Here is a 57,671-nt window from a genome sequence, read left to right on the forward strand (position 1 = left end):
GATGTATATATATCTGAAAGAAAAATGATGGGAAATAATTATTTCATAGTTAGATATGTAATTATGAATATATTTAAGTTTCTTACGAGTCTAAGTAAGAAGCTTGACAGAAAATATTAAAATGTATGAAATAAATCTTCCGGTATTCTTATTTAGTATATCGGAAGATTTTTATTTATGTTAAGCATTATTTCTATTACTAGAAAATATCGAACAAAATATATCATTCCCAACGTTTTTTTGTACTTTTGTAGCGATTTGTCCCTTTTTGGAGAATTAGGGAACTGATATGTAACAAATAAGCTATTTCAATGAGAAAAACTTTTATCATCGTACTTTGGGCGTTGCTGCTGATAGGTATGCTGGCAACGTATATTATATTTTCTGCTATCTCGGATGGCAAGATTGGCTATGTGCCACCTATCGAGGAACTGGAAAATCCTAATCTTAAGTTTGCTACTCAGGTTATTTCGGACGACGGAAAAGTGTTGGGAACATGGTCGCTAAGTAAGGAAAACCGTTTGTATGTGGGCTATGAGGATTTGTCGCCAAACTTGGTGCATGCCCTTGTGGCTACTGAAGACGTTCGATTCAGCGAACATTCAGGTATCGATGCACGGGCATTTATGCGTGCCGTTATCAAGCGTGGTGTGTTCATGCAGAAAAATGCCGGTGGTGGTAGTACCATTACACAGCAGTTGGCTAAGCAGTTTTATTCGCCTACAGCCGATAATGTGATGGAACGTTTGTTGCAGAAACCTATTGAATGGGTGATAGCTGTTAAGCTGGAACGCTATTACACAAAAGAAGAAATCCTTACGATGTATCTCAATAAGTTCGACTTTTTGAATAATGCTGTGGGAATAAAGACTGCTGCTGGTACGTATTTCTCAAAAGATCCTAAGGATTTGAGTATCGAAGAGGCTGCTACACTTATCGGTATGTGTAAGAACCCTTCGCTGTACAATCCGCGCCGTTTCAACGAACGTACACGCGGACGTCGAAATGTGGTGCTCGACCAGATGCGTAAGGCTGGATACCTGACAGAGGCAGAACGTGACTCTCTCCAGGCATTGCCTTTGGTGCTGAAATACAAGCCTGTTGACCATAATGACGGTTTGGCTACATACTTCAGAGAGTATCTCCGCGGTGTGCTCAATGCCAAGAAGCCGGTGAAGAAGAATTACCGCGGATGGCAGATGCAGAAGTTCTATGAGGACTCACTGGCATGGGAGACAAATCCTCTGTACGGATGGTGTGCCAAAAACAAGAAAAAGGATGGTTCGAATTACAATCTTTACACAGACGGATTGAAGATTTATACTACCATAAATTCACGCATGCAGCAGTATGCCGAAGAGGCTGTTCAGGAACATGTGGCTGAGTATCTGCAACCTCGTTTTTTCAAGGAAAAGAAAGGAAGGAAGACTGCACCATACACCAATCAGCTTACTCCAGAGGAGGTAGAGACAATATTGAACCGTTCTATCAGGCAGAGTGAACGTCGCCGTGTGATGAAGGCTGCCGGATATTCGGATGCTGAAATCATGAAGGCTTTCAATACTCCGCGTGAGATGACTGTATTTACATATCAGGGTGAGAAAGATACTATCATGACTCCTCTTGACTCTATAAAATATTACAAGCACTTCCTTCGTGCCGGATTTATGTCGATGGACCCTATTACAGGATATGTGAAAGCATATGTGGGTGGACCAAACTATGACAATTTCAAGTATGATATGGCTATGGTGGGACGCCGTCAGGTGGGTTCAACCATTAAACCATATTTGTATTCGCTTGCAATGGAAAACGGTTTCTCTCCATGCGACGAGACAAGAAACGTAGAGGGTACTTACTTCGATGAGAACGGTATTGCATGGACACCGAGAAACAGTTCGAAGAAGCATTACGGCGAGATTGTTACTCTGAAATGGGGGCTTGCAAACTCGAACAACTGGATATCGGCTTATCTTATGAGTAAACTCAATCCATATGAGTTGGTTAGGTTGATTCATTCTTTCGGTGTTCTTAATAAGGAAATACAGCCTACCATATCTTTGTGTCTTGGACCTTGCGAGATTTCCGTGGGCGAAATGGTAAGTGCATATACGGCTTTTGTGAACAAGGGAATACGTACGGCACCGCTGTTCGTTACACGTATAGAGGATAACGACGGTAATGTGTTGGCCACATTCTCTCCTCAGGTGAACGAGGTGATAAGTGAAAGCAGTGCCTACAAGATGCTTGTAATGCTTCGTGCGGTAATAAACGAAGGTACCGGTGGACGCGTAAGGAGATTGTATCATATTACAGCCGATATGGGAGGTAAGACAGGTACTACCAACAATAACTCCGATGGTTGGTTTATGGGCTTTACTCCAAGTCTGGTATCCGGATGCTGGGTAGGAGGTGAGGAACGCGATATTCACTTCGACCGTATGGCTGACGGCCAGGGTGCCTCAATGGCTCTTCCTATCTGGGGTATATATATGAATAAGGTTTATGCCGACAAGACTCTGGGATATTCTCAGGAAGAGAAATTCGATATACCTGATGAGTTTGACCCTTGCAAAGACAAGGTGTCAGAATTGGAAGAAGAGAATACAAGTCGTCTTGACGATTTGTTCTTTCAATGATAATAAGATTTAAACGGCATTTAAATGCCGTTAAATCATAACAAAAAAATCGCGCTTTGACGTTTCCTGTAGGACAGGGGAGTCAAAGCGCGATTTTTATTTGTTCACTGTCGTTTGTGAACAGGCTTATTTGATAATCGTCATCTCATCAATCAAATGTCCTGCTCCTGCAAACTTGTCAATTATAAATAGTATGTATCTGATGTCTACACAGGCTGCACGCTGCAATTGAGGATTATATGCTATATCACCTGTAAGTCCTTCGTAGTTGCGGTCGAAGCCTGTTCCTATCAGTTCGCCATTGCTGTTGAATACAGGGGAACCAGAGTTACCGCCAGTATTGTCTGTTCCTGTTGCAAAGCATATCGGCATACGTCCGTCAGGCATTGCATATGGACCGAAATCCTTGTTTTCGTATAGTTCCTTAAGCTTTGCCGGAACAACGAATTCAGGATTATTAGGGTCTTCTTTCTCCATTACTCCTTTCAGTGTTGTGTAGTACAGATATTCCACCCCATCTGCCGGTTCGTAAGAACCAATCTTGCCGTAAGTAAGTCTCAGTGTGGAGTTGGCGTCAGGATAAACCGGTGTTCCGTTCTTTTCCTTCATCTCGAGCATTCCTGCCACCCATGTCTTGTGGGCAAGATTGTAAGCGTCCGTTTCGGCTTTCATGGCGTTCGATGTTGCATCGTATCCGTGTTTTACAGATTTTGAGTACCTTACCATCAGGTCTTCACGAAGAGTCTTAGTGTCAGGAGTCTGCAGGAAGGCGTCAAGTGCTGCCTGGCTACGGAAGATGGAATTGTCGAAACAAGCGTCAACAAAGGCATCTGTGTTTCCGCCGAACGATTCGTCAATTTGCTTGAAGATGCTTATGCGCTGTTCAGCCGGAATTAATTTTGCATAAAGAGCGATAAGCTGTTTTGAAACCTTACGGTCCACTTCCGGATTGTAGTCCTTGTTGTAGAATTTCTTGTAGGCTTCTTTCAGCTTTTCTGTTTCTTCCTTTATGGCTTTTTTGTCGTTAGTTTCAAGAGCATTACGGAGTGCATCTGTATCAGGAACCTTGTAGAACTCTGTTCCCAACATGAGTGCTTCGTATATAGCCTGCTGGTGATAAACGGCATTTCTGCGTTTTGCCACTATCGAGCGGATGGCATCGAAGGCTTCCTTATAGCTGTTGTTGCCTGTTTCACGCCCGTATTCCAGAAGGTGTTCCTGCTGTTCTTTCTTCTTGTCTAGAACTTTCAGTTTCACAAGTCCTTCGTTCATTCCTATTGCGTTCTTCCAGTAGTTGGCAGACGATGCGTATTTGGCAGCATACTGTATGCGTGTCTTTGCATCTTTAGCCATTTCTTCGCCAAGCACTCTAAGGCGTACACCGCGGATGGTGTCGCGCATGAAGTTTGTGGTCTGCATGCGTTCTTCCACTTCGTCGCTTATCATGTATCTCCAGTTTCTTCCCGGGAATCCCATAACGAAAGTAAAGTCACCTTCTTTCACACCTTTCAGGTTGATTGCGATATGTTTCTTCACTTTCAGAGGAACGTTTGTTGCGCTGTATTTGGCAGGTTTGCCGTTCTTGTCGGCATAGATACGGAAGATAGAGAAATCTCCGCAATGGCGTGGCCACATCCAGTTATCAGTGTCTGCACCGAACTTACCTATTGATGAAGGAGGTGCGCCTACCATACGGATATCCTTATACACAGTCTTTACGAAAAGATAGTATTTGTTGGCCCCATAAAAAGGTTTGAGCTCCAGAACGGTGAATTCGTCAGTCTTGATTCTTTCTTTCTTTGCAAATCTGGCAGCAACTTTCGATAGGTATGATGGCGACAGATAGTTCAGTCCCTCAGGGTCTTTGTCTTTCTTGAGCTGTTCCTTGACGTAAGTTGTGACATCCAGAATCTTGTCGATAAAGGTAATGGTGAGACCTTCGCAAGGCAATTCCTGCTCACGTGTCATTGCCCAGAAACCGTCTGTCAGATAGTCGTGCTCCACAGAGCTGTGCTGCTGTATGTAGCCGTAACCGCAATGATGGTTGGTAAGTACAAGACCTTCGGCAGAAATAACTTCGCCTGTACATCCGCCTCCGAAGTGTACCACTGCATCTTTCAGCGATATGTTGTCGGGCGAATAAACATCGTCTATGCTGATGTCAAGCCCCATATCGTACATTACTGCCGCATTCTGTTTTTTCAGGTCGGTCAGCATCCACATTCCCTCGTCGGCATATCCGGCGAGGGTGAATGTGGTGAGTAGTGATAGTAATATCGTTTTTTTCATTATTCTACGATTGTCATTTCGTCAATAAGGTTTTTGCATCCTCCCAGTTTTTCTACAATGAAGAGAACGTAACGGATATCCACTGCAATACAACGCTGAAGGTTGTTGTCGAAGTTGATGTCGCCGCTCAGTGATTCCCAGTTACCGTCGAATGCACAACCTATAAGCTCTCCGTTGCCGTTCATTACAGGTGAACCAGAGTTACCGCCAGTAATGTCGTTTGTAGTAAGGAAACATGTAGGCATTTCACCGTTTGCCATAGCATAACGTCCGAAGTTCTTTGTAGAGTATAGTTCTTTCAGTTTGGCAGGAACCACGAATTCAGGGTTTTGTGGGTCCTCTTTTTCCATTACACCTTTCAGTGTAGTGTAGTATTTGTAGTGTACACCGTCTTTCGGGTCGTATGGCTTAACATTTCCGTAAGTCAGACGGATAGTGAAGTTTGCATCCGGTGCTTTTGGTTCCGGTGCGTACATTTCGCAAAGTCCCCTTACGTATGTCTTGTGCAGCAGATTGATACCTGCACTTGCTTTTTTAAGTTTTTCTGAAAGTTTCTTGTTCATTTCAGCTTTGGCTTCAGAATACTGTACCATAAGGTCACCTTCGATAGCTTCTACAGTAGGATTGCTGATGAACTTGTTGAAGTTCTCTTCGCTAGCAAAGATAGAATTGTTGTAGCAAGCGTCAATATAAGCATTGTAGTCGCCGTTGAATTTAGTCTTGATAGTTTCGTAGAACTTAGGAAGGGCATCAGCAGGAACTTTGGAAGCATAAAGAGGAATAAGGACTTTTGCAACCTTGCGGTCAACTTCGTGGTCGTAGTCCTTGTTGTGTACATCTGCAAATTCTTCTTTGAGCGCTTCAACTGCTTTTTCGATATCTTTCTTCTTGTTCTTTTCAAGAGCTTTCTTCAGATTGTTGAAGAGTGTATACGAAGATTCGAATTCTATACCTGTTCTGAACACTTCGCTGAAGTAAGTTGACTGAGTGCGGATTGGTTCAACTGTCTTTACGTATGTATCTATTTTTTCTACTACACCCTGATATTCAACATTGCGTTTAGCCATAGCGAATTTGGCAAAACGTGCTTCCTGTTCAGCCTTTGTTTCAAGCACTTTGTTGTCGATGATGGCTTTGTTCATACCGATAGAGTTCTTCCAGTAGTTGCTTGAGCTTGCAAATTTGCTCGCATACTGGATACGGACCTTGTCGCTTGCAGCCATTTCTGCTCTCAACACGTTCTGTCTGGCTTCGCGAACTTCAATTCTAGGAGTGTTTGTACCAGTCATTCTCAGTTTCACTTCGCTTTCAGTCAGATATCGGCTTGTGCTGCCAGGGAATCCCATAATCATGGCATAGTCGCCTTCCTGAAGCCCTTTCAGAGAGATAGTGAGGTATTTTTTCGCCTTCAATGGAATATTGTCCTTGCTGTAGTCGGCAGGATTTCCGTTTTTGTCTGTATAAATACGGAACATAGAGAAGTCGCCTGTATGACGAGGCCACATCCAGTTGTCTGTTTCACCACCGAATTTACCGATAGATGAAGGTGGAGCAGCCACCATACGAACGTCTGTGTAAGTCTTGATGTAGAACACGTAGAATCTGTTACCTTCGTAGAAAGGCAATGCCATTGTAGTGATACCCGGAGCTTTCTTGAGGTCGCTTTTCTTAAGTTCGTCGGCAGCAATCTTTTTCAGATATTCGCTTCCGAATGATTCTGCTTCTTCTATTTTTCCTTTTTCGATGTCTTTGTTCACTCTGTCTGTAACGTCAACGATGCGTTCTACAAACTTGAATGTCAATCCCGGAGTAGGGAGTTCTTCTTCCATACTCTTAGCCCAGAATCCATCTGTCAGATAGTCGTGTTCTACAGAACTGTGCTGCTGGATTGCATCATAACCGCAGTGGTGATTAGTAAGGATAAGTCCGTTTGGAGATATGATTTCGCCTGTACATCCTCTTCCGAAAATACCTACAGCATCTTTCAGTGTAATCTGTTCAGGATTGTAGATGTCGGAGATGTTCATTTTCAAACCTTGTGCCTTCATCTTGTCAGCCAGATTCTGTTCTTTCATCAGCTGCAGAAGCCACATTCCTTCGTCCGCCTTCGATGGCGTGAATACTGAGCACAGAAGTGCCAGTGCCAAAACTTTGATTTTCTTCATTTGACTATAGTTTTTGAATTGTTATTGTTTAAAATTTTCAAAAGTGACCAATTGAAAAGTAAAAGCAGTACATTACTTTATCAATGAGCACAAATAGGACACAAAGATAACATTAAAGGAGAAAATAAGTTCGTTTTTATGATATAAAAATATTCATTTTGTAATATAATACGAAGTTTTTCTGCTAGTTTTCATCTTTTTTAAATGTATAATCGTCACGTATTTAGTATAATTTGTGATAAATATTTTCATGTGTAGTTATAAAGACACTAACTTTGCACACGAAATAAATTCTTTTAATTTGTATGTATAGATTTTGTTTTGTCTTATTGTTTATAACAACATTGACGTCCTGCGGAAAGAAATTTAAGATAGATGGCATGACTTCGGTATCAAGTCTTGATGGGAAGATGCTGTTTGTGAAAATTCTCTCTGGTGACCAACTTGTCAATTTGGATTCTGCTGAGGTAATACATGGTTATTTTCAGATGGAAGGTAAGGTGGATTCTGTCGTGTTGGCTTCATTATATATGGATGATGAATGTATTATGCCACTTGTTCTTGAAGAAGGCAGCATTAAAATAGAAATAAACAATGTAGGCATTTCTATAAAAGGTACACCTCTTAATGACAGTTTCAACAGGTTTATTGAAGATAAAACAGCTATCGACGATAAAGCATACGAAGTGGAAAGAGAAGAAAGTCGTATGATAATGGACGGTGTAGATATAAATACCGTGCAGATGGAGATTGACAGACAAAGAACTGCGGTTGCACAACAAATGGATAATCTTGTCAAGACTTTCATTCAAGAGAATTATGAAAATGTTTTGGGACCGGGTGTATTTATCATGATAGGCAATTCATTGCCTTATCCTTTCATGACACCAATGATGGAAGAAATCGTAAATGAAGCTCCGGCAACTTTTAAAGATAATTATCTTATAAAAAACTATATCACGTTGGCCCAGAAATATAAGGACGGGGCATTGAATTGATATTTATAAGTTCAGATTCGTTTATAGATATTGGAACTCTGAGGGAAAAGTTCCTAAATAATATTCTCATTTCCCTATAATCATATAGGAAAAATCCGTTTAGTAGGTAAGATTTTCATTCTATTTTTGCTCTTGTTAAAAAAGAAAGGAGAATAGATTATGAAAATCTTTATTTTTTTATTTACACTGTTTGTTTCTTTTATATCAAATAGTTTGTACGCTCAGACCACCGATAAGAGTGCGGTAGTGGACAGTGACGCCGTAGAACTGAATATTGATAGTATCATGTTTTTAATGGCCGAAAAAGCTGTAATAGATAAAGGATTTACACTTGAAGCCGATAAGGTAGAGTTTAAGTATGGTCAGACAGCTTTCGTCAATTCAAACACAAATTTTGTTTCTGTCAATGGAGATAATTCAGTAGTTCAGGTAGCTTTCAATATTCCGGTTTCAGGACCGAATGGTTTGGGAGGTATAACTCTGGATGGAAAAGTTTCGAATTATGAGGTCAATAAAGACAAAAAGGGTAATGTGGATATCTCAATGAATGTCATGGGTACAGGTATCTCTGCCAGAGTGACTATAAGTCTGTTTGCAGGAAGTAACAGAGCATCGGTTACTATTTTACCAAATTTCAATTCTAATAGAATAACACTGGTCGGGGTTATTGTTCCATCGCACTTGAGCAGAGTGTTTAAAGGAAGTTCTATATGATAATTTTAAAATAAATATTTAGTATGAATATGAAGAAGTTATTATTTTACGTTTGTCTGCCGCTATTGGCGGTGGCATGCGAGAAAGATCCGGATATGTCTGAGTTGGATGCCGATTTGGCTGTGTATACGGATTATGACAGTAGTGTGGATTTTGGTACATATAAAACTTATTTCTTGCCGGACAGTATTCTGGAAACAGGAGGATATAAGGCTAGTTATTGGAAAGATGAGAACGCGATGAAGATTATCAATGCTGTAGAAACTCAGATGAATGAGCGTGGTTATACCCGTCTTACAGATCCGGAAGATAAAGATAATGCGGATATAGGAATTCAGCTTTCGTATGTCAATGAAACTTATCAGGTGGTTTCCGGAGGATATTTCGGAGGATGGTGGGACTACGGATATTGGGGCCCTTGGTGGGGAGGATGGTATTATCCTTATCCTGTAACCTACACTTATGATACCAATACTTTGGTTATGGAAATGGTGGATCTGACTGGCGATTCTGAAAGCAAGAATATCCCTGTAGTGTGGTATGCGAATGCTTCAGGTGCACAATACAGTGGAATTTATAATTTACAGTTGCTTGTAAATGCTGTAGGACAGGCATTTAAGCAGTCGGAATATATTAAATGTAATTAATAATCAGGAGGAAAGGTAATGAAAACTATAAATATGACTATCAGAAGAATGCTGGTCCTTTGCTGTTTGGTTTGCGGCGTTCTGGTAACAGCAAAAGCACAGTGGAATGCGCGTAATCTGAGTTTGGTGATAGACTGGCAGGTGAATGCTCCGTTCTCAACAGATTTTGCCGATAAAATAAGCGGATGGGGTATGAATTACGAATTGAAATATAATGTAACACCAAGGTGGAATCTGGGTGTGTTCGCTTCATTCCACACCAATCATCAGTATGTGGAAAGGCAGACATTGCCTATATCATCTACCGAGAGTCTGACTACCGACCAGCAACGTTCTGCTTTCCAGGTGCCGTTTGGAGTGGTGGCAAACTATAATCTGTATAACGGAAAGCATCTGGAACCTTATGTGGGAATAAAGGCCGGCACTATGTATGCTAGGAATACCACTTATTATGGCATAAACGGTTTGTATGACAAGGCTTGGGGAGCATACCTGTCTCCTGAAATAGGATTTAACATATACCCATGCAAATCGAAGAACTGGGGATTCCATGTGGCAGGTTATTACGGTTATGCAACAAACAAGACTTACACTTTGACCAGCGATATAAACGGACAGAATAATGCCGGATTTCGCGTGGGTGTGATATTCTAATGGATTGTGGATAAATAAAAACAGGGTATCCGAATTGCATTCTTTGCGTTCAGATGCCCTGTTTTGTATTTGTTTTTTATGTGTGTAAAATACGTTTGCTTATGATATTAAGCTGGACGAACGTACTCTGCTTAGAGTCTCCGGTGTCATTTGCAATAGAGATGCGATGTAAATAAGTGGAGCTCTTTTCAGAATTTCCGGATGCTGCTGCATCAACTTATTATATCTCTCATTTGCAGGTTCAAATCTTAGTGTGTCAGCTTTCCGCTGCGAAGTTATCAGAGAGTTTTCAAAGATTCTTCTGTATAGTGTTCCTATTTCACTGTTTATTGAAGCCAGGTGTACAATTTCGTTCTTGTTTATTTTCCAGGCTATGGTAGGCTCCAGTGCCTCTATCATCAATTTTGTAGGTTCTTCGTTGAAATAGCTCTCCAGGCACACTATTATGGCATCTTCGTAACCGATATGTTCTGTCAAGTCTTTGTCGTATTTGAAATAGAACTGGCGTGTCATACCTTTGTCTATGAAGTATAAGGAGTCGCAAACCTGACCTTCGTCAAGAATTCTTTCTCCTTTTTTATATTTTTCGGGGACTAGTATCTCGGCAAAAGTCTTCAGTACTTCTTTTGATAAAGTACAATTTAATGATGATGCAATTCGTTTGGCTATATCTATATTTGAATTCATATTCATGCTTGTATTATTAGATTTATTTAACTTTGATTTTGTCGAATCCTTCACCGAATACCCCGATAACGGCACTTTGTGATACAAAGGCGTTAGGGTCGATATCTTTTATCAGACGGAAAATAGTGTTCGACTCTCGTTTTTTGGCCAGTACGAACATCATTTTTACATTGTTATGTGTGTAGCATCCTACTCCGTCTATAAAAGTAACACCTCGATGCAGGTCTTTGTTTATTCTTTTTCCTATTTCTTCGTATTTCTGCGATATTATAAAGAATTGTACAGACTGGCGTGCACTGTTTACTACCTGGTCTAGTACAAAACTGGAGATGAACAGGACTACATATCCGTACACTACCTTTTCCCAGTCGTGCAGAACCAGATAGCTAGATGAAATGATTATAACGTCGCATATCAGTATAACCCTTCCCAGTGTTATGTCACGATATTTGTTTATGATAGCTGCAATTATATCCGTACCACCCGTACTTCCGTTGGCCGAAAATGCCACACCTATACCCCCACCACAGAATGATGCTCCAAGCACACATGCCATGAAAGGTTGGTCGTTTATTAAAGAACCTTTTACAAAATGCTGGAACACAGGGGTGGAAAAGGTAAGAACTCCTACGGCAAAAATGGTTTTAAGGCAGAATTTCAGTCCAAGTATCTTTAAAGCCAGAAGAAGTAATGCGAAATTTATTAGCAGATAAGTATATTGTACGGGGAATCCTGTTGCCCAATATACAACTGATGCTATTCCCGGCACAGCACCTGAAGGCAGATTGTTGGGCAATAAAAATACGGTCCAACCGACAGCATACATCATCATCCCAAGCGCAATTAAAAGATAATCTTTCGTTTCTCTCAGCAATTGCTGTCTTTTAGTAATTGGTAATACAGAACTCATTTTTGTGATTCTTAATTATAAGTCCAACATTTATTTTAATTAAGTTGATGCAAAGGTATAAAAAAAATAATGATTGATATAAATCAAGTGTAAAAAATATAGGAGACAATGAAATGATAAAAAAACGCAATAAAGGTGTAGCTTGATATACAAAAGCATGAAACTATATTTCATAAATGACATTTTTTTTGTATTTTTGCGCCAAAATAGACTAAAAAGAGACAATAATATGGCATTGGTCAACGAACATTTGTTAAAACTTCCCGACAATTATTTGTTTACTGATTTAGCGAAAAGGGTAAATACATTCAAGGTTACCCACCCTAAGGCCGATATAATAAATCTGGGTATTGGCGATGTCACTCGCCCTATACCGCAATCATGTCTTGATGCCATGCACAAGGCATTGGAAGATCAGGCTAAAGCTGAGACATTCCACGGATATGGACCAGAACAGGGTTACAGCTTTTTAATTGATGCCATTATCAAACATGACTATGCAGCAAGGGGAATATCTTTAGAACACAGCGAAATCTTTATTAATGATGGTGCCAAGACTGATTCCGGAAACTTCGGAGATATTCTCAGACATGACAACAGTATTGGCGTTACAGACCCGATATATCCGGCATATATAGATTCAAATGTATCGTGCGGGCGTGCAGGAACGTTAGAAGATGGCTACAGATGGAGCAATGTGATTTATATGCCATGCAGTCCGGAAAACAATTTCATTCCGCCGATTCCGAAACAAAGGGTGGATATCGTTTATTTGTGTTTCCCCAATAATCCAACCGGTACGGTTCTCAGCAAGCCGGAACTGAAGAAATGGGTCAATTATGCCCTGGAAAATGATACTCTTATTCTGTTCGATGCTGCCTACGAGGCTTATATCAGGCAGCCTGACATTCCGCATTCCATATATGAAATAAAAGGCGCAAAGAAAGTGGCCATTGAATTCAGAAGTTATTCCAAGACGGCAGGATTTACAGGTATCCGATGCGGATATACCGTGGTGCCGAAAGAGGTTACGGCTTCCACATTGATGGGAGAGAGGATTTCGCTCAACAAACTTTGGCTTAAAAGGCAGACTACAAAATTCAATGGTGCCTCGTACATAGCACAGCGAGGCGCAGAAGCCATATATACCCCGAAGGGAAGAGAGGAAGTAAGGGCAATGGTGGATTATTATATGGAGAATGCCCGGATAATGAAAAAAGGACTCACCAGCATTGGCCTGAGGGCTTATGGTGGCGAGAACGCACCATATCTGTGGGTAAAGGCACCAAAGGGTATGACCTCGTGGGGATTTTTCGACAAACTTCTGTATGAAGCACAGGTGGTAAGTACCCCGGGTATAGGTTTTGGGCCAAGCGGCGAGGGATATATTCGTCTGACGGCATTTGGCGACAGAGACAGATGCAAGGAGGGAATACAGAGAATATGCAATAATATATAGACTCTGAATATAAGAAAAAGAAACAACCATAAATATAGAAATATACAAATTTAGGTATTATGTCACAATTAAGATTTAAAGTAGTAGAAGAGGCTTTTCACAAGAAACCTGTTAATGTGCCATCGCCATCGCAGCGTCCTGGTGAATATTTTGCCAAATACGTTTTCAACAGAGAGAAGATGTTCAAGTATCTTCCAAGCAAGGTTTATTCAAAGCTTATTGATGTAATAGACAATGGTGCTACTCTGGACCGCAGCATAGCAAACGAAGTGGCTGCCGGAATGAAGAAATGGGCGGTAGAGCTTGGAGCTACACACTATACTCACTGGTTCCAGCCGCTTACTGAAGGTACGGCAGAAAAGCATGATGCTTTCGTGGAGCACGACGGCAAAGGCGGAATGATTGAAGAATTTTCCGGAAAACTTCTTGTACAGCAGGAATCAGACGGTTCGTCATTCCCTAACGGAGGTATCCGTAATACATTCGAGGCTCGCGGATACAGTGCTTGGGACCCTTCATCACCAGTGTTCGTCGTTGACGATACTCTGTGTATTCCTACAATCTTTATTGCATATACAGGCGAGTCGCTCGACTATAAGGCTCCACTTTTGCGTGCCATACATGCAGTGACTAAATCTGCACTTGACGTAATACACTATTTTGACCCTTCTGTAAAGAAAGTATATTCATACTTGGGATGGGAGCAGGAATACTTCCTCGTAGACGAAGGTTTGTATGCCGCACGTCCGGACCTGTTGCTCACAGGACGTACACTGATGGGACATGAGGCATCAAAGAACCAGCAGCTTGAGGACCACTATTTCGGTGCTATCCCTACACGTGTGGCTGCATTCATGAAGGATCTGGAAATACAGTCTCTTGAACTTGGTATCCCTGTCAAGACACGCCACAACGAGGTTGCTCCAAACCAGTTCGAACTTGCTCCTATATTCGAGGAATGTAATCTGGCTGTCGACCACAACATGCTTGTCATGTCGCTCATGCGCAAGATTGCACGCAACCACGGATTCAGAGTGTTGCTTCACGAAAAACCTTTCAAAGGTGTAAACGGTTCGGGAAAACATAACAACTGGTCGCTCGGTACTGATACAGGCGTACTGCTGATGGCTCCGGGCAAGACTTCTGAAGAAAACCTCCGTTTCATCACATTTGTGGTAAATACATTGATGGCCGTTTATCATCATAACGGATTGCTCAAGGCTTCTATCATGAGTGCTACCAACTCTCACCGTCTTGGAGCTCACGAAGCACCTCCTGCAATCATCTCTTCATTCCTCGGCTCTCAGTTGAGCAAGGTGCTCGATCATATCGAAGAAAGCAAGGCAGACGAGTTCATGTCATTGAGCGACAAATTGGGCTTGAAGCTTGACATCCCTCAGATTCCTGAACTCCTTATCGATAATACTGACCGTAACCGTACTTCGCCATTCGCATTTACAGGAAACAGATTTGAGTTCCGTGCTCCGGGTTCTGAATCGAACTGTGCAAGTGCAATGATAGCATTGAACACTGCCGTTGCGGAACAGTTGATGATATTCAAGAAAGAAGTAGACGAACTTATCGAGAAGGGTGAACCTAAGATGTCGGCTATTCTTCAGACTATCCGCAAATATATCAAGATATGCAAGCCTATCCGCTTCGACGGAAACGGTTACAGCGACGAATGGAAGGAAGAGGCAAAACGTCGTGGTCTGGACTGCGAAACAAGTTGCCCACTGATTTTCGACAACTACATGAAGCCTGAAACTATCAAGATGTTCGAGTCTACAGGTGTAATGAACCGCAAGGAGCTTGAGGCCCGCAACGAGGTGAAATGGGAAATGTATGTCAAGAAAATCCAGATTGAAGCCCGTGTGCTTGGCGACCTCGTAATGAACCATATTGTTCCTGTAGCTACTGAATATCAGACAAAACTTGTGGACAATGTATACAAGATGAAGTCGATTTTCACTGATGATGAGGCTAACAAATTGTCGGCAGAGAATATAGCCATTATCAAGGAGATAGCCGAACATACTGCATATATTAAGGAAAATGTGGATGCTATGGTTGAAGCCAGAAAAGTGGCAAACAGAATAGAGTCAATCCGCGAAAGAGCAATAGCATATCATGACAATATTGCTCCTATGCTGGAACTTATCCGCTACCATATCGACAAGCTTGAACTTATCGTCGACGACCGTATGTGGACACTTCCAAAATATCGCGAACTTCTGTTTATAAGATAAAAATCATTAAACATAAATCCTTTCAGTTATGAAGCGCATTATCAATTACATCTGGCCTGTACTGCTATGTTTCGGCATAGGTTTTGCAGCAAGCAAACTTCAGGCTGAGTCTATGGTTGAGTGGTATCCTCATCTGAATAAGTCAGGTTTGACACCTCCGAACATAGCCTTTCCTATAGCATGGTCCATTATATATCTCCTGATGGGACTTTCGTTGGGACGGGTGCTGAACAAGGGATATAAGACAGGTGTCTTCATCTGGGCTGTACAGCTGGTTCTGAATTTCCTTTGGAGCATATTGTTCTTCACCATGCGTATGCCGGTTTGGGGGATGGTTGATATATTGCTTCTTGATGCTTCTGTCATTTGGTTTATGATGGCCGTAAGCAAGAAAGACAAACCTGCACTGTATATGTTTATACCTTATATACTATGGCTGGTTGTTGCTACTTATCTGAACGGATATATCGTGATAAATAATTGATATTACTCTTACAATACTGAAATCCCGGAACAGACACAGATGCTTGTTCCGGGATTTTTTATTCGTAGTTTTTTGGTGCTGACGATGGTCGGTAGCACTGCCCACTATCGTCGGTAGCATTGCCCACCATCGTCAGCAGCATTGCCCACTATGGTCGGCACCAGAATTTTTCGAGACATCTTTATAAATTTTAAAAACAAAAGCCCCCTCAAGCATGAATCTGTTTCTGAGTAATTCATGCATGAGGGGGCATCTTTTGTATACTTAGTGTTTAATTTACAGTTTTCCTTTTTCGTCCAGATAAGAATCCTTGAATCCTAGGAAATATAACACTCCGTCCAGACCTATGGTGTTGATGGACTGTTCTGCATTTTCCACCACTTTAGGTTTGGCATGGAATGCTATTCCCAGTCCGGCTGTCGAAAGCATAGGCAGGTCATTCGCACCGTCACCCACGGCTATAGTCTGTGCTATATCTACCTTTTCCACCTGAGCCAGCAGTCTTAACAGTTCGGCCTTACGCTTTCCGTCCACTATTTCTCCAAGATATCTGCCTGTGAGTTTTCCGTTCTCTATTTCAAGTTCGTTGGCATAAACATAGTCTATTCCGAATTTGCGCTTCAGATATTCGCCGAAGTAGGTAAAACCTCCTGATAGGATTGCAATCTTATATCCATAGTGTTTCAGTACGAACATCAGTCTTTCCACCCCCTCGGTTATAGGCAGGTTTTCGGCTATATCTTTCATTACACTTTCGTCCAGCCCTTTCAGCAGTGCAACTCTTTCTGTGAAACTTTCCTTGAAGTCTATTTCTCCGCGCATTGCCCGTTCTGTAATTGCCTTTACCTGTTCGCCCACTCCGGCGCGTTCCGCCAGTTCGTCTATACACTCAGTCTGTATCAGTGTAGAGTCCATGTCGAAACATATCAGTCTTCGCATACGGCGGTACATATTGTCAAGCTGCAGAGAGAAGTCCATTCCCATTTCGCTGCTCAGTTTCATCAGGCTGCGCTGCATTTCAACTCTGTTGTTCAATGTTCCTCTCACCGAGAATTCTATACATGCCCTTACGCTGGCCTTTTCTTCGTCCAGTGGCACTCGTCCGGTAAGTCGTTTTATGGAGTCTATGTTCAGTCCCTGTTCTGCAATTATTTTTGTGGCAGCGGCTATCTGTTTTGCTGTTAGCCTTCTGCCAAGTATGGTTATGATATACCTGTTTTTCCCCTGCATCGAAACCCAGTTTTCATACTCTTCTACCGATACCGGATAAAAGCGAATATTTACACCAAGTTCCGAAGCCTTGAACAGGAGTTCTTTCATTATATTTCCCGATTCCGTTTCCTTGCTCTTGAATAAAATGCCAAGTGACAGTGTCTGGTGTATGTCTGCCTGACCTATATCCAGAATAGTAACGTCGTATTTCGACAGAATTTCTGTGATTGATGCAGTCAGCCCCGGGCGGTCAATGCCTGTTATTCTTATTAAAGTCAGTTCTGTATTCATAATGTTCCACTATGTGTTTTTCTTTGTTGTTATAGTGCTATTCTCCTAAGTCGTATGCGCAGGTTTGCCAGCTCCGTATCGTCATGTTCCGAAGCTAGTCCGGTTTGTCGTACACTGAGAGTGTGATTTTTCTTTTTGCTTGTTTCTGTAAGTGTGAAATCCTGTTTGTATATTGTCTGGTTTTCAGACATCCGGAGTATATAACTTATGTTTTTCCCTAGCCTGTTGTATACTCTTATTACAATCCTGTTATTTCCTTTCTTGAGGCGTAAAAGAACCTTTTCTGTTCTGAATTCACATCCGTACGGATTCAGGTGCTTCATTATAGATTTTCCGTTCAGGTAGATTTCTATACCGTTACCTGCTCCGGCGTCTAAAATGATGTTTTGTTCTTTGGGTGAGTCAATTTCCTGCATTACATAATACGTGTCATGTGCATTGGCTGCAAAAGTCTGTTTGCCAGTGGGTGTTTCCTTCCATGCGGAGTCTTTCATCGGTGGATTTACCATGCTTGTGTCTATGCTTGGCAGAGCATGGAATGTTTTGTCCTCCGGTCCGCATATGTATTGTTTTCCCCACACCGTTCCTTCGGCAACGGTCAGTGTCGATGCCTTGCCGTTGTCAAGCTTCACGTTGTATGTATTGTCGTCAAGTTCTATTTGCAGATTTTTCCCTTTTTCCTGTTCGGTATATATCAGTTCAAGCTGTTTTAGCATGAGCTGTTCGAAGTACCATGAATATTTCACTGTACTTTTATACGTGGTGCTGAAGTCAAATCCGCTTATGCTATACTGTGGAACAGCATTGTCCCTTTTCAGTGTAATAGTCCTTATGGGGGCAGGCAGTTGTCCGTCTATGTTCTGTTTGAACTTCAGTGTCAATACGTTTATTGTCTTACTGTTGTATGCCGATGCTGGTATGGCAATGTCCACCAGTCCGTTTCTCTGTATGCATGTGGCAAGTTTGCCGTCTGCATTTTCAAGTTCGTATTCAGGCATATACAGTTTTATTCTTCCGTCTTTTGGATATTTGCCCGACAATATGAAGTACAGTATATTATCCTTTGCGGTAACTGTTCCCCAATCGAAACTTTCCAAAAAAGGTGAACGTCTTGTCTGGTATATGGCATTGCCGTTAGTTTTCATCCAGTTGCCTATACTTATCATTATTTCCTTGTCGTACGTTCTTATCCTACCGTCGTTTTCCAGATGTATTCCAAACATGAATCCTCCGCCGCAGGACACGGCATCCGTCATCTTCTGTATTATTCTTTTTGCATCCGACTGGGCATTGTCAATTTCTATGGAAGAAGTAGGAAACGTTAGCGACGAATCGTAACGCCAGTTGCATTCCAGAGGGCCTTTGTCGAAATGAAACTTAAGGATATTGCAGAAATCGTACTGTCCGTTGCCGGCATTGTTGCTTACCATACAATCGGGCTGCACTTTGTGTATCAGTGCATATATTTCTTTGCTCTCTTCAGGAGTCTTTACCTCCATATCGAAGTCTATTTCCGATATTGGTCCATATTCTGTCAGTAGCTTTGTTATCTGTTTTTTGGTATTATCATTCAGCTTTTCCTGAGCTTTATGTTCCGTATCTTCGTGTTTGTCCGGCAAGGAATAATAAAGTCCCAACTGTATGTTCCTTTTACGGCATGCTTCACTCAATTCTTTTATAATATCCCTTTTACAGGTCTTGCTGTCAGGCAGTGCGTTGTAAAAATATATGTTGCCTATTTTGGCAGGTGCAATAATGGTGCGCATACCCGATACTGCTGCAAGAGCGGCTATAGAATCTGCATTGAACATATCACAGCTCAAATTCCTGGCAGATGGTTCGTTTTTGGAATCTTTCTGTATTGGTAAAATAATCTTCATGGCCAGCTTATTGTCCAGCCATGTTTGTAATGCTTTTTCTGATACTTGTGCGGAAACACAGTTTATGGATATTAACAATAAAGAGAATATGGATAAAATTCGTATCTTCATAATATATAATGATATAATGATGAGCAAAGATAATTACTTCTTTTGTGATATGCTAACTTTTCATTAATTTTACGGCTCGTATTTATAAGTATTATTAAAAACTAAAAAAGACAATGAAAAAACTGTTTTTATCAATCATCATTTGTATGATGGCAGCTATTGCCGGTGCGCAGAATGTTCAGTTGCATTATGACTTCGGTAGTTCGATTTATGACTCTCAGAACACAAGAGCAAAAGTTACAACTACTGTAGAAATGTTCAAGCCCGACAGATGGGGTAGTACATTCTTCTTTGTGGATATGGACTATGCCAAGGAAGGAGTGGTAGGAGCATATTGGGAAATAGCGCGTGAACTGAATTTCTGGGGTGGACCATTCTCTGCACATGTGGAATACAACGGTGGAGCAAATGGTATAAACAATGCTTACCTTCTTGGTGCCACTTATACATGGAACAATGCTGATTTCTCTAAAGGATTTACATTCACTCCTACATATAAAATCATCCAGAAAAATCCAAAGCCGCATAACTTCCAGTTGACAGCTACATGGTATCTGCATTTCTGTAAGGGTAAATACACGTTCACCGGATTTGCCGATTTCTGGAAAGAAAAACATACAGATTTCGAGAAAGGCGAAGAACATAACTTTACTTTCATAACAGAACCACAGTTCTGGGTGAATTTGAACAAGTTTGATAAAGTGGCAGATGATTTCAATTTAAGTGTAGGTACAGAGTGGGAAATTTCTTCAAACTTCGGTATAATGAATGGTTGGAAGTGGATGCCTACATTGGCAATGAAATGGTCTTTCTAAAAAAATATAAATCGTCATGTTAGAAAAACTTTTCGGATTCGACAGGAATGTTACCCGTGTGCGTACTGAAATTCTGGCGGGTATCACTACATTCCTTACTATGGCATATATACTTGCCGTAAATCCTAATATCCTTAGTGCTACAGGTATGGACAAGGGTGCCCTGTTCACTACTACTGTGGTGGCTTCTGCCTTTGCCACACTGCTGATGGCATTCTATGCAAAACTTCCTTTCGGACTTGCTCCGGGCATGGGGCTTAACGCTTTCTTTGCATATACCGTGTGTCTCACTATGGGATATACATGGCAGTTTGCTCTGACTGCTGTATTGATTGAAGGTATTATCTTCATATTATTGACAGTTACAAATCTGCGCGAGAAGATTGTTGATGCGATACCTGTCACACTGAAGAATGCCATAGGTGCCGGTATAGGTCTGTTCATCTCTTTCATCGGATTGCAGAATGCCGGTATTATAGTGAACAACGATGCTACACTTATCAGCATGGGAAATATCACTTCCGGACCGGCGTTGCTTGGTATGATAGGTCTTGTAATAACTTCCATCCTTTTGGTCAAAGGAGTAAGAGGTGCATTATTGTTTGGTATTCTTATCACAACACTGATAGGTATTCCTATGGGTATCACTAAGTTCGATGGTATCATCAGCACTCCTCCTTCTATAGAACCTATCTTCTGGCAGTTTGAATGGCACAATATATTCACAAAGGAAATGATAGTAGTGGTGTTTACATTCCTCTTTGTGGATATGTTCGACACTATCGGAACATTGGTGGGTGTTACTACCAAAGCCGGAATGATGGACAAGAACGGTAAGATACCTCATCTGAAACAGGCTTTCATGGTCGATGCCATAGGTACCACAGCCGGTGCCATGCTTGGAACAAGTACCATCACTACATTCGTAGAGAGTGCTTCAGGAGTAGGCGAGGGTGGTAGAAGCGGTCTTACATCGTTCGTTACTGCTGTCTGCTTCCTTCTTTCACTGTTTCTTGCTCCTTTCTTCCTCTCTGTTCCGGGAGCAGCTACAGCACCTGTATTGATTCTGGTGGGACTGATGATGATGTCATCGGTTCTGAAAGTAAATTTTGCCGACTATTCCGAAGCTATTCCTGCATTTATCTGTATCATCTTCATGCCTTTGGCATACAGTATTTCGGATGGTATCGTACTCGGAATGATAAGCTACGTTCTTATAAACCTGCTCACTGGCAAGTATAAGAAACTCACAATTGGTATGTATATACTGGCTGCAATATTCGTATTGAAGTTTTTTGTCTGATAATAGATAACGTTGAGCGAACGCATAATTAACGCCTGGTGAACACTGAGTGAACGGTGTTCTCCAGGCGTTTTTTATGTGTTCATTATATGTTCACTGGGTTGAATTTAGGATTTGCGAAATATAAATTCTATCTTTGTGTTTAAGATAAAAAAATCAGTCAGTCATGAGCAAACTTTATCCTATAGGCATACAGAGTTTTGAGAATCTACGAAAGAGAGATTATATCTATGTTGACAAAACAGCATTGATATACCAGCTGATAAGTACCGGAAAGTATTATTTCCTCAGCCGTCCCCGCCGTTTCGGCAAGAGTCTGCTTATATCTACTCTCGAAGCGTATTTTTCCGGCAAACGTGAACTTTTTGCCGGGCTGGAAATGGAGAAACTGGAAAAGGAATGGATAGAGTATCCTGTGCTGCATCTTGACCTGAACACACAAAAATATGACAGTATAGAAAAGCTTGAAGGTATTCTTAATGACGCTTTGTGCAGATGGGAAGATATTTATGGTAGCAGGGAAAGTGAAACCAGCTTGTCTTTACGTTTTCAGGGGGTAATCCGCAGAGCAGCCGAAAAGACCGGACATAACACTGTTATTCTCATAGATGAATATGACAAGCCTATGCTTCAGGCCATAGGCAATCCTGAACTTCAGACAGAATACCGCAATACCCTGAAAGCTTTCTATGGAGCATTGAAGTCATGCGACGGATACATACAGTTTGCCATGCTAACAGGTGTTACAAAATTCGGAAAAGTAAGTGTGTTCAGCGATTTGAACAATCTGATGGATATCTCCATGATAAACCGTTTCTCCGAAATATGCGGAATAACCGAAGAGGAACTTCACAGATATTTTGATGATGATATTCACACTCTGGCCGAGAAACTTGGAACAGGTTATGAGGAAGCCTGCGCACGTCTGAAACTGAATTATGACGGTTATCATTTCAGCTTTAAGTCACCGGGTATGTATAATCCTTTCAGTATCCTCAATACCTTTGCCAATATGCAGATTGATAATTACTGGTTTGCCACGGGTACGCCTACATATCTGGTTGAGCTGATGAAGCAGCATAACTACAATGTTGAGGAGATAGAGGATATAGTGACCAGCGGTCCTGTTCTTGATTCCATAGATGCGGCATCCACCGACCCGGTTCCTGTAATCTATCAGAGCGGCTATCTTACAATCAAGGGCTATAATGAAGAGTTCGAGAACTACACTCTCGGTTTCCCTAACCGTGAGGTTGAGCAGGGCTTTTTCCGTTTCCTTCTTCCCAATTATGCCTCCGTCAGCGTAACAAAATCTCCATATGAGATACAGCGTTTCGTAACAGACGTGCGCAAAGGTGATGTGGATTCTTTCCTGATCCGCCTGCAGACTTTCTTCGATGATATACCATACGAACTTGCTCCACGCGACCGTGAGGTACACTATCAGAACATTCTCTACATAGTGTTCAAACTTATGGGATTCCATGCGGAAGTGGAGTATCATACATCGCGCGGACGAGTGGACCTCGTGCTGAAGACCTCCGACTATATCTATGTCATGGAATTCAAGCTTGACGGAACAGCCGAGGAGGCAATGGCTCAGATAGACGCTAAAGGGTATGCCTCCGCATTTGCAGCCGACGGACGAAAGGTAGTCAAGGTAGGAGTGAATTTCAGTTCCGAGACAAGAACTATAGACAGGTGGATAATAGCCTGACTTTATTTGAGTGAAATATTGCCGATATCGGCAAAAAATGTATCTTTGCCCTGATATTTTATTATATAAACTTGCCGATAGATTTTATAGGATATGAAATATATTTCAGTTACAGAATTCGCTGCCAAGCATGGTATATCGGAACGGACGGTTCGTAATTATTGTGCGACAGGTAAGATTGAGGGTGTAATACTGGTAGGTAAAACATGGAACATTCCTGCCGATTCGGAAGCTCCGAAGAGAGGAAGGCAAAAGCATGAGACTATGCCTTTGCTTAAAATATTGCGGGAACAAAAGGAAATGAAACTGAAAGGTGGGATATATCATCGGACTCAGATTGATTTGACATACAACTCCAATCATATAGAAGGAAGTCGCCTTACTCATGATCAGACGAGATACATATTTGAGACCAATACAATAGGTTTTGAGGGGGAAAGTGTGAAAGTCGATGATATTGTTGAGACCACAAACCATTTCCGTTGTATTGACATGATTATAGACAAGGCTGAAGAACGCCTGACAGAGGGATTCATAAAAGAACTTCACCGGATACTAAAGTCCGGAACTTCTGACAGTCTTAAATCATGGTTTGCGGTGGGTGATTATAAGAAGATACCCAATGAGGTTGGGGGAATGGAAACTGTCGCTCCTGAGAACACAAAACATGAGATTGCCAGGCTATTGAAAGAATATAATGCCATAAAGAAAAAGACTTTTGATGATATTCTTGATTTTCACCAGCGGTTTGAGTCAATACATCCTTTTCAGGATGGGAATGGTAGGGTAGGGCGACTTATAATGTTTAAGGAATGTCTTGCAAATGGTATAGTACCCTTCATTATAACCGATGAACTGAAGATGTTTTATTATCGTGGCTTGCAGCAATGGCCGCATATAAAGGAATATCTCAGAGATACATGTCTTGCTGCACAGGATGAATACAAGGTCTTGTTGGATTATTTCCGCATACAATATAATTGAATAAGTAAATAAAATCCGGTTTTTAAACACTGTTTAAATAGTATTTAATAACCATTTAAATAGCATTTAAAAACCGGATAATTTATTGTCTTACTTGTAGAATATTACTCTTCAGTTTCCATCAACAGTTCCATAACCTGGCAAGCAGATTTTGCTACTGATGTACCAGGACCGAAGATAGCCATAACGCCTGCCTTGTAGAGGAAGTCATAGTCCTGAGCTGGGATTACACCACCTGCGAATACAAGTATATCTTCGCGACCAAGTTTCTTCAGTTCGGCGATAATCTGTGGAATAAGAGTCTTATGACCAGCCGCAAGTGAAGAAACACCTACTGCATGAACGTCGTTTTCCACTGCATCGCGTGCTGCTTCTTCCGGAGTCTGGAACAATGGTCCCATATCAACGTCGAAACCACAGTCGGCGAAACCTGTTGCTACAACTTTTGCACCACGGTCGTGTCCGTCCTGACCCATCTTGGCAATCATTACACGTGGGCGGCGACCTTCTTTCTTCGCAAATTCTTCTGTCAGTTCGCAAGCTCTTGCGAAATCTGCATCTTTCTTACTTTCTGATGAATACACGCCTGATATTGTTCTGATTATTGCTTTATAACGTCCTACTACCACTTCGCAAGCATCTGAGATTTCTCCCAATGTAGCGCGAACTCGTGCTGCTTCGACTGCAAGTTCAAGCAAGTTGCCCTTACCTGTCTTCACACATTCTGTGATTGCTGCAAGAGCCTTGTCAACTTCAGCCTGGTTGCGGCCTTCCTTCAAGCGGCGGAGGTTTTCAATCTGTTCCTGACGAACGGCTGTGTTATCCACTTCGAGGATATCAATTGGGTCTTCTTTTTCAAGACGGTATTTGTTTGTACCCACGATAGTCTGTTCGCCTGAGTCGATACGTGCCTGAGTACGGGCTGCAGCCTCTTCGATACGCATCTTAGGGATACCTGTTTCGATGGCCTTTGCCATACCGCCCAGACGTTCGATTTCCTGAATATGTTCCCAAGCCTTGTGGGCAAGTTCGTTTGTAAGAGCCTCAACATAGTAAGAACCGCCCCATGGGTCAACGTTCTTGCATATCTGAGTTTCTTCCTGAATATAAATCTGAGTGTTACGTGCGATACGTGCAGAGAAGTCTGTAGGAAGTGCGATGGCTTCGTCAAGCGCGTTTGTATGCAGTGACTGAGTGTGACCAAGAGCGGCAGCCATAGCCTCGATACAAGTACGGCCTACGTTGTTGAATGGGTCCTGTTCTGTGAGCGACCATCCTGAAGTCTGTGAGTGGGTACGCAATGCAAGTGACTTAGGGTTCTTTGGATTGAACTGTTTTACAATCTTAGCCCAAAGCATACGTGCGGCACGCATCTTCGCAATTTCCATGAAATGGTTCATACCGATAGCCCAGAAGAACGAGAGGCGAGGAGCGAAGGCATCAATGTCGATACCTGCAGCTACACCGGCACGGAGATATTCAAGACCGTCGGCAAGAGTGTAAGCCAACTCGATATCTGCTGTAGCACCTGCTTCCTGCATGTGGTAACCAGAGATAGAGATTGAGTTGAACTTAGGCATCTTCTGTGAAGTATATTCGAAGATGTCAGAGATAATCTTCATTGAGAATGCAGGTGGGTAGATATATGTGTTACGCACCATGAACTCTTTAAGGATATCGTTCTGGATTGTACCTGCCATTTCTTCAAGTTTAGCGCCCTGTTCAAGTCCGGCATTGATATAGAATGCCATAACTGGAAGCACCGCACCGTTCATGGTCATTGATACGGACATCTTGTTCAATGGAATACCGTCGAAAAGAACCTTCATGTTTTCTAGCGAGCAGATAGATACTCCGGCTTTACCTACATCGCCCACTACACGTGGATGGTCAGGGTCGTAACCGCGGTGAGTAGGAAGGTCGAATGCTACTGAAAGACCTTTCTGGCCTGATGCAAGGTTACGGCGATAGAATGCGTTTGATTCTTCGGCTGTAGAGAATCCTGCATACTGGCGGATAGTCCAAGGACGGAAAGTGTACATCATTGAGTAAGGGCCGCGAAGATAAGGAGGGATACCTGCCACATAGTCAAGGTGTTCCATTCCTTCAAGGTCTTCTTTTGTATAGACCGGTTTTACCTGAATCTGTTCCGGTGTTCTCCAATTGGCTTCGATGCCATTGGCTTTCTGCCATTCCATACCGTCTTTAGGCTGGAATCCGGCATATATATCGATGTTTTTGAAATTCGGTTTCATAGTTATTTAATTCCTAACTTTTCGTTATACTCTTTTAAAGTTTCCAATACGTTGCAGCGAACGTGTATGAAGTTCTCAATACCTGCTGCCTTAAGGTCGTCCATACAAGCTGGGGCACCTGCTACGATATACATTGCACGTCCGTTCAGTGCCTTGAATGCAGGAATTGCATATTCTGCATATTCGTCATCGCTTGAACACATCACAACGATGTCTGCATTAGCCTTCATAGCAGCTTCCACGCCTTCTTCTACTGTAGCAAAGCCTAAGTTGTCAATAACCTCATATCCGGCACATGCAAGGAAGTTGCAAGAGAACTGTGCGCGTGCCTGACGCATAGCAAGGTTACCGATAGTAAGCATGAATGCTTTAGGACGCTTGCCTGAGTGTTCTATCTGCAGGCGGAGAGTTTCGAACTCACTTGCAGCACGTGACTTGTCAAGAGCCATGTAAGGAGCGGCTTCTTCTGTTCCGTGGCTGCATCCGCAGTTGCACTTGCATTCTTCAGGAGTCTTTTCGCCTGCCATTTCAGTGAAGTTAGGATACTGGTTTGTACCTAGGAGTATCTCTTTGCGTTTTGAAACAGCTTCATGACGAGCCTTGTTGCTTCCGTTTACAGCTTCCTGTACCTTGTTAGCTTTTACAGCTGCAAGGAAACCGCCTTCGTCTTCTGTAACCAGGAACAGGTTCCATGCCTGCTGAGCAATAGAAGCAGTCAGGTTCTCGATATAATATGAACCGGCAGCAGGGTCAACTATACGGTTGAGGTGAGATTCTTCCTTGAGCAATAACTGCTGGTTGCGTGCCAGACGTTCTGAGAATTCGTTAGGAGTTTCGTAAACACTGTCGAAAGGAGTGACTGTGATAGAGTTTACACCTGCCAGAGCGGCACTCATGGCTTCAGTCTGAGTACGTAGCAGATTTACATGAGCATCGAAAAGTGTAAGGTTGAATTTGGATGTTTCAGCATGTGCAACCATCTTGCAAGCGCAGTAGCAAGTACCGTCTGCACCAGTGTTAGAACAGTCTTTACGAGGACATTGAGGATTATATTCTTTTACGATGTTAGCCCAAAGCATGCGTGCGGCACGGAATTTGGCGATTTCCATGAAATAGTTTGAGCTGATACCGAAGTTGAATTTTATTTTCTTTGCGGCGAGAGCGGCAGGAACACCTGCTTCTACCATCTGATTGAGATATTCATTACCCCAAGAGAGTGCATATCCCAATTCCTGATAGATATATGCACCGGAATTATTAAGGTCAACACAGTTTACGGTAATGCAACGGAATTTTGGATATTCTGCCAAAATCTCAACAAGTTTTTTTGCGTTGGCAATAAGTCCGCTTCTGTCTTTGCCTTTGCCTAACATCTTGCTGATAGGGTCGAAGTTGACAGAACCCTGCAAACTTTTAGGATCGTATCCTCTTTCCTTGAAATAAGCTACAAGTAATTCTGCCAGTTCTACTGTGTGTCCCTGACATGTAGAGAAGTTCAGTTCTACACAGTCACAACGGATGTCTTTCAGCAGTGTTGCTATATATCCGGCACTTAAATCAGATGCCTTTACTTTAAATCCAAGTGAATCAACGCCTTTGTTTAGCAAGTCCAGAGCCTTGGCATTTGCTTCAGTCGGATCGATGACTTTTATATCCTGACGTATGAACCAAGTATTGTCGTCTTTTTTTATTCCTCTTACGTATGGGAATTCTCCGGGAAGTCCTTCTGTTGTTTTTAGTCCTTCAAGGTCTTCTTTACGATAGAATGGTTTTACTTTAAATCCTTCGTTGGTTTTCCATACCAACTTCTTTTCAAAATCAGCGCCTTTAAGGTCAACTGTAATCTTATCCATCCATTCCTGTGTACTGACGGAAGGGAAATCGGAAAAGAGTTTTTCTTTACTATCTGCCATAGTTGATTAGGTTTATATAAATAGGTTATATTTTTAAATATGTACTTTATGTTTTCAGTACCGTTGTAGGCAAAGATACAAATTAATTGCAATCTCGGACGTTTTCTGACATGAAATACACTCTCCATAAACATTTATTTTATAAATCATGTCTATTTTTTATTGTATTGTAAAGTCCATATGGCAAAAAAACTTTCACTCTAATTACTTTTGAGGCTTATAATTTGACACCTTATTGATTTTTAACTACTTTTGTCGGAAATTATTTATGTGTTATTTAATAAACTATGAATTGGTTAAGTGATTTGTTGTTCAATCCCGATTCTATAGCCCACATTGTTGCTCTTTATGCCTTTGTTATTGCGGTGGGTGTATTATTGGGAAAAATCAAGATCTTCGGCATATCGCTGGGGGTTACATTCGTCTTGTTCGTAGGTATTCTGGTTGGTCATTTCGGATTTACCGGCAATACGTCTATTCTTAATTTCGTACAAGACTTCGGGTTAATTTTATTTGTGTTCTGTATCGGACTTCAGGTCGGTCCTTCTTTCTTTTCATCGTTCAAGAAAGGTGGTGTGGCCATGAATATGATTGCAGTGGGTATTGTTGCCTTAAACATTGCCGTTGCCTTAATCATGTATTTTGCCCTTCAGGGAAGGGTAGACATACCAATGATGGTCGGTATATTATGTGGAGCCGTAACAAATACCCCTGGACTTGGTGCCGCAAATGAGGCACTCAATCAGATAAACTATAACGGTCCGCAGATTGCCAATGGATATGCATGTGCTTATCCGTTGGGAGTTATTGGTATTATCTTGTCTATGATTCTGATACGTTTGATTTGCAGAATCGACTTGAGCAAGGAAGAGGAAGAAATAAAGCGTGGTGAAGAAGCCAATCCGCATCTGAAGCCTTTCTTCCTTAATCTTGAAGTACACAATGAGGCTTTGCTTGGTAAGACAGTATTGCAGGTCCGCAACTTCCTTGCACGTGATTTCGTTTGTTCACGAATCATGAAGAGCGATGGATGTGTGTATATTCCTAATGCAAATACAGTGCTTGAATTGAACGATAAAATGTTTATCGTATGTGCGGAAGATGACTCAGAAGCTATTATAGCATTTATAGGTCCTGAAGTACAGAATGTAAACTGGGAGGCTCAGGGAAATACAGACAAGCCGATGGTTTCGCGCCGTATTCTTGTAACCCAGTCAAATATTAATGGTAAGACACTTGGAGAGTTGCATTTCAGCAGTATGTATGGAGTAAACGTAACACGTGTAAACCGTTCCGGTATGGACCTGTTCGCTTCGCGCCAGCTTACTCTTCAGGTGGGTGACCGTGTGATGGTAGTAGGTCCGCAGGATGCTGTAGACCGTGTGGCCGGTTTGCTTGGTAACCAGTTGAAACGTCTTGACCATCCTAATATCGTTACAATCTTTGTAGGTATCCTTTGCGGTATTCTGTTCGGTAGTCTTCCATTTGCTATTCCTGGAATACCTACACCTGTCAAGTTAGGTTTGGCAGGAGGTCCGCTTATCATATCTATTCTTATAGGTCGTTTCGGACATAAAGTAAAATTGGTTACTTATACTACAATGAGTGCCAATTTGATGCTTCGTGAGGTAGGTTTGGCTTTGTTCCTTGCCAGTGTGGGAATAAAGGCAGGAGGAAGTTTTGTGCAGACAGTAGTAGAGGGAGACGGACTGCTTTATGTAGGTATAGGTTTCCTTATCACTATAATACCTCTTGTTATTATGGGTATAGTGGCACGATGGAGACACAAAATCAACTATTATACACTTATGGGACTTATTGCCGGAAGTAATACTGACCCACCTGCATTGGCATATGCAAACCAGGTGTCAAGCAATGATGCACCGGCTGTAGGTTATTCTACAGTTTACCCATTGAGTATGTTCTTGCGTATTCTTACGGCTCAGTTGTTGATATTGCTTATGGCATAACAGATAATTTTATATGAAATGTGTATTGGCAAGTGGATAAGGAACAATATCCCCGTCTGCTTGCCAATTGTTTTGTAATGGAAATTCAACTCAAAACTTACGATTTCAATATATTTAGACAAAAGAACATAAGAACTCATAAGCTGACAACTAAAAACTAACAACTAAAAACTTAAAAAAATATGATTTCAGTAGATGGATTGACCGTCGAGTTTGGCGGTACCACCTTGTTTAGCGACATTAGTTTCCAGATAAATGAAAAGGACCGTATAGCCCTGATGGGAAAAAACGGAGCCGGCAAGTCAACCCTTTTGAAAATCCTTGCAGGAGTCCGACAGCCTACACGCGGTAAGGTGACAGCCCCTAAGGATTGTGTTATAGCATATCTTCCACAGCATCTTATGATAGAAGATGGCAGAACCGTATTCGAAGAAGCATCGCAGGCTTTTGCTCATCTTCAGGAAATGGAGCAGGAAATAGAAGCAATGAATAATGAACTGGCCACAAGGACAGATTACGAGAGTGACTCGTATATGGCTCTCATTGAGAAAGTGGCAGCCATGAGCGAAAAGTTCTATGCCATAGATATGACCCACTTTGAGGAAGACGTGGAAAAGGCGCTTCTCGGTCTTGGTTTTATGAGGGAAGATTTCAACCGCCCTACAAGTGATTTCAGCGGTGGATGGCGTATGCGTATAGAATTGGCAAAACTTCTTCTTCAGAACCCTGATGTATTGTTGCTCGACGAGCCGACTAACCATCTTGATATCGAGTCTATACAGTGGCTTGAAGAATTCCTTATCAACAGTGCAAAAGCAGTAGTGGTAATCAGCCATGACCGTAAATTTGTCGACAATATCACTACACGTACCATAGAAGTAACTATGGGACGTATATACGACTATAAAGTGAACTACTCCCAGTATCTTGTTCTTCGCAAGGAACGTCGCGAACAGCAGATGAAGCAGTATGAAGAACAGCAGAAGATGATTCAGGAGACGAAAGACTTTATAGAGCGTTTCAAGGGTACATACAGTAAGACACTTCAGGTACAGAGCCGTGTGAAGATGCTTGAGAAACTTGAACTGATAGAGGTGGACGAGGAAGATACTTCGGCATTGAGACTAAAATTCCCGCCATCGCCACGCAGTGGAAGTTATCCTGTGATAATGGATGGAGTAGGAAAGACGTATGGCGATCATGTGGTGTTCCGCAATGCCAGTCTCACGATAGAACGTGGCGACAAGGTAGCTTTTGTAGGAAAGAATGGTGAAGGAAAGTCTACACTTGTGAAATGTATAATGAATGAGATAGACCACGAAGGAACTCTTACACTGGGCCATAACGTCCAGATAGGTTATTTCGCACAGAACCAGGCTTCGCTTCTTGACGAGAATCTGACGGTATTCCAGACTATAGATGATGTGGCTAAAGGTGAAATCAGAAACAAAATCAGAGATTTGCTTGGTGCGTTTATGTTCGGCGGACCGGAAGAGTCAATGAAGAAGGTTAAGGTGTTGTCGGGAGGTGAGCGTACCCGTCTTGCGATGATAAAACTTCTTCTAGAGCCGGTTAATCTTCTTATTCTTGATGAGCCTACCAACCATCTTGACATGAAAACCAAGGATATACTGAAACAGGCTCTCATGGATTTCGACGGAACTCTTATTGTGGTATCCCATGACCGTGACTTCCTGGACGGACTTGTAACCAAGGTTTATGAATTCGGCAACAAGAAGGTTAAAGAACATCTTTGCGGTATATACGAATTCCTTGAAACAAAGAAGATGGAAAGTCTTCAGGAATTGGAAAAGAAGAACAGATAAAATTTCACTCTCAATAAAATAAAAAAAACGTCTCCATGTTTTGATTAAAACGCTTTGATGTTTCAATTAAAACGTCGAGACGTTTTTTTTTGAACATGCCGATTTTCAGTTATCCTAGTAATATATTATATTTGCATAATAATTGAGTATTAACATCTAAACCATTCATAATATGAAATATATTTCTCCCGGTTCATGGTTCTCGCTGGAATATCCGGCAGGATGGCATGAGTTTGAAGATACAGAAGACAGTTTCTTGTTTTATAACCCAGAAAAATGGAACGGTAATTTCAGAATATCAGCATTCAAAGGTCAAGACAATAGGTATGCCGAGGAGTGTATGGATTATGAATTGAAGAACAACAGAACTTCAAGGCAGGTTAAGGTAGGAGAGTGGCCGTGTGTATATTCTACCGAGAATTTTCAGGAAAACGGAAACTGGTATACTTCACATTTGTGGATTACCGGTAAGGGAGATATTTCGGTGGAATGTTCATTTACTGTAGCTAAAGGAGAAAGTCCTAAACCTGCAGAAGGCATTATAACTTCATTGAAGGTGAGATGCGAAGGTGATAAACCGTGGAAGGAGATAATCCCAGTACGAGTTCTTGAAATAAATGCCATCAATGAAAGTTTTGACTGGGCGGTGATGACTATCAAAAAACAGCTTACTAAGGACTTTACTTCATCAGAGACGGACATTGCCAGCATTCAGAAGGTGATGGACAGCGGTAAGTTCAATAACAGTCAGCGTCAGGCATGGGAATCGTTCGGAATGGCTTTTGGTGCTATATTGGTAAATGAAATGGACGGTATGGAGTGGGTAACTGTAATTGATGGCCAGAAAGAATATCCTGCTCTGAAATTTGCAGATACAGATGTTATGGTGTATCCGCAGCAGTTGGTATGGAGCAGGGTTAAGAACGGTAAGTCATGTAGCCTGAAAGCCGAATTCGACAAAATAAAAGCAGAGGTGGAAAAGGCGATAAATAATTAAAAGATTACGAGGTTTCAGTTACAGGGTTACAAGGTTTGTGTCAGATTGGAAGCCTTGTCAACTCGTCAACTTGTATCCTTGTCAACTATAAACAAAACTCAAATGACTCCATATTTACAGGTAGAAAATCTTACCAAATCCTTCGGCGATTTGGTTTTATTCAATTCAATATCTTTCGGAGTAGCCGAGGGACAGCGCATCGGTCTGATAGCGAAGAACGGCTCTGGGAAAACAACATTGCTAAATATCCTGGCAGGAAAGGAAGGCTATGACGATGGAAAGATTACTTTCCGTCGCGACCTCCGTGTGGGTTATCTTGAACAGAGCCCTCAGTATCCTGACGATATAACTGTGCTAGAGGCATGTTTCTATCATGGAACTCCGGTGGTGCAGCTCATAAAGGAATATGAGAAATGTATGGAGACAGAAGGTAACCCCGGACTGGAGGATTTGCTGGCACGCATGGAGCACGAAAAGGCATGGGACTACGAGAGAAAGGCTAAACAGATTCTTTCGCAGTTGAAAATCAGGGATTTCAACCAGAAAATCAAACAGTTGTCGGGTGGTCAGCTTAAGCGTGTGGCTCTTGCCAATGTGTTAATAACAGAGCCGGACCTGATTATACTTGATGAGCCAACCAACCATCTGGACCTTGATATGACAGAATGGCTGGAGGAATATCTGAAACGCGGAACTCTGAGCCTGCTGATGGTGACTCACGACAGATATTTCCTTGACCGTGTATGCTCTGAAATTATCGAGCTTGACAACAAGCAGGTATATTCATATACAGGAAACTACAGTTACTATCTTCAGAAACGCCAGGAAAGGATAGATGCAGCCAATGCGGAAATAGCAAGGGCAAACAATCTCTATCGTACAGAGTTGGAGTGGATGCGCCGTATGCCGCAGGCTCGTGGACACAAAGCGAGATACAGGGAAGAGGCTTTCTATGAACTGGAAAAGGTGGCTAAAAGAAGAATGAACGACTCGAATGTGAAGCTTGATGTAAAGGCTTCTTACATAGGGTCGAAGATATTCGAAGCCGACCATCTCTATAAGAGTTTCGGCGACCTGAAGATTCTTGACGATTTCTCATACATCTTTGCTAGATATGAAAAAATGGGTATCGTGGGAAACAACGGTACCGGTAAGTCTACTTTCATAAAAATCCTTATGGGATTGCAGCAGCCTGACAGCGGGCGTCTTGACATAGGTGAGACTGTACGTTTCGGTTACTATTCGCAGGAAGGACTTCAGTTTGACGAGCAGATGAAGGTGATAGACGTTATAACGGACATTGCCGAGGTGATAGAACTTGGTAACGGCAAGAGACTTACGGCATCGCAGTTCCTTCAGCATTTCCTTTTCACTCCGGAGACTCAGCATAGTTATGTCTATAAGTTGAGTGGTGGAGAAAGACGACGCCTGTATCTATGTACAGTTCTGATGCGCAATCCTAATTTCCTTGTTCTGGACGAGCCTACAAACGACCTTGATATTGTTACATTGCAGGTGCTTGAAGAATATCTTCAGAATTTCAAGGGATGTGTGATTGTAGTAAGCCACGACCGCTACTTTATGGATAAGGTGGTGGATCATATTCTGGTGTTCAACGGACAGGGTGATATCCGCGATTTCCCGGGCAATTATTCTGATTATCGAGACTGGAAACTGGCAAAGCAAGACCGCGATAAGGAAGCTGCCAAACCAAAGGAAGAAAAGACACAGAAGGTGCGTCTGAATGACAAACGCCGTATGACTTTCAAGGAGAAGAAGGAATTTGAGCAACTTGAAAAGGAAATAGCCGAACTGGAAGCAGAGAAGAAGGCTATAGAAGATGCTCTTTGTAGCGGTACATTGAGTGTGGACGAGCTAACAGAGAAATCGAAGCGTCTGCCTGTGCTTACTGACGAGATAGACGAAAAGACTATGCGTTGGATGGAACTAAGCGAAATAGAGGGATAGGATATGGATTTCCGAAAAAGACTTCTACAACGTTTGAGTCAGGACGACATACACGAGATATGTTTTCTCACTCAAGGTACGGACAATGACAGTCTGAAAGAAGAACTATATACCCTGATATCTGATGAGGATGTCAGGGTTTCATATAATGCCTTGTGGGTGTTCACCCATTTTGACCTGGCGAATAATAAATGGCTGTATTCAAAGCATGATGAACTTATTGACAAGGTTATTGCTGAAAAACATGAGGGAAAGAAACGCTTGCTTCTCACTCTTCTGTTAAGACAGCCGTTTGAATGTGACACTCTGCGTACCGATTTTATCGATTTCTGTTTTGAGACTATACTGTCATCGCATGAGTCGTATGCTAACCGTGCTTTGTGTATGAAGCTGGCATACGAGCAGTGCAGGTTCTTTCCGGAACTTTTGTCTGAATTAAGTAATTGTCTTGAAATAATATCTACTGAGCCTCTATCTTCAGGACTTAAGACGGCCATGCGTAATGTGATGAAGAAGATATTGAAAAATGTACGTAGTGTGTAGATAATGTATTGTATTTATAGCTCAGAAAACGATTATAGAAATTAATCCGCTATATACATTTTTGATGATGAATGTATAAAGCGGATTAATTTTTTATTGTTCTTTCAGTGATTTATTGATACTGTCTATATAGTCAAGTATCTCCTGTCTGCCGGTACCGTTCTCAGATGAAGAAACGAAATGAGGAGGAAGTTCTTCCCATTGTTCTTTCAGCTTGTTCAGGTAGTTGTTTACATTTTGTCTTGTTTTGCCTACAGTCTGTTTGTCGGCCTTGGTAAAGATAATTGCAAATGGAACACCGTTTTCGCCAAGCCATTCTATGAACTCAAGATCTATTTTCTGAGGCTCATGACGGCTGTCGATTAGTACAAAAAGGCAGGTAAGCTGTTCGCGCTCAAGAACGTAGTATTCTATGAGGTTCTTGATTTTTTCCATCATCTTCTTACCTCTCAATGCAAAACCATATCCGGGAAGGTCTACAAGATACCATTCCTTGTTGATAAGGAAGTGATTGATGAGCAGAGTCTTACCAGGGGTAGATGAAGTCATGGCAAGCTTAGGTTTCTTTGTCAGCATATTGATGAGGCTGGATTTTCCTACATTGGAACGACCGATGAAAGCATATTCCGGTATATCCGATTTTGGACACATATCAGCTCTTGAGCTGCTTATTGTGAATTCTGCACTTTTTATTTCCATATATGTATATGAGTTTTTAGTTTGTTGACCATGTTCTGTAAAGACACTAATTGACTCTCTTATTTATGCTTAACACTGCAAGTCCAAGGAATGTAAGCAGCCCGTTGAACATAAGCATTTCGTAACCGAACTTATATCCTGTGGCATTGAAAGTTATGGTATCGATTATATAGCAAACCACAGGTGATGCTATGGCTACATAAGGAACAAATCTGTCGCGAGGTTTCAGCTTTGTGAATAGTCCGAAACAGAACAGTCCGAGGAGTGGTCCGTAAGTGTATGAAGCCAATACGTATATGGTGTCTATCACGCTTGGGCTGTCTATAGCTTCGAACGCCAGAATGCATGCTACGAACACTATGCTTATGCCAAGGTGTGTGATTTTCCTTACTTTCACGGCTTTCTTTTCGCTATATCTGTCTGTATTCAGAATGTCTATACAGAAACTTGTTGTAAGGGCAGCAAGAGCAGAATCGGCACTCGAAAATGCTGCTGCTATTATTCCTATGGTAAAGAACACCAGTACAGCATATCCCAGATGACCGCCGGCTGCAAACATGGGAAGGAGGTCGTCGCCCTTGGCCGGAATGTCTATATTCATCTGTGTGGCTGCTACCATGAGCAGGATTCCCAATGAAAGGAATAGCAGGTTTACAGGTACGAATGATATCCCGTAGCAGTACATATTCTTTTGTGCTTCTTTCAGATTACGGCAGGAAAGGTTTTTCTGCATCATGTCCTGGTCAAGTCCTGTCATTACTATGGTTATGAATATTCCACTGAAGAACTGTTTGAAGAAGTTCTGTTTAGACTGCCAGTCATCGAAAACGAATATGCGGCTTTCGCTGCTGTTCTTTATGGTGTCTATCACTCCACCAATGTTCAGGTTCAGCTTATCTGCCACATTATATAGTATCAGTCCCAAAGCAAGCAGTAGGCATAATGTTTGCAGACTGTCTGTCCATACTATTGTGCGTATTCCGCTTTTGTGTGTATACAGCCATATCAGAAGTACTGTTCCGATGGCTGTCACGGCAAACGGTATGTTGTAGGCATCGAACACGTAGTGTTGCAGAATGATGCATACCAGATATAGTCTGGCTGCTGCTCCCAACATTTTGGATATTAGAAAGAATGAAGCTCCTGTCTTATATGAATATCTGCCTATTCTTTGCCCCAGATATGTATATATTGACGTAAGGTTCAGCTTATAGTATAAGGGGAGGAGTACGTGTGCTATTATCAGATACCCCACAAAGAAACCCATGCACGTCTGCATGTAGGTCATGTCTATATTTTTTACCATTCCAGGTACGGATACGAAGGTTACTCCAGAGAGTGATGCGCCTATCATGCCGAATGATACTATATACCAGGGAGACTGGCGGTTGCCGCGAAAAAATGCATCGTTGTCCGAGTGGCTGCGGGCTGTGACACGGGATATGCCCAGCAGTATTCCGAAATAGATTATTATGGTGATAAGGATAAATATTCCGTTCATGTTATTAGTAAATTAAAGCACAAAGATAATCAGATTTTTTGTATTTTTGCGGCTTGAAGTAAACTAACAAACTCAAAAAAGACACAATGAACCAACAATATCCATCGGTACTTTTGGAAAAGGCAGTAGACGAGTTCTCGCGCTTGCCTGGCATTGGCAGGAAGACTGCTATGCGACTTGTCCTGCATCTTCTGCGTCAGGATACTGAGGCTGTAGAATCGTTCGGTAATGCGATTGTCACGCTTAAGCATGAGGTGAAATACTGTAAGGTATGTCATAATATTTCGGATACGGATGTCTGCCGGATATGTTCCACTCCTTCGCGAGATTCTTCAATTGTGTGTGTAGTCGAGAATATCCGCGATGTTATGGCTGTAGAGAATACCCAGCAGTTCAATGGACTATATCATGTGCTTGGTGGTGTGATTTCTCCTATGGACGGTGTGGGACCTAATGACTTACAGATAGACAGTCTTGTGGATCGTGTCAGGGCAGGTGGAGTGAAAGAGATAATTCTGGCCTTGAGCTCCACAATGGAAGGCGACAGTACCAACTTCTATATCTTCCGTAAACTGAGCGGACTTGACGTTAAGGTATCTGTTATTTCGCGAGGTATCTCAATAGGCGATGAACTGCAGTATACGGATGAGGTTACTTTAGGACGTTCTATAGTGAACAGAATAGAATTTACCGGTAAAATGTGATAAAACAAAATTTTAATGATGGAAAAGAAAATAGACAGATTGCTAAGGCTGCTTAAAATAGAGTTTGCTATCATGTGGGTGATTATTATAGCTCTGATGGCAGTATATGAAAATGGTATCCTGGAGGAAGGGGTCCTGGTTGGTAATGCCAGTGCCGAATATATTGCTCAGTTGACTGGTGTATTGCTTGCAATATGCCTTATTCCGATGTCGTTACGAATCTTCAATCTGTCGCTTACAAAGTATATAAGGAATCTTGATATTGATAATGCTCTGAAGAGTTACCGTCGATGGAGTGAGGTAAGGATTATATTACTGTCGGTAGTGGCTGTGTTCAATATTTCTCTATATTATTGGACTATGGATACGACGGGGTTGCTTTGCGGAGCTATGGCATTACTGGCTTCAATGTTCTGCGTCCCAGGTAAGAAAAGACTGCTTTCGGAACTTGATTTACTAAAAGAAGAGGAGGAGTCATGAATCCGGATATAATTCTTCGTGCACCAGAGCCGGAAGACCTTGACATCATGCTGGCTATAGAAAACAATTCTGATTTATGGGTACATAATGGTGGTAATACCGGACCTTATTCACGTTATCAGATGAAACAGTACATAGCTGCCAATACTAACAATATATATACTGACCAACAGTTGAGGCTTATGATTGTATTGTCTGACGGTGAGGTGGCAGGAATAATAGATGTTTTCGATTTTGATGTACGCAACAATAGGGGAGAGGTTGGAATAGTAGTGCTGCCTGAATTCAGGGGAAAGGGTATTGGTCGGAAAGCCCTTAGTCTGATAGAGGAGCATTGTTTCAGATTTTTGAGTATGAATCAGCTATATGCCTATGTCAGGTGCGATAATATGGCAGGACGTAACACTTTCCTTGCATGCGGATTTAAGGAAACAGCTGTCCTTAAATCGTGGATACGTCGCGGACAGCAGTATTATGATGTATGTATGTACCAGAAAATAATGGAAACAGAATAACTTGCGTGTCAGTTCATTGACGGTATGGCTGGATATTTAGCCCATGTGCAGTATGGCTCTCCCATATCGTTCAGACTGTTCTGCCATAAGTTTCTATGGCTTTCATTGAATAGTCTTTCTTTTGATATTTCGCTTACTATCCATGTGTTGTCTTTCATTTCGGACTGTAATTGTCCCTCGCTCCATCCTGCATATCCCAGATAGAAACGAACTCTTCCTATATATGTATTCTCTGATTTTATGCAATCTATCATCTGGCCGAAATCTCCATTCATGAAGAGTCCGTTTCCTAGCGGAAGTGAATCTTTTATTTTCTCTATGTCGTGTATAAAGAACATTGTATCACGTCCTACGGGACCTCCTTTATAGACAGGTATTGAAGGTACATTATCTAAATCTTTAACCAGGTCGTTTAATGCTACGTGGTATCTGAAATCTTTGTTCAGTACAACACCCATATCGCCTTTATCTTCGTGATTTATCATAAGTATCACTGAGCGTGAGAAATGATAGTCATTTAATAATGGTGAAGCTATTAATATTCTGCCTTTGTTGGGAACTATGTTGTTGGATTTAACTTGAAATATATTTTCGTACATATATTGCCTTGATTAATTTGTTTTTCTGTTATAGTATCAGTTCATAATCTATTACGTCAAGATATTTGCCGAATTTCATACCTACTTTCTTGAAATGTGATACACGTTCAAATCCAAGTTTCTCATGAAGAATGAAGCTGCTGTTGTTTCCTTCAGTTATACATGCAATGAGTGTCATGAATTTTTTTTCCCGGCATATGTTTATCAGTTCCTGCATCAGTTTCTTTCCTATTCCTTGTCCTGTGTATTCAGGAGCTACGTAGACGGTAGTTTCTAGTGTACGGCTATATGCATCTTTTTCTTTCCAGGGGTGTGCATAGCAAAATCCTGCAATATACCCTTCTGTAGTTTTATAGACCAAATATGGATATGAGCAGGAGAGTGCTTCTATACGTTCAGACATTTTTTCTACAGTCCACTCTTGCGTATCAAAAGTTGCAACACTTTCGCGTATATAATGGTTATATATATTGGCTATTTGTTCTGCATCTGATACCAATACTTTTTTTATCATATTGTTTTATTTTCATTGTAATAAACAAATATACGAAATATTTACCAACAATTGATATCTTTTTCTATATCTTTCATTTTATCTTTAGTAAAGACAGGACTTTTTATACCGTTTTTCTTTTGCATTAGGTAGTCATCAAGAAGCCTGAAAGCATATTTGCCCAACAATATAATTGCTATAAGATTACATATAGCCATCAGTGCCATTGTAACATCGGCCAGACTCCACACAAAGTTCAGACTGGCTATGGAACCGAAAAATACCATTGCACCAACCAATATGCGATATATATGTATCACACTTTGTCTCTTTGTAATGAAACGTATGTTGGCTTCTCCATAATAATAGTTTCCAAGTATGCTGCTATATGCGAAGAACAGTATAGCAACGGCTATGTATGTACTTCCGATACTTCCAATTTGGCTGTTCAGTGCAGCTTGTGTGAGTTGTATACCGTCAAGTCCTGCATTTAGATTTTCACCACTGAACAAAATAATGAATGCGGTGCATGTACATATCAGTAATGTGTCTGTAAAGACTCCAAGAGCCTGAATGAATCCTTGTTTGGCCGGATGAGTGACGTGTGCAGTGGCTGCTGCATTTGGTGCTGAACCCATTCCGGCCTCGTTGCTGAACAGTCCTCTTTTTATACCCTGCATAAGTGCTGCACCTATTCCTCCTCCAACAGCCTGCTCAATACCGAATGCATTTTTTATTATCAGAATTATTATATCTGGCAGGTGCGTTATATTGCTGATTACTATATATAATGCAAGGATTATATACCCTAATGCCATGAAAGGAACCAGAAAACTGCTGACGTTTGCTATTCGGTGTACACCTCCAAAAATAATGATTATTGTAAGTAATGTAATTCCAATTCCCATATAGACCGGGGGGATATTGAATGCACTGTCGAACGCTGCGCATATTGTGTTACTTTGCACGGAATTGAATGCAAAACCGAATGTGATAGTAATCAATATTGCAAAAAGAACTCCAATCCATCGTTTTTTTAATCCCTTTTCCATATAGTAGGCTGGTCCGCCTATGTAGGAATGTTTGCTTTTAATCTTAAAAAGTTGTGCTAATGATGATTCTACAAATGCACTGCTTGCTCCCAAGAGAGCTATTATCCACATCCAGAAGATTGCTCCGGGGCCTCCGACTGTTATGGCTGTAGCTACACCTGCAAGGTTGCCTGTACCTACACGACTGGCTAAAGAAATAGTAAATGCCTGAAATGAAGAGATATGTTTTTCATGACCGTCTATCTTGGCTGTAGAGTCGCCAAGTAGTCTTATCATTTCTCCCAACATCCTGAACTGTACAAATCTGGTTTTGAAACTGAACCATATTGCACATCCCAGCAACATAGCTATAAGGATGTATGTCCAAAGTATATCGTTTGCCTGATTGATGAATTCTGTTATAATGCTCATTATCAAAAAAAATATAATTTCTTTTTATGTTTTTGATTTATGGTGTTATATCCTCTTTCAGTTTGAAATAGAATGTATGTTCTTTGAAAACTTGCTCCACAAGTCCAAATCTGATGAAATCAGCCAATAATCTGCTTGTGGTAATTCTTGGAATTTCTGACAGTTTACTGCATTTGTTTAGTGTCAGCTCTCCATATTTATCCAAAATGTTGAGAAGATGTTTTTCTCTTTCGGAATATGTAACGATAACCTTTTCTTCCTGCTTGTTGTGTTTCCATCTGTTTAGGAAAACTGTATCAGCAAGAATATTCTCATCTTTTATTCTGACGTATGCCCATGCCTTGTTTTCTGCATCAATTGCGCAGACAGGTTTGTTTTTACTCTCTTCTATAGTAACTTCAAGAATATCTTTGCCCTGAACTCGGTATATCTTGTTCGAGATATTCACCTCAGGCTTGCAATACATTTTTGCGGCGGCCTCTATCATATAAATTTCTTCTTCAGAGCGCACGCCCGCTATTTTTCCGTTATCTTTTACTCCAACCAAAAGTCTTCCGCCTTCAGTATTTGAGAAGGCGGATATGCTTTTGGCTATTTTCCTTGCATCCGAAATAGCGAATTTAAAATCCTGATGGACGTGTTCACCTTCGTCAATCAGTTTTAGTATATAAGATTCGTCAGTAGGGTGCATAATGAGTTTAGTTTTGTGTTTGTGTAGTATATGAATAGTCTTTTAATATTCGCAAGACTTGTGGGTCATGATGTCGAGTACTACCTTATCCGTTTCGTTCATTCCTACAGAGCCGATTCTGGTAAGGTTTCTTATACTCAAATCAACATCATCTTCTATTATACCTTCTACGGAAGTTACACACTTCTGTTCCATTGCCATAATGGCAGAGAATACAGCTGTAGATACTCCACTTGTAACTTTCAGTGCACAGCTAGGTTTTGCTCCGTCGCATATCATACCCGTAAGATTGGCTATCATATTCTGTACGGCATAAACTATCTGCTGATATTCTCCTCCCATGAGATATGTTATACCACAGCTACTACCTGTAGCAGCTACCACACATCCGCATAGTGCAGAGAGACGACCGAGACTCTGTTTGATATAAATTACAGTAAGATGGCTCAATGTCAGGGCGCGAATAAGTTCTTCTTCTGTCTTGTTGTTGTCTTCAGCATATACCACTACAGGCATTGTTGCTGCTATACCCTGATTACCGCTTCCTGAATTGCTCATCACTGGAATCATGGCACCTGCCATACGCGCATCGCATGCAGCTGATGTATATGAAAGTATATGAGTGAAAGTATTGTCTCCCATAATATCTCTTTCATTTTTGCATCCCATCAGTGTCTTGCCCAGTTCATGTCCGTAATGACCTTTAAGAGAACGTTCAGCAGCCTGCTTGTTGAGGCGTTTTGACTCAAGGATAAATCTTATCTCATCCAGTGGAGCTGTAGTGGCAAATTCATAAACCTTGTGCAGGCTGAGGTTGAGTTCATCATCGTTAAACTCGTTCTCACCGGCCACCTTTTCATTCAGAATGACATCGCTATTCTTGCTTACATATACGAAATTTGTATGTCCACCGCTGATTATTGCTGTTGCTTCATCCTTTCCGGCCGAACATTTTACTTCAATGTACAGTTTTTCTTCAATACCATATTTTAGGCCTATTTCAATGGCTTGCGAGTCAATCATCTTCTTGCCTTCTTCTACGGCTTCAGGTGTACAGTCTTTTAAGACTTCAAGCTGATAATCTGATTTTCCGATGATTGCGCCCAACGCTATAGCTATAGGAAGTCCTATCATGCCTGTACCGGGAATTCCAACACCCATGGCATTTTTCAGGATGTTTGCGCTAAGCAGTACTGATATCTTTTCAGGTTTTTTTTCCAATGTCTCTGTTGCTTTAGCTACACAAAGAGCTACTGCGATAGGCTCTGTACAACCTATCGCAGGAACAACTTCTTTCTTTATCAGGGCAATTATTTGCTCTCTTTCTGATTTTGAAATCATCTTTCTGATTATTTATTTTTTGTAGTTCTTTAAACCGGTTTCAAGGAAATCTATATATAGATTGATGTCCTCATCGTATGAATATGATTTGTTCAGAGGCATACCTTCATTGTCCACCAGTACATAGAATGGCTGTGCATTTGCTCCGAACTTGGAACGTTGCAGATAGCTCCACTTGTCACCTACAGTACGCAAAGTACGTTCCTTGCCGTTCTCTGTTACAGTAATAGGTTCAGCCAATTTAGTCTTGTCGTCAACGTATAGTGTGATAAGTACATAATCTTCTGTCAATAGCTTGCTCACATTCTGGTCTGTCCAAACAGCCAGTTCCATCTTTCTGCAGTTTACGCATCCATATCCTGTGAAGTCTAGCATTACAGGTTTATTATTCATACGTGCGTATTCCATACCTGCTTCATAATCTGTGAATTTTGCATGTACTTCATTTTTATATAAGTTGAAATCCTGTGTCTGCATAGGAGGAGCGAATGCACTTACAGCTTTTAGTGGAGCTCCCCAAAGACCTGGTATCATATAAATGGCGAATGCCAGAGATATTAGGGCCATGAAAAATCTCGGTACGCTTACTTTCTGGTCGTCATCATCATGAGGGAATTTGATTTTACCCAACAGATACATACCAAGCAGACCGAATATAACAATCCACAATGCAAGGAATGTCTCGCGGTCAAGTATTCTCCATCCATATGCAAGATCGGCAACAGAAAGGAATTTCAGTGCGAAAGCCAGTTCAAGGAAACCTAATGTCACTTTGATGACATTCATCCATCCACCTGATTTAGGCATTGATTTAAGCCATGACGGGAATAGGGCGAAGAGTGTGAACGGTAACGCAAGAGCTATGGCAAAACCAAGCATACCTATTGCAGGTGCAATAACGCTGCCAGTAGTAGAAACTTCTACAAGCAAGAAACCGATTATAGGACCTGTACAAGAGAATGATACAAGTGACAATGTGAATGCCATAAGGAATATGCTTAACAGACCTGTTGTCTGTTCGGCCTTGCTGTCAACTGCATTGCTCCATTTTGAAGGAAGTGTTATTTCGAAAGCTCCGAAGAATGATGCTGCAAAAACAAGAAGCATCAGACAGAAAAGTATATTGAATACAGCATTGGTTGATAATGCGTTAAGAGCGCTAGCGCCGAAAATAAGTGTGATGGCAAGTCCAAGGGTAAGATAGATGACTACTATTGAGGCACCGTATGTCCATGCGTCGCGTATTCCTTTCTTCTTGTCCTTAGTACGTTTGAGGAAGAAACTTACTGTCATAGGTATTATAGGCCATACACAAGGAGTGAACAGTGCAAGAAGACCTCCGGCCAAACCTGTCAGGAATATATATATCCACGACATTGATTCTTCTCCAGCATGCTCGCCGAAACTGTTAAGTTCGTTTATTACAGGTTTCCAATAGTCAGTTTTTTCAGATGAAGCAATTTTTAGAGGAGTCATGCTTATTTCAGAGCTGCCATCTGCATTATTAGTAATATCTTCTTTACTTTCACTTGCAGTAGCAGGACTTGTACTTGTTCCGTTAAAGCTGAAATCCACGCTGGTAGGAGGGAGGCAATTTTCATCATTACATGCACCGTATTCCAGATAACCTTTAATACTATAGTTCTTATCTGTTATTTTTATTTTCTGTATGAATGTAGCCTTATCTTTGAAATATCTTACTTTCATACCGAAAATAGGATCCATTTCGTTTATCTCATTTCCAACAGGAGTCAGTTTACCTATAGTTTCAGCTCCTTGGATTTGATCAATGTTGAAAGATGCGGAAATCGGACCACCTTCTTCTAATTCTGTTGAATAGACATGCCATCCTTTATCAATTGTGGCATTGAAAATAATTTCAGCCTCACTGTCTGAATTTTGTTTCCATTCAGTTTTGAATTTTATTGGCTCTTGTATTTGAGCTAGAGCCGGTAAGGCTAAGAGGACTGACAATAGCCAGTAGAACAATAGTCTTTTCGTCATTTTTTTACAATAAAATTAAGAGTTGATAATTTTTCTGCAAAGATACGTATTTTTTATATGATTTATAATTCTGCTAATTCTCTTATATGATTTTTTATGTGTTTTACTGGTGGTTTAGACCTTTTTTGAGAAAAAATGAATGATTTTTTTCTGTAAAAGTTTGCAGATTCAAAAAAAATCCCTACCTTTGCATCGCTTTAGAGAGATAAAGCACTTCGAAAGGAGTTTTGGAGAGGTGGCAGAGTGGTCGATTGCGGCGGTCTTGAAAACCGTTGTACCGCGAGGTACCCGGGGTTCGAATCCCTGTCTCTCCGCATGAAAATCCGTTAAGCTATTGCTTGACGGATTTTTTTTGTATATGCTATACTTATTTATTGAGATAGTCATATCAAATAAAAAAATAGAAAACGCACATTTCTGCCATTGTTGGGTAACTATTTTTTTTGTATAGTAAGTTACCCAACTAGAAACAGTGAATTATAATTAAAATGTGATGATATTGTTCCAGAATTAAGATTGTTTAATTTGTCTTATTCAAAAAGGTTTCCTTCTAAATTTTATTGAAGAAGTTCTTTTAACCTATTGGTGAGTTCTTCTCCTAAAATGTTTTCTCCTATCATTACACCTTCTGAATCAATCAAGTATGTAGTCGGTACAAATCTTACCTTATAAAGGCTGGCTACACCTGTTTCGTCTAAAAAGTTAGGCCAAGCAAGTTGTTCTTCTTTTAAAGCCTTTTCCCATTCTTCTTTTTTCTTGTCGATGGAAATACTGACAATTTCGAATCCTTTTTCGCTATATTGAGCATATAGTTTTTTTAGATTAGGTATTTCCTTTCGACAAGGATTGCACCAGGATGCCCAAAAATCAATTAGTAAATATTTCTTTCCTTGACGCAAAGTAGAAAGAGTAACATCGTTTCCGTTTTTGTCTTTAACGGTAAATTCAGGGACTTTGGTTCCTTCTTTTCCGGCAGGATAGAGTTCTTCCTTTACCTTCTGTCCGTAGTAAGATTGCTTGGCTGATGGAGAAAGTGCTTCATACCATGGTTTCATGTCTTCGCTTAGATATCTCGTAAATGATATCATCATTAAAGGTCCCCAGAATGAGTCTTTATTAGCCATTACAGTCTGATAATATATAGAATCTACTATGTTAAAGAATTTCTTGTCAGCTGTCATTCTGGCTTTTCCTCTTTCGCTTTGTTGTAGCTCCTTAATTCTGTTCTGGTCCTTCTGCTGGTATGCTTTCATCATCATGCTATCGTAATCTGCAAACTTGCGTGCATTATCAGCATACAGTGAATCCAAATAAGTACGGGCAGACAATAACGAATCATACTTTGTGCTGAGTGGCGAACCGCTAACCGATAAATCAGAAAGATTGTAAGATAGGTTACTGTTTGTTTCTCGTTCAGTTACAGCTCCACTTATTTCTATTGGTGTGTTTTCCAAAATAAGGCTACGCCATCCGTAGGCATCTTTCACTATCAGGCGCACAGCCCTTGGTTCTTCCACTTTTCCTTGAAATATAAACTGTCCATTGGTTACTGTTGTGTCTGCCATTGGAGCTTCGTTGTCGTGGCTCACTGGTACCAGTTGTACATGTGTTCCATCAGGTAATCCTTCAACACTTCCTTTCAATACATATCCATCGGTTACAGGCTGACCTGTACATGCCATCATGGCCAAACTTAAAAAGGCCATCCAAGAGAGATTTTTCTTTTTCATAACGTGGTTTTATTTAGATACATTCTGTTCAATAGTTCCGTTTCCAAGATTATTCAAAGCGCCGGCTGGGAAAGGCATAGTCCACAAATGTGAAGTCGGGCTTAGAGTATATTCTGTTCCATTGTAATTTTTTGTCATTCTACGTAAGTATTTTCCTTCGCTGTTAAAACGACGGGCATCTGCAAAAGGAACTATGGAGAATATCAACTCATTGTCTTTAGTGTTCCGAATTAAAGAAAGAGCTTCCTCAAGTGTACTTGCAGTTGCAGGACGATACATCTCGGGGCGGATGCGTGTAGCGCGTACTGCATTGAGCGTATTCATCGCTTCTGTAAAATCATTTTGCGTTGTTAGTCTTGCCTGACATTCGGCTTTGATGAGATATGCCTCGCATGTGGTTAGTCCTCCATGATTGAAGAAACCGGAAGTCAAAGCCGCATAATATGTGTCGTTATTATCTACCTTAAGTTTCCAGCGTGAAAGGAATCTGGCATCTCCATCTTCAAAGCGTGCGGCTCTTTCTACAGGAATGTTATATTCATAGCTGTCGTAGTTTGACTGTCCACCGTAGCGTAAATAATAGTTTTCCACGTAATCATATTGCATAGGGGTGGCGAGCTTGTCGTAGTTATCGGGGTCTTCAATAGCGATATGATGTTCTTCGTAAAAAGAATTCCAGTCATATAGCTGATTGTTCTGTTCCAAGGCCCAATTGGAATAGCGTAATGCTTCTTCATAATTCTGCATTTGCAGATATATCCTGGCAAGTAAAGCATAACCTGCCCCTAAATTAGGATGAATTGCTGTCATTGACTGAGCTGGTAATCCCATTTCAATGGCTTCTTTAATATCATTCAACATGAAGTCATACAAATATTGAATAGAAACCTGTTTATAGGGTGCATCAATATTGGCACTTGTAATAAGGGGTACACTTAGCTTTTCTTCGGCAGTAGAGGCATCGTAGGTATCTGCATAATAGTTAGTCAGGACATCATAGCAAAGCGACCGTATCACTTTGGCGTATGCTATCACCTCGTTCCGTTCTGCGTCTGTAGCTTCAGTGGCTGTCGGAGCATTTTCTACAATCAGGTTACAGTTGGATATTGTCGCATATAGTGCATAATAAGTATCTTCATCTGAATTGTTCAGCATGATACGGTCGGCAGACTCATCCCACATGTAGTTGGCCCGATTGAGGCTTGGTGAGTTGACTTGTGCATTTTTCAGGTAAACGTCGTTCAGCAGATACAAAGCGTTCAAAATAGGTGTACGGCCATTTGTGTACTGGTCTCGTAACAGTGCTTCGAAGTCAGCCAGTGTAGTTGGTATTTTGGAGCCTTTCGGCGGTATGTTCAAGTAATCGTTGCATGCACTGCATATAATGCATGTGAGTACAATCAAAAGATTTATAAATTTAGTCATAAATGTCATGCAATATAAATGGTTAGAAATTCAGGTAAACGCCACACAGGTAGTTAGGCTTGGTATATCCGCCAAGCAAATACTTGGCATTGCTGCTTTTGGCCATTGTAAACACATTCTCCATGCCCAGCATGATACGTGCATTCTTCAGATATAGTTTATGACACCATTTTGAAGGAATGCGGTAGGTCAATGAAAGGTTTCTTAAACGCCAGTTTGTTGCATCAATTACGTTTATAGAGGAGTTGGCATACATACTTTGGTAGTTATAGTTGTAGAGTGGGCTTTCCGTAGATATATAGCGTGGTATATCAGTATGAGCTTCGTCACCAGGTTCACGCCAGCGATTTTCTATGTCTTTGCTGACTACTCCCATACCCGACGAAATAAATGCTGTGTTTGTGTTACGCATTTTATGTCCGCCTTCAAACAGAAACTGAGCAGCCAGTTCCCAGTTCTTCCAGCGTAGATTTGTACTGACAGAACCATTATATATTGGTACGGTAGTTCCCAGGTAAACGAGGTCCTCAATTTCCGAAGGAGTCATATCTGTATATAATTTTCCTTCTGCGTCATATACTTGCGGAGTTCCGGTCTCACTCAATCCTGCCCATTGATAGCCATAAATGGCATTGTATGGATTTCCTACCCGTGGATATGCGGTAGGGTAATCAATTACCAGATATGCTACCGGAGCTTTCACATTTACATACGTTACTTTATTTTTGTTATAACCTAATACACCGCTTACATTCCAGTTCCAGTCGTTGTGGCGAATAACATCTCCCGACAGCGTCAATTCAAAACCTTTATTTGTCATTTTTCCGTTATTGATGGAATATGTGCTATATCCCCATCCTTCAGTCGGTACGCCATTGGTATTGGCAAGAAGGTCAGTTCCTTTTTTATTGTAATATTCAATAGAACCGTTGAGGCGATTACCTAACAATGCAAAATCTATTCCTACATTGAGAGTTGTAGTCTTTTCCCAACGTAAATTGGGATTCGGACGACTTGAAATAGTACCCTGAATACCTCCTACCTGGTTATTATTGTTATAATATGCTATCATGTAAGGAGCTGAGTTTTTTGCAATGTTACCGCCGATACCATAACTTGCACGAAGTTTTAGCATGTTGATCCATGCAACATTGAAGAAAGCTTCACGATCAATATTCCAGCCAGCTCCTACCGACCAAATAGGTCTTTTCTGATATTTGGAACCAGTTGAGAACAGATTCGTTTTGTCCCAACGAATACTTCCACTTACCATGTACTTTCCGTCATAAGTATAGGCTGCATTGCTATAGACCGATACATAACGGTTTACAAGTTCACGAATGTAAGCAAATTTTTGTTGGCTAAAGGACGCATATCCCCATTGCCCATTGAAGTTGCTTAGTTGTCCGGCATTAATCATGCTGTAAGTCAGCAGTTGTGGATCATAATTGTAGAGTGTACGGTCGTTATATTCCATTTTGTTTTCTCGGGTTTCCGTACCCAGAATCATGGTTATATCATGTTTCCCGGCAATTGTTTTGTTAAAATCCAACTGTTGACGGAAATTATAAGCATGTGTCGTATTTGCTGATGTAAAAAATACATTGCCATAAGGTAAGGCAAATGTGGAAGTACCGTCATTATTTGATGTAGAAAATGTATTTACCATGTTTCTCACCTCAAAAGAGTCTTTTCCTTTCAATTGCTCAGTTTTATATTCTGCATATTCATACTGGAAGGACGCTGTGTATTTTAGCCAGTCGGTAAACTTGAAAGTGAGTCTGGCGAATGTACGGTTGCTGAAATCACGGCTTTTCGTCAGATTCATTCCGATTTCATCCAGCGGTGTTATGTCCAGATTATATAAGCCGTTGTTGTGCAACAGATTCAGATTGTACAGACTGTAACGGTCTTCTTCTGTATTTGTATAATACGTGCCGTCACTGTTCATCAGTCCGTCATAAGGCATATAAGTATAGCCCGGCGAAAAGAGATTAAATGATTGTGTGGTTCCTTTTCCATAATTCAGGTAAGTTCCTACATCCAGAGTAAGCCACGAAGTCATTTGTGTTGAGTTCTGCAAATTAATACCGATAGTGTTATTTTCTGAGAACTTATCCTCCAGCTGGTTTTGGCGATATGATACGGATGCGTTGAAAGTGTTTTTCTCTGTTCCTTTTCCGATGTTCAGGTTATATTGTTGAGAAAACGGATTACGTTTGCCGTATTTTTCTATATCCTTGTAATAACGGTAACCTTGTGAAGCCAGTCCTTTCAGATTGCTTTCAAGTTGGTCTTGAGTGATATTCCCGGCATAATAGTTTAGTATATTACGTATTCCCTGAGTTGAATATGACATGTTATCCAAAACTGTGTTAGCGTAGCTTCTTACATCACCTTCATGTAGTTGGGGGTTCTGTGCAGCCCATTCACGTTCCAGTTCAATCATCGTAGCCGATCCTGCCAGATATTTATCAGCATACGTGTCATAAGGATTAACTGTCAGTGTAGCGGAAAATGATACATTAAGCTCGTCTTTTTTTGCTCTTTTTGTTGTGATTACAACGACTCCATTTGCAGCGCGAGCTCCGTAAATAGAAGTAGCGGCAGCGTCTTTTAGTACAGTGATGCTCTCAATGTCTTCCATATTAAGATCTGGTACACTTTCTATCCAGTTACCATAACCATCGTTGGTCGTTTTCTCTACGGGGAAGCCGTCAATTACGTACAATGGGGTAGTAAGTCCGTTCATTGAGGTAACTCCTCGGATTTTTCCATCACTGTATCCTGCAACACGGCCTTCGAGTATTGCTCCCATATTGCTAAGGCGTTGTGTCTCCAACTTTTTGGAGTCAACTTTTGAAAATGCTCCTGTTGCACGTTCTTTAGAAATGGTTTGATAACCTGTTACGACTACCTCATCAAGAAGTTCTGATGAAGGCTGTAAAACGATAAAATAATCATTATCGGCATTCAGTTTCACCCGATGTGTTTTATATCCCAGATAGGAAGCTTCAATCTCTTTTGTATCAGATGGAAATGTCAGTGTAAAGTGTCCCTGAACATCCGTAATGACAGCTGCAACAGATCCTTTGGCGTCATCATTTACCTGTTTTACGTGGGCTGCAGGCAGCGGCTCGTTGTTTTCATCCACTACAATGCCATGAATTGTGCGGTTGCCCTGCGCATGAGTTTCGCAGACAAACATAATAAACGTACATAGCCAAAGCAGGAAGAGGATTCTGAAACGAGTTTCATGTAATGCTACTTTCTCCATACTTATATCTTTTTTTTAAGGTTATAGATTTAAACTTTAATTTTGCTCATGTGCAAAAATGTAAAAAAAAGATATAATATTGATACTAAATACGCGTTCAAATTCGACAATTGTTACTTTAGGAGAAGATTTTTTGTTAAAACGTTTTTCATCCTTCTTTTTTATGCATGGTAATAACCTTATTGCGATATTGTTTTGGTGGAATCCCTACAATATCCTGAAAAATTTTATAGAATGTGCTCATGGAATTAAATCCCACTTCAGAAGCTACGGCCTTTAATGGTATATCATTTTTAGGATCGCTAAGCAAACGGATAGCCTCCTGAATTCGATAACTGTTGACGTATTGCGTAAAATTCTGTTGTGTTTGCTCATTGATTATTTGCGACAGATAAGTGCGGTTTGTTTCAAGTAAGTCGGCAACACGCTCTTTTGTCAATAAGTTTTCTTTATATACCTTTTGTTCCTGCATTAGTTTTTCCAGTCGTTGAAACAGTAAAGTTTTCTTTTCATTACTCAATGAAGAGGCCGCATACTTTTCATTGGTAGAAGAAGTTACACTTGCTGCTGTATTTATATGTTCCTGCTGTAAGGAATTAATTATGGCTTTGAGATGTTCTTCCTTGCGGATTGATTCCTGATGCTGTCGCACGATACTGGTATATAAAATGTTTTTCCTCCTATACATAAGCCATAACGTAAAGGTGACAATCAGAATCACTATAAGGACGCTAAAAAGGGCTTGTTCCTTTTTTTCTTTCTGTAGCAAAACAAGTTTCCCTTCCCGAATTTCATTTGCCTGACGTTCTGTATCGTACTTTATGCGAAGTTCACTCAGCATTTTTTCTTTATCGATATTGAATATACTGTCTGTTTCCTGCTGTAACTTTCGTTGCCAGGCAAGTGCTTCGGCATACTGTCCCATGTTTTCATAACAGACAGACAATGTATTGATTACTTGGTTTCTATATACCGCACAGTTCTCTTCTTTTGTGAGTGATAAGGCTTTTAGAAGTAAGTCTACAGCTTGCTTATTATTTCCATCTTCCTTTAATGCTATCGCATATTCATTCAGTAAAATTACTTTGTATGAGGTCTGGTTCATAGTATTCAGCGATAATCCTTTCCTGTAATATTCAATCGCCTGTTTTTTATTACCTTTAGCAAATTCTATCATGCCGTATATTGCGTACACATTCCCTTGATTGTAATACTCGTTCTGGTTCATGATAAATTCGGCTTCCTTTATATACGGTAAAGCTTTATCATATTCCTTACGCAGATAATACATATATGAAGTGTTTAATGAACCGATAAATATAAGATAGGCTGAATTTTGTTTATGCCCCATTTCGTAAGTTTGCAGTGCATAAGTCAGGCCCTCAGGATTGTTTTGTAAAAAATAAATACTGGAGATATTTCCCAGCAGAATAGCTTCAAGTTCACTGTTTTCACTTTTGTGGGCCGCTTCTATTCCTTTAAAGAAATAATGCAGGGCAGAATAATAGTCTTTGTTAATGTTACTGGCATATAACCCCATTCCGTTATAAACGGAACATAAAGCCGAATAGTTATTTGCGCTTTTTCCCAGCAAAGATGCTTGTCCGAGATGATTTATTGCGCTCGAATCACCTAACATGACGTATGCTTGCCCTAATGCGATATGTGCATACAGCAAGCTATATTCATAATCTTGTTCTTCATATCCTATACGAAATAATTCTTCCCCATACTCTATTACTTTGCGGTAATCAGCTTTGTGTAAATACAAAAAACAAAGTTCTTTTAATACTTGTACATCTTTCGGATTGCGTTTTAATATCTGTTCCTGCTGCTGTATGGCTGGAAGAATGTTTTCTTGTGCCTGACATGTCAACAGGATACAAATAGTGGAAAATATAATTATTTTAAGTCTTAATTTTATGCTTATCTGTATAGGGCTTGATTTCGGCATGATATTCTTAAAAATTTATTTATTGCATTGGAAGTGCAATAGATGTATTGTAAAATGGTCGTGAATTAGTCATAAATGAACTGAATTACTACTATTTCAATTCTTTAAAAGCTTCCGCAAAGAACATATTAAACCACTTAATGCTGTGATTTGTTACTTCATGTTTTGCTGATTTTTTAAGATAAGGTCATTGGAAAAATTGGTCTCAAAGGCAAAATCTTTATGTAATGAAATTGCATTTTCTTTCTGTTTTTGTAACTCGCCGGCTACTGTACCACCAATCCACCGTTCTTCCCATTCTGGATGTTCTTTACGTAAGTTGAGTGCAAGTAAATCGCCATCAAAAGATTTGCAGTGAATGTAATAAGGGGATAATCTACTTTTCCCAGCTCCGTTAGGACCTGCTATGACTGTAAATTCTGGACGTGCTTCCATTCCTTTATTTATTTAATAAATAAGCATATCTGCCTTTTCCTTTATCAGCAGTTCGTGAAATAATTTGATAGCTTCTTGTATTTATATCATAGCTTACCAAATCTTCACTACCATCTGGATTTGCTAAATAGTAATTTCCTTCTTTATCCCAAAATGGAATGGAAATTCCTTTAGCCCATCCTTCCAAGTAAATGCGCTCTACTTCTTTGCGTACTTCTTCATTTACTTCTTTGATGGTCTTTCCGTTGGATAGTTTGATTTTTTCTATTTCAGCGTATTCACACATGATTATCAATGATTTATGCTGCAAAGATAGTATAAATTATGGTTTTAGACTAATTTGCGTATTTATTTGCATTCCATTTACGTTAAGGCAAATGACAAAAAAACTCCTGCAACCATTTAGATTACAGGAGTTTATATATTCGATTAAGTATAGATTACTTATTCAAAGCAGTAGCAACGTCAACTGCACATGCAACTGTACATCCTACCATCGGGTTGTTACCGATACCCAGGAATCCCATCATTTCTACGTGAGCAGGAACTGATGAAGATCCAGCGAACTGAGCGTCTGAGTGCATACGACCCATAGTATCTGTCATACCGTAAGAAGCAGGACCAGCAGCCATGTTATCTGGGTGAAGTGTACGACCTGTACCACCACCTGAAGCTACTGAGAAGTATGGCTTACCAGCAAGAACACGTTCTTTCTTGTAAGTACCTGCTACTGGGTGCTGGAAACGGGTAGGGTTAGTAGAGTTACCAGTGATTGATACATCTACGCCTTCTTTCCACATGATAGCTACACCTTCGCGAACATCGTCAGCTCCGTAGCATTTTACTTTTGCACGAGGACCGTTTGAGTAAGCGATTTCACGAACTACTTTCAATTCGCCAGTGTAGTAGTCGAACTGAGTCTGAACGTATGTGAATCCGTTGATACGAGAGATGATCTGAGCAGCGTCTTTTCCAAGACCGTTCAAGATACAACGGAGAGGTTCTTTACGTACTTTGTCTGCTTTTGCAGCGATTTTGATAGCACCTTCAGCAGCGGCGAATGATTCGTGACCTGCCAAGAAAGCGAAACATTTAGTTTCTTCGCGAAGCAACATAGCAGCCAAGTTACCGTGGCCAAGACCTACTTTACGGTCGTCAGCTACTGAACCTGGGATACAGAATGACTGCAAACCGATACCGATAGCTTCAGCAGCTTCAGCAGCGTTTTTGCAACCTTTCTTCAAAGCGATTGCACAACCTACAACGTATGCCCATTTAGCATTTTCGAAGCAGATAGGCTGAGTTTCTTCACAAGTCTTATAAGGATCAAGACCATACTGTTCGCAGATAGCGTTAGCTTCTTCGATGTCTTTGATACCGTTTTCGTTCAAAGCAGCAAGAATCTGTTTGATACGACGGTCCTGGCTTTCAAATTTTACTTCTCTAATCATAATGTTCTTTCCTCCTTATATTATTCGTGACGTGGATCAATGTGTTTAACTGCACCCTGTTCTGCTGTGAAGCGTCCGTAAGTACCTGTTACTTTCTTCAATGCTTCGTTAGCGTCTGTACCTTTCTTGATTTCATCCATGAACTTGCCAAGGTGAACGAATTCGTATCCGCAGATTTCATCGTTTTCATCCAAAGCGATAGTCTTGATATATCCTTCAGCCATTTCAAGGTAACGAGGACCTTTAGCTAATGTTCCGTACAATGTACCTACCTGGCTACGGAGACCTTTACCCAAGTCTTCAAGACCTGCACCGATCATCAAACCGCCTTCAGAGAAAGCTGACTGAGTACGTCCGTAAACAATCTGCAAGAACAATTCACGCATTGCAGTATTGATAGCGTCGCAAACCAAGTCTGTGTTCAATGCTTCAAGAACTGTCTTACCTGGAAGGATTTCTGAAGCCATAGCTGCAGAGTGAGTCATACCAGAGCAACCGATTGTTTCAACCAATGCTTCCTGGATGATACCTTCTTTCACGTTAAGAGTCAGTTTACAAGCACCCTGCTGAGGAGCACACCAACCGATACCGTGAGTTAAACCTGAAATGTCTTTGATTTCTTTTGATTTAACCCATTTTCCTTCTTCAGGAATTGGAGCCGGACCGTGATTAGGTCCTTTTTTTACAACACACATGTGTTCAACTTCGTGTGAATAAGTCATATTCTTTACGTTTTTATTGGTAATAAAAAAATAAGTTATTTCGTAAACCTTGGATAGGCACACTTGCCTTTTCCGAACGCAAATTTACTTCTTTTATTCTTTTTTGCAACCTTACTGTGCAAAGTTTTTGTTTGATTTTATAAATATTTTTATGTGATTTTGTTATTTTGCAAACTCTACTTATCAAAATGTTTTTTCTTTGCCTATATTGATTTCCACATTATTATATATACATAAAAACGGAACTTGCCATTTTCTGTTGAGCAGTCCCGTTTATTTTTTATTTCTGTAAAGTAAACACAAACTCCAATCCTCCGTTAGGAGCATTTTTTGCAAATATTGTTCCTCCGTGGAATAGCACAGCATTTTTTACTATAGCAAGTCCCAGACCAGTGCCACCAAGTTTTCTGGAGCGTCCCTTGTCTACTCTGTAGAATCGTTCGAACAGGCGTGTCAAGTGCTCTTCTTCTACACCGATACCGGAGTCTGAGAAACTGAAATAGTAGA

The 57,671-nt window shown here is 40.9% G+C and carries 45 protein-coding genes and 1 tRNA gene (1 of these 46 running past the window's edge); 21 read left to right on the forward strand and 25 right to left on the reverse strand.

From position 1 onward, the window contains the following. Positions 1 to 311 precede the first annotated feature (311 nt). Positions 312 to 2,639, forward strand: coding sequence for a transglycosylase domain-containing protein (locus I6E11_RS02320; RefSeq protein ID WP_235336204.1), 2,328 nt, complete (start codon positions 312 to 314; stop codon positions 2,637 to 2,639). Positions 2,640 to 2,765: 126 nt separating this feature from the next. Here I6E11_RS02320 and I6E11_RS02325 read toward each other — a convergent pair whose 3' ends face one another. Next, entirely contained in the window at positions 2,766 to 4,931 is a 2,166-nt protein-coding gene (locus tag I6E11_RS02325; RefSeq protein WP_394800090.1) for a S46 family peptidase, read from the reverse strand. Next, the gene (locus tag I6E11_RS02330) at positions 4,928 to 7,093 is read right to left on the reverse strand and encodes a S46 family peptidase (RefSeq protein WP_235336206.1); all 2,166 of its coding nucleotides are present in this window, start codon (positions 7,091 to 7,093) and stop codon (positions 4,928 to 4,930) included. The genes I6E11_RS02325 and I6E11_RS02330 overlap by 4 nt, the downstream gene beginning before the upstream one ends. A gap of 305 nt (positions 7,094 to 7,398) precedes the next feature. On the opposite strand from I6E11_RS02330, the gene I6E11_RS02335 reads away from it, so the two are divergent. The 4 genes from I6E11_RS02335 (at position 7,399) to I6E11_RS02350 (ending at position 10,106) form a co-directional block, all read left to right on the forward strand. Beyond that, positions 7,399 to 8,091 carry a DUF4369 domain-containing protein gene (locus tag I6E11_RS02335; protein WP_262911644.1) on the forward strand — a complete coding sequence of 231 codons (693 nt, stop codon included), beginning with the start codon at positions 7,399 to 7,401 and terminating at the stop codon, positions 8,089 to 8,091. 159 nt (positions 8,092 to 8,250) lie between these two features. After that, complete coding sequence (locus I6E11_RS02340) at positions 8,251 to 8,805, forward strand: DUF4251 domain-containing protein (protein ID WP_235336208.1); 555 nt, start codon at positions 8,251 to 8,253, stop codon at positions 8,803 to 8,805. A 29-nt stretch (positions 8,806 to 8,834) separates the two neighbouring features. Further along, positions 8,835 to 9,452 carry a DUF4136 domain-containing protein gene (locus tag I6E11_RS02345; protein ID WP_235336209.1) on the forward strand — a complete coding sequence of 206 codons (618 nt, stop codon included), beginning with the start codon at positions 8,835 to 8,837 and terminating at the stop codon, positions 9,450 to 9,452. Between the two features lie 18 nt (positions 9,453 to 9,470). Further along, entirely contained in the window at positions 9,471 to 10,106 is a 636-nt protein-coding gene (locus I6E11_RS02350; RefSeq protein WP_235336210.1) for an outer membrane beta-barrel protein, read from the forward strand. 99 nt (positions 10,107 to 10,205) lie between these two features. Here I6E11_RS02350 and I6E11_RS02355 read toward each other — a convergent pair whose 3' ends face one another. After that, a complete protein-coding gene (locus I6E11_RS02355) occupies positions 10,206 to 10,793 on the reverse strand; it encodes a Crp/Fnr family transcriptional regulator (RefSeq protein ID WP_235336211.1) in 588 nt (195 codons plus the stop codon). Positions 10,794 to 10,815: 22 nt separating this feature from the next. Then, positions 10,816 to 11,703, reverse strand: coding sequence for a YitT family protein (locus I6E11_RS02360; RefSeq protein ID WP_235336212.1), 888 nt, complete (start codon positions 11,701 to 11,703; stop codon positions 10,816 to 10,818). Between the two features lie 229 nt (positions 11,704 to 11,932). Here I6E11_RS02360 and I6E11_RS02365 point away from each other — a divergent pair, with 229 nt between their 5' ends. From I6E11_RS02365 to I6E11_RS02375, 3 genes are read left to right on the forward strand one after another with little or no spacing between them, the layout of a single operon-like run. Continuing rightward, entirely contained in the window at positions 11,933 to 13,162 is a 1,230-nt protein-coding gene (locus I6E11_RS02365; protein ID WP_235336213.1) for an LL-diaminopimelate aminotransferase, read from the forward strand. Between the two features lie 59 nt (positions 13,163 to 13,221). After that, positions 13,222 to 15,411: a glutamine synthetase III family protein gene (locus I6E11_RS02370; protein ID WP_235336214.1), complete on the forward strand. Its 2,190-nt coding sequence runs from the start codon at positions 13,222 to 13,224 to the stop codon at positions 15,409 to 15,411. Positions 15,412 to 15,439: 28 nt separating this feature from the next. Next, positions 15,440 to 15,895, forward strand: a complete 456-nt coding sequence (locus I6E11_RS02375; RefSeq protein ID WP_235336215.1) for a TspO/MBR family protein — start codon at positions 15,440 to 15,442, stop codon at positions 15,893 to 15,895. 276 nt (positions 15,896 to 16,171) lie between these two features. Here I6E11_RS02375 and serB read toward each other — a convergent pair whose 3' ends face one another. Both serB and I6E11_RS02385 read right to left on the reverse strand, forming a co-directional pair. After that, positions 16,172 to 17,398 (reverse strand): phosphoserine phosphatase SerB, encoded by a 1,227-nt coding sequence (gene serB, locus I6E11_RS02380; RefSeq protein ID WP_235336216.1) that lies wholly within the window; start codon positions 17,396 to 17,398, stop codon positions 16,172 to 16,174. 29 nt (positions 17,399 to 17,427) lie between these two features. Further along, positions 17,428 to 19,389, reverse strand: a complete 1,962-nt coding sequence (locus I6E11_RS02385) for an alpha-L-fucosidase (protein WP_235336218.1) — start codon at positions 19,387 to 19,389, stop codon at positions 17,428 to 17,430. Between the two features lie 113 nt (positions 19,390 to 19,502). Here I6E11_RS02385 and I6E11_RS02390 point away from each other — a divergent pair, with 113 nt between their 5' ends. From I6E11_RS02390 to I6E11_RS02405, 4 genes are all read left to right on the forward strand, one after another. Next, positions 19,503 to 20,204, forward strand: a complete 702-nt coding sequence (locus I6E11_RS02390; RefSeq protein WP_235336219.1) for a nucleoside-specific channel-forming Tsx family protein — start codon at positions 19,503 to 19,505, stop codon at positions 20,202 to 20,204. 16 nt (positions 20,205 to 20,220) lie between these two features. Then, on the forward strand, positions 20,221 to 21,507 hold the full coding sequence (locus tag I6E11_RS02395; RefSeq protein WP_235336220.1) for an NCS2 family permease: 1,287 nt from the start codon (positions 20,221 to 20,223) through the stop codon (positions 21,505 to 21,507). Between the two features lie 166 nt (positions 21,508 to 21,673). Next, positions 21,674 to 23,224 carry an ATP-binding protein gene (locus I6E11_RS02400; RefSeq protein ID WP_235336221.1) on the forward strand — a complete coding sequence of 517 codons (1,551 nt, stop codon included), beginning with the start codon at positions 21,674 to 21,676 and terminating at the stop codon, positions 23,222 to 23,224. A gap of 93 nt (positions 23,225 to 23,317) precedes the next feature. Next, positions 23,318 to 24,208 carry a Fic family protein gene (locus tag I6E11_RS02405; protein WP_235336222.1) on the forward strand — a complete coding sequence of 297 codons (891 nt, stop codon included), beginning with the start codon at positions 23,318 to 23,320 and terminating at the stop codon, positions 24,206 to 24,208. Positions 24,209 to 24,312: 104 nt separating this feature from the next. On the opposite strand, the gene scpA is transcribed toward I6E11_RS02405, so the two are convergent. Continuing rightward, positions 24,313 to 26,463, reverse strand: a complete 2,151-nt coding sequence (gene scpA, locus I6E11_RS02410; RefSeq protein WP_204401030.1) for a methylmalonyl-CoA mutase — start codon at positions 26,461 to 26,463, stop codon at positions 24,313 to 24,315. A gap of 2 nt (positions 26,464 to 26,465) precedes the next feature. Then, entirely contained in the window at positions 26,466 to 28,376 is a 1,911-nt protein-coding gene (gene mutA / locus I6E11_RS02415) for a methylmalonyl-CoA mutase small subunit (RefSeq protein ID WP_235336223.1), read from the reverse strand. 287 nt (positions 28,377 to 28,663) lie between these two features. Between mutA and I6E11_RS02420 the strand changes: the two genes are divergently transcribed. From I6E11_RS02420 to I6E11_RS02440, 5 genes are all read left to right on the forward strand, one after another. Beyond that, the gene (locus I6E11_RS02420) at positions 28,664 to 30,346 is read left to right on the forward strand and encodes a putative transporter (protein ID WP_235336224.1); all 1,683 of its coding nucleotides are present in this window, start codon (positions 28,664 to 28,666) and stop codon (positions 30,344 to 30,346) included. 182 nt (positions 30,347 to 30,528) lie between these two features. Further along, positions 30,529 to 32,172, forward strand: coding sequence for an ABC-F family ATP-binding cassette domain-containing protein (locus I6E11_RS02425; RefSeq protein ID WP_235336225.1), 1,644 nt, complete (start codon positions 30,529 to 30,531; stop codon positions 32,170 to 32,172). A 172-nt stretch (positions 32,173 to 32,344) separates the two neighbouring features. After that, positions 32,345 to 33,169, forward strand: coding sequence for a DUF3805 domain-containing protein (locus tag I6E11_RS02430; RefSeq protein ID WP_235336227.1), 825 nt, complete (start codon positions 32,345 to 32,347; stop codon positions 33,167 to 33,169). Between the two features lie 102 nt (positions 33,170 to 33,271). After that, a complete protein-coding gene (locus tag I6E11_RS02435; protein WP_235336228.1) occupies positions 33,272 to 35,137 on the forward strand; it encodes an ABC-F family ATP-binding cassette domain-containing protein in 1,866 nt (621 codons plus the stop codon). Between the two features lie 3 nt (positions 35,138 to 35,140). Then, positions 35,141 to 35,680, forward strand: coding sequence for a HEAT-like fold family protein (locus I6E11_RS02440; RefSeq protein ID WP_235336229.1), 540 nt, complete (start codon positions 35,141 to 35,143; stop codon positions 35,678 to 35,680). Between the two features lie 93 nt (positions 35,681 to 35,773). Here the strand turns inward: I6E11_RS02440 and yihA are convergent, their stop codons facing one another. Together yihA and I6E11_RS02450 are read right to left on the reverse strand one after the other, a co-directional pair. Next, positions 35,774 to 36,379 (reverse strand): ribosome biogenesis GTP-binding protein YihA/YsxC, encoded by a 606-nt coding sequence (gene yihA / locus I6E11_RS02445; protein WP_235336230.1) that lies wholly within the window; start codon positions 36,377 to 36,379, stop codon positions 35,774 to 35,776. Positions 36,380 to 36,425: 46 nt separating this feature from the next. After that, positions 36,426 to 37,880, reverse strand: a complete 1,455-nt coding sequence (locus I6E11_RS02450; protein ID WP_235336231.1) for a sodium:solute symporter — start codon at positions 37,878 to 37,880, stop codon at positions 36,426 to 36,428. A gap of 86 nt (positions 37,881 to 37,966) precedes the next feature. Between I6E11_RS02450 and recR the strand changes: the two genes are divergently transcribed. From recR to I6E11_RS02465, 3 genes are read left to right on the forward strand one after another with little or no spacing between them, the layout of a single operon-like run. After that, positions 37,967 to 38,584, forward strand: coding sequence for a recombination mediator RecR (gene recR / locus I6E11_RS02455; protein ID WP_235336232.1), 618 nt, complete (start codon positions 37,967 to 37,969; stop codon positions 38,582 to 38,584). Between the two features lie 18 nt (positions 38,585 to 38,602). Continuing rightward, the gene (locus I6E11_RS02460) at positions 38,603 to 39,064 is read left to right on the forward strand and encodes a hypothetical protein (RefSeq protein ID WP_235336286.1); all 462 of its coding nucleotides are present in this window, start codon (positions 38,603 to 38,605) and stop codon (positions 39,062 to 39,064) included. Next, entirely contained in the window at positions 39,061 to 39,579 is a 519-nt protein-coding gene (locus I6E11_RS02465) for a GNAT family N-acetyltransferase (RefSeq protein WP_235336233.1), read from the forward strand. Before I6E11_RS02460 ends, I6E11_RS02465 begins: the two co-directional genes overlap by 4 nt. Before the next feature lie 8 nt (positions 39,580 to 39,587). On the opposite strand, the gene I6E11_RS02470 is transcribed toward I6E11_RS02465, so the two are convergent. The 6 genes from I6E11_RS02470 to I6E11_RS02495 are packed head-to-tail and all read right to left on the reverse strand — an operon-like array spanning position 39,588 to position 46,170. Then, a complete protein-coding gene (locus I6E11_RS02470) occupies positions 39,588 to 40,178 on the reverse strand; it encodes a YqgE/AlgH family protein (RefSeq protein ID WP_235336234.1) in 591 nt (196 codons plus the stop codon). A 28-nt stretch (positions 40,179 to 40,206) separates the two neighbouring features. Beyond that, positions 40,207 to 40,692 (reverse strand): GNAT family N-acetyltransferase, encoded by a 486-nt coding sequence (locus tag I6E11_RS02475; RefSeq protein WP_235336235.1) that lies wholly within the window; start codon positions 40,690 to 40,692, stop codon positions 40,207 to 40,209. A 41-nt stretch (positions 40,693 to 40,733) separates the two neighbouring features. Next, the gene (locus I6E11_RS02480) at positions 40,734 to 42,134 is read right to left on the reverse strand and encodes an alanine/glycine:cation symporter family protein (protein ID WP_235336236.1); all 1,401 of its coding nucleotides are present in this window, start codon (positions 42,132 to 42,134) and stop codon (positions 40,734 to 40,736) included. Positions 42,135 to 42,171: 37 nt separating this feature from the next. Then, positions 42,172 to 42,825, reverse strand: coding sequence for an RNA-binding domain-containing protein (locus I6E11_RS02485; RefSeq protein ID WP_235336237.1), 654 nt, complete (start codon positions 42,823 to 42,825; stop codon positions 42,172 to 42,174). Positions 42,826 to 42,867: 42 nt separating this feature from the next. Further along, positions 42,868 to 44,166 carry an L-cysteine desulfidase family protein gene (locus I6E11_RS02490; protein WP_235336239.1) on the reverse strand — a complete coding sequence of 433 codons (1,299 nt, stop codon included), beginning with the start codon at positions 44,164 to 44,166 and terminating at the stop codon, positions 42,868 to 42,870. A gap of 12 nt (positions 44,167 to 44,178) precedes the next feature. After that, complete coding sequence (locus I6E11_RS02495; RefSeq protein ID WP_235336240.1) at positions 44,179 to 46,170, reverse strand: protein-disulfide reductase DsbD family protein; 1,992 nt, start codon at positions 46,168 to 46,170, stop codon at positions 44,179 to 44,181. A gap of 229 nt (positions 46,171 to 46,399) precedes the next feature. Here I6E11_RS02495 and I6E11_RS02500 point away from each other — a divergent pair. Then, positions 46,400 to 46,484, forward strand: a tRNA-Ser gene (locus I6E11_RS02500). A gap of 243 nt (positions 46,485 to 46,727) precedes the next feature. Here I6E11_RS02500 and I6E11_RS02505 read toward each other — a convergent pair. The 9 genes from I6E11_RS02505 to I6E11_RS02545 form a co-directional block, all read right to left on the reverse strand. Further along, a complete protein-coding gene (locus I6E11_RS02505) occupies positions 46,728 to 47,900 on the reverse strand; it encodes a TlpA disulfide reductase family protein (protein ID WP_235336241.1) in 1,173 nt (390 codons plus the stop codon). A gap of 9 nt (positions 47,901 to 47,909) precedes the next feature. Beyond that, positions 47,910 to 49,325 (reverse strand): RagB/SusD family nutrient uptake outer membrane protein, encoded by a 1,416-nt coding sequence (locus I6E11_RS02510; RefSeq protein ID WP_235336242.1) that lies wholly within the window; start codon positions 49,323 to 49,325, stop codon positions 47,910 to 47,912. A 22-nt stretch (positions 49,326 to 49,347) separates the two neighbouring features. Then, positions 49,348 to 52,533: a SusC/RagA family TonB-linked outer membrane protein gene (locus I6E11_RS02515; RefSeq protein WP_317221508.1), complete on the reverse strand. Its 3,186-nt coding sequence runs from the start codon at positions 52,531 to 52,533 to the stop codon at positions 49,348 to 49,350. A 217-nt stretch (positions 52,534 to 52,750) separates the two neighbouring features. Continuing rightward, positions 52,751 to 54,556: an AraC family transcriptional regulator gene (locus I6E11_RS02520; RefSeq protein ID WP_235336244.1), complete on the reverse strand. Its 1,806-nt coding sequence runs from the start codon at positions 54,554 to 54,556 to the stop codon at positions 52,751 to 52,753. A gap of 153 nt (positions 54,557 to 54,709) precedes the next feature. Continuing rightward, positions 54,710 to 54,991: a hypothetical protein gene (locus I6E11_RS02525; protein ID WP_235326613.1), complete on the reverse strand. Its 282-nt coding sequence runs from the start codon at positions 54,989 to 54,991 to the stop codon at positions 54,710 to 54,712. A 4-nt stretch (positions 54,992 to 54,995) separates the two neighbouring features. Beyond that, the gene (locus I6E11_RS02530) at positions 54,996 to 55,277 is read right to left on the reverse strand and encodes a xenobiotic reductase B (RefSeq protein WP_154044056.1); all 282 of its coding nucleotides are present in this window, start codon (positions 55,275 to 55,277) and stop codon (positions 54,996 to 54,998) included. A 154-nt stretch (positions 55,278 to 55,431) separates the two neighbouring features. Next, positions 55,432 to 56,442 carry a GGGtGRT protein gene (locus tag I6E11_RS02535; RefSeq protein WP_022125481.1) on the reverse strand — a complete coding sequence of 337 codons (1,011 nt, stop codon included), beginning with the start codon at positions 56,440 to 56,442 and terminating at the stop codon, positions 55,432 to 55,434. A 20-nt stretch (positions 56,443 to 56,462) separates the two neighbouring features. Then, positions 56,463 to 57,164, reverse strand: a complete 702-nt coding sequence (locus tag I6E11_RS02540) for an iron-sulfur cluster assembly scaffold protein (protein ID WP_154044054.1) — start codon at positions 57,162 to 57,164, stop codon at positions 56,463 to 56,465. 280 nt (positions 57,165 to 57,444) lie between these two features. Beyond that, positions 57,445 to 57,671: the 3' portion of a two-component system sensor histidine kinase PhoR gene (locus tag I6E11_RS02545; RefSeq protein WP_235336246.1), read on the reverse strand. It continues 1,543 nt past the right edge of the window; 227 of the gene's 1,770 nt are visible here — the last part of the coding sequence; the start codon falls outside the window, past its right edge; the stop codon is at positions 57,445 to 57,447.

It is taken from the genome of Bacteroides caecigallinarum, from assembly GCF_021531075.1.
Lineage (GTDB): Bacteria > Bacteroidota > Bacteroidia > Bacteroidales > Bacteroidaceae > Phocaeicola > Phocaeicola caecigallinarum_B.

What these genes read in the sequence shown, in the direction of transcription:
- I6E11_RS02510 (WP_235336242.1), bottom strand. Translation starts at nt 49,325, where the DNA reads ATGACTAAATTTATAAATCTTTTGATTGTACTCACATGCATTATATGC.
- I6E11_RS02460 (WP_235336286.1), top strand. Translation starts at nt 38,603, where the DNA reads ATGGAAAAGAAAATAGACAGATTGCTAAGGCTGCTTAAAATAGAGTTT.
- serB (WP_235336216.1), bottom strand. Translation starts at nt 17,398, where the DNA reads ATGAATACAGAACTGACTTTAATAAGAATAACAGGCATTGACCGCCCG.
- I6E11_RS02430 (WP_235336227.1), top strand. Translation starts at nt 32,345, where the DNA reads ATGAAATATATTTCTCCCGGTTCATGGTTCTCGCTGGAATATCCGGCA.
- I6E11_RS02505 (WP_235336241.1), bottom strand. Translation starts at nt 47,900, where the DNA reads ATGAAAAAGAAAAATCTCTCTTGGATGGCCTTTTTAAGTTTGGCCATG.
- I6E11_RS02350 (WP_235336210.1), top strand. Translation starts at nt 9,471, where the DNA reads ATGAAAACTATAAATATGACTATCAGAAGAATGCTGGTCCTTTGCTGT.
- I6E11_RS02440 (WP_235336229.1), top strand. Translation starts at nt 35,141, where the DNA reads ATGGATTTCCGAAAAAGACTTCTACAACGTTTGAGTCAGGACGACATA.
- I6E11_RS02535 (WP_022125481.1), bottom strand. Translation starts at nt 56,442, where the DNA reads ATGATTAGAGAAGTAAAATTTGAAAGCCAGGACCGTCGTATCAAACAG.
- I6E11_RS02385 (WP_235336218.1), bottom strand. Translation starts at nt 19,389, where the DNA reads ATGAAGATACGAATTTTATCCATATTCTCTTTATTGTTAATATCCATA.
- I6E11_RS02330 (WP_235336206.1), bottom strand. Translation starts at nt 7,093, where the DNA reads ATGAAGAAAATCAAAGTTTTGGCACTGGCACTTCTGTGCTCAGTATTC.
- I6E11_RS02450 (WP_235336231.1), bottom strand. Translation starts at nt 37,880, where the DNA reads ATGAACGGAATATTTATCCTTATCACCATAATAATCTATTTCGGAATA.
- I6E11_RS02485 (WP_235336237.1), bottom strand. Translation starts at nt 42,825, where the DNA reads ATGCACCCTACTGACGAATCTTATATACTAAAACTGATTGACGAAGGT.
- I6E11_RS02365 (WP_235336213.1), top strand. Translation starts at nt 11,933, where the DNA reads ATGGCATTGGTCAACGAACATTTGTTAAAACTTCCCGACAATTATTTG.
- I6E11_RS02345 (WP_235336209.1), top strand. Translation starts at nt 8,835, where the DNA reads ATGAAGAAGTTATTATTTTACGTTTGTCTGCCGCTATTGGCGGTGGCA.
- recR (WP_235336232.1), top strand. Translation starts at nt 37,967, where the DNA reads ATGAACCAACAATATCCATCGGTACTTTTGGAAAAGGCAGTAGACGAG.
- I6E11_RS02335 (WP_262911644.1), top strand. Translation starts at nt 7,399, where the DNA reads ATGTATAGATTTTGTTTTGTCTTATTGTTTATAACAACATTGACGTCC.
- I6E11_RS02390 (WP_235336219.1), top strand. Translation starts at nt 19,503, where the DNA reads ATGAAAAAACTGTTTTTATCAATCATCATTTGTATGATGGCAGCTATT.
- I6E11_RS02515 (WP_317221508.1), bottom strand. Translation starts at nt 52,533, where the DNA reads ATGTTTGTCTGCGAAACTCATGCGCAGGGCAACCGCACAATTCATGGC.
- I6E11_RS02320 (WP_235336204.1), top strand. Translation starts at nt 312, where the DNA reads ATGAGAAAAACTTTTATCATCGTACTTTGGGCGTTGCTGCTGATAGGT.
- I6E11_RS02540 (WP_154044054.1), bottom strand. Translation starts at nt 57,164, where the DNA reads ATGACTTATTCACACGAAGTTGAACACATGTGTGTTGTAAAAAAAGGA.
- I6E11_RS02465 (WP_235336233.1), top strand. Translation starts at nt 39,061, where the DNA reads ATGAATCCGGATATAATTCTTCGTGCACCAGAGCCGGAAGACCTTGAC.
- I6E11_RS02420 (WP_235336224.1), top strand. Translation starts at nt 28,664, where the DNA reads ATGAATTGGTTAAGTGATTTGTTGTTCAATCCCGATTCTATAGCCCAC.
- I6E11_RS02425 (WP_235336225.1), top strand. Translation starts at nt 30,529, where the DNA reads ATGATTTCAGTAGATGGATTGACCGTCGAGTTTGGCGGTACCACCTTG.
- I6E11_RS02405 (WP_235336222.1), top strand. Translation starts at nt 23,318, where the DNA reads ATGAAATATATTTCAGTTACAGAATTCGCTGCCAAGCATGGTATATCG.
- mutA (WP_235336223.1), bottom strand. Translation starts at nt 28,376, where the DNA reads ATGGCAGATAGTAAAGAAAAACTCTTTTCCGATTTCCCTTCCGTCAGT.
- I6E11_RS02340 (WP_235336208.1), top strand. Translation starts at nt 8,251, where the DNA reads ATGAAAATCTTTATTTTTTTATTTACACTGTTTGTTTCTTTTATATCA.
- I6E11_RS02360 (WP_235336212.1), bottom strand. Translation starts at nt 11,703, where the DNA reads ATGAGTTCTGTATTACCAATTACTAAAAGACAGCAATTGCTGAGAGAA.
- yihA (WP_235336230.1), bottom strand. Translation starts at nt 36,379, where the DNA reads ATGGAAATAAAAAGTGCAGAATTCACAATAAGCAGCTCAAGAGCTGAT.
- I6E11_RS02475 (WP_235336235.1), bottom strand. Translation starts at nt 40,692, where the DNA reads ATGATAAAAAAAGTATTGGTATCAGATGCAGAACAAATAGCCAATATA.
- I6E11_RS02480 (WP_235336236.1), bottom strand. Translation starts at nt 42,134, where the DNA reads ATGAGCATTATAACAGAATTCATCAATCAGGCAAACGATATACTTTGG.
- I6E11_RS02520 (WP_235336244.1), bottom strand. Translation starts at nt 54,556, where the DNA reads ATGCCGAAATCAAGCCCTATACAGATAAGCATAAAATTAAGACTTAAA.
- I6E11_RS02375 (WP_235336215.1), top strand. Translation starts at nt 15,440, where the DNA reads ATGAAGCGCATTATCAATTACATCTGGCCTGTACTGCTATGTTTCGGC.
- I6E11_RS02395 (WP_235336220.1), top strand. Translation starts at nt 20,221, where the DNA reads ATGTTAGAAAAACTTTTCGGATTCGACAGGAATGTTACCCGTGTGCGT.
- I6E11_RS02495 (WP_235336240.1), bottom strand. Translation starts at nt 46,170, where the DNA reads ATGACGAAAAGACTATTGTTCTACTGGCTATTGTCAGTCCTCTTAGCC.
- I6E11_RS02490 (WP_235336239.1), bottom strand. Translation starts at nt 44,166, where the DNA reads ATGATTTCAAAATCAGAAAGAGAGCAAATAATTGCCCTGATAAAGAAA.
- I6E11_RS02400 (WP_235336221.1), top strand. Translation starts at nt 21,674, where the DNA reads ATGAGCAAACTTTATCCTATAGGCATACAGAGTTTTGAGAATCTACGA.
- I6E11_RS02525 (WP_235326613.1), bottom strand. Translation starts at nt 54,991, where the DNA reads ATGGAAGCACGTCCAGAATTTACAGTCATAGCAGGTCCTAACGGAGCT.
- scpA (WP_204401030.1), bottom strand. Translation starts at nt 26,463, where the DNA reads ATGAAACCGAATTTCAAAAACATCGATATATATGCCGGATTCCAGCCT.
- I6E11_RS02530 (WP_154044056.1), bottom strand. Translation starts at nt 55,277, where the DNA reads ATGTGTGAATACGCTGAAATAGAAAAAATCAAACTATCCAACGGAAAG.
- I6E11_RS02435 (WP_235336228.1), top strand. Translation starts at nt 33,272, where the DNA reads ATGACTCCATATTTACAGGTAGAAAATCTTACCAAATCCTTCGGCGAT.
- I6E11_RS02355 (WP_235336211.1), bottom strand. Translation starts at nt 10,793, where the DNA reads ATGAATTCAAATATAGATATAGCCAAACGAATTGCATCATCATTAAAT.
- I6E11_RS02370 (WP_235336214.1), top strand. Translation starts at nt 13,222, where the DNA reads ATGTCACAATTAAGATTTAAAGTAGTAGAAGAGGCTTTTCACAAGAAA.
- I6E11_RS02470 (WP_235336234.1), bottom strand. Translation starts at nt 40,178, where the DNA reads ATGTACGAAAATATATTTCAAGTTAAATCCAACAACATAGTTCCCAAC.